This window comes from Terriglobales bacterium (genome assembly GCA_035764005.1).
Lineage (GTDB): Bacteria > Acidobacteriota > Terriglobia > Terriglobales > Acidobacteriaceae > Gp1-AA112.
Window position 1 is genome coordinate 1 of the sequence record DASTZZ010000072.1, and the last position, 57,671, is coordinate 57,671.

At 56.2% G+C, this 57,671-nt stretch carries 49 protein-coding genes and 1 other RNA gene (1 of these 50 running past the window's edge); 19 read left to right on the forward strand and 31 right to left on the reverse strand.

Annotated features, from left to right (window positions below; genetic code table 11):
• A partial coding sequence (locus VFU50_12335) for a hypothetical protein (GenBank protein HEU5233642.1) occupies positions 1 to 221 on the reverse strand: 221 nt, incomplete at its 3' end.
• A 200-nt stretch (positions 222 to 421) separates the two neighbouring features.
• Between VFU50_12335 and VFU50_12340 the strand changes: the two genes are divergently transcribed.
• The 4 genes from VFU50_12340 to VFU50_12355 all read left to right on the forward strand — a co-directional run bounded on the left by VFU50_12340 (position 422) and on the right by VFU50_12355 (position 5,141).
• A complete protein-coding gene (locus VFU50_12340; GenBank protein HEU5233643.1) occupies positions 422 to 1,024 on the forward strand; it encodes a UbiX family flavin prenyltransferase in 603 nt (200 codons plus the stop codon).
• Between the two features lie 271 nt (positions 1,025 to 1,295).
• Positions 1,296 to 2,408 carry a beta-N-acetylhexosaminidase gene (nagZ, locus tag VFU50_12345; protein HEU5233644.1) on the forward strand — a complete coding sequence of 371 codons (1,113 nt, stop codon included), beginning with the start codon at positions 1,296 to 1,298 and terminating at the stop codon, positions 2,406 to 2,408.
• Positions 2,405 to 3,577 carry an anhydro-N-acetylmuramic acid kinase gene (locus VFU50_12350; GenBank protein ID HEU5233645.1) on the forward strand — a complete coding sequence of 391 codons (1,173 nt, stop codon included), beginning with the start codon at positions 2,405 to 2,407 and terminating at the stop codon, positions 3,575 to 3,577. Before nagZ ends, VFU50_12350 begins: the two co-directional genes overlap by 4 nt.
• Before the next feature lie 130 nt (positions 3,578 to 3,707).
• Positions 3,708 to 5,141 (forward strand): ABC transporter substrate-binding protein, encoded by a 1,434-nt coding sequence (locus VFU50_12355; GenBank protein HEU5233646.1) that lies wholly within the window; start codon positions 3,708 to 3,710, stop codon positions 5,139 to 5,141.
• Between the two features lie 13 nt (positions 5,142 to 5,154).
• On the opposite strand, the gene VFU50_12360 is transcribed toward VFU50_12355, so the two are convergent.
• The 10 genes from VFU50_12360 to VFU50_12405 form a co-directional block, all read right to left on the reverse strand.
• On the reverse strand, positions 5,155 to 6,918 hold the full coding sequence (locus VFU50_12360; protein HEU5233647.1) for an HD domain-containing phosphohydrolase: 1,764 nt from the start codon (positions 6,916 to 6,918) through the stop codon (positions 5,155 to 5,157).
• 113 nt (positions 6,919 to 7,031) lie between these two features.
• The gene (locus VFU50_12365; GenBank protein HEU5233648.1) at positions 7,032 to 8,027 is read right to left on the reverse strand and encodes an NAD(P)H-dependent glycerol-3-phosphate dehydrogenase; all 996 of its coding nucleotides are present in this window, start codon (positions 8,025 to 8,027) and stop codon (positions 7,032 to 7,034) included.
• Positions 8,028 to 8,052: 25 nt separating this feature from the next.
• Entirely contained in the window at positions 8,053 to 8,682 is a 630-nt protein-coding gene (gene plsY, locus VFU50_12370; GenBank protein ID HEU5233649.1) for a glycerol-3-phosphate 1-O-acyltransferase PlsY, read from the reverse strand.
• A 7-nt stretch (positions 8,683 to 8,689) separates the two neighbouring features.
• Complete coding sequence (thpR, locus tag VFU50_12375) at positions 8,690 to 9,238, reverse strand: RNA 2',3'-cyclic phosphodiesterase (GenBank protein HEU5233650.1); 549 nt, start codon at positions 9,236 to 9,238, stop codon at positions 8,690 to 8,692.
• A 4-nt stretch (positions 9,239 to 9,242) separates the two neighbouring features.
• Positions 9,243 to 10,484, reverse strand: coding sequence for a competence/damage-inducible protein A (locus VFU50_12380; protein HEU5233651.1), 1,242 nt, complete (start codon positions 10,482 to 10,484; stop codon positions 9,243 to 9,245).
• Positions 10,485 to 10,515: 31 nt separating this feature from the next.
• A complete protein-coding gene (locus VFU50_12385) occupies positions 10,516 to 11,592 on the reverse strand; it encodes an IPT/TIG domain-containing protein (protein ID HEU5233652.1) in 1,077 nt (358 codons plus the stop codon).
• 18 nt (positions 11,593 to 11,610) lie between these two features.
• Positions 11,611 to 12,114 carry a phosphatidylglycerophosphatase A gene (locus tag VFU50_12390; GenBank protein ID HEU5233653.1) on the reverse strand — a complete coding sequence of 168 codons (504 nt, stop codon included), beginning with the start codon at positions 12,112 to 12,114 and terminating at the stop codon, positions 11,611 to 11,613.
• Entirely contained in the window at positions 12,095 to 12,325 is a 231-nt protein-coding gene (gene yacG, locus VFU50_12395) for a DNA gyrase inhibitor YacG (GenBank protein ID HEU5233654.1), read from the reverse strand. Before yacG ends, VFU50_12390 begins: the two co-directional genes overlap by 20 nt.
• Positions 12,326 to 12,336: 11 nt before the next feature.
• Positions 12,337 to 13,866: a 30S ribosomal protein S12 methylthiotransferase RimO gene (rimO, locus tag VFU50_12400; GenBank protein HEU5233655.1), complete on the reverse strand. Its 1,530-nt coding sequence runs from the start codon at positions 13,864 to 13,866 to the stop codon at positions 12,337 to 12,339.
• A 51-nt stretch (positions 13,867 to 13,917) separates the two neighbouring features.
• On the reverse strand, positions 13,918 to 16,089 hold the full coding sequence (locus VFU50_12405; GenBank protein ID HEU5233656.1) for a DUF3488 and transglutaminase-like domain-containing protein: 2,172 nt from the start codon (positions 16,087 to 16,089) through the stop codon (positions 13,918 to 13,920).
• A gap of 713 nt (positions 16,090 to 16,802) precedes the next feature.
• On the opposite strand from VFU50_12405, the gene VFU50_12410 reads away from it, so the two are divergent.
• The 6 genes from VFU50_12410 (at position 16,803) to yidC (ending at position 21,219) form a co-directional block, all read left to right on the forward strand.
• Positions 16,803 to 17,351 (forward strand): sigma-70 family RNA polymerase sigma factor, encoded by a 549-nt coding sequence (locus VFU50_12410; GenBank protein HEU5233657.1) that lies wholly within the window; start codon positions 16,803 to 16,805, stop codon positions 17,349 to 17,351.
• Entirely contained in the window at positions 17,348 to 18,097 is a 750-nt protein-coding gene (locus VFU50_12415; GenBank protein ID HEU5233658.1) for a zf-HC2 domain-containing protein, read from the forward strand. The genes VFU50_12410 and VFU50_12415 overlap by 4 nt, the downstream gene beginning before the upstream one ends.
• A gap of 274 nt (positions 18,098 to 18,371) precedes the next feature.
• Positions 18,372 to 18,527 (forward strand): 50S ribosomal protein L34, encoded by a 156-nt coding sequence (gene rpmH / locus VFU50_12420; protein HEU5233659.1) that lies wholly within the window; start codon positions 18,372 to 18,374, stop codon positions 18,525 to 18,527.
• 84 nt (positions 18,528 to 18,611) lie between these two features.
• Complete coding sequence (rnpA, locus tag VFU50_12425; protein ID HEU5233660.1) at positions 18,612 to 19,010, forward strand: ribonuclease P protein component; 399 nt, start codon at positions 18,612 to 18,614, stop codon at positions 19,008 to 19,010.
• Between the two features lie 133 nt (positions 19,011 to 19,143).
• Positions 19,144 to 19,392, forward strand: coding sequence for a membrane protein insertion efficiency factor YidD (gene yidD, locus VFU50_12430; protein HEU5233661.1), 249 nt, complete (start codon positions 19,144 to 19,146; stop codon positions 19,390 to 19,392).
• 27 nt (positions 19,393 to 19,419) lie between these two features.
• Complete coding sequence (gene yidC / locus VFU50_12435; protein HEU5233662.1) at positions 19,420 to 21,219, forward strand: membrane protein insertase YidC; 1,800 nt, start codon at positions 19,420 to 19,422, stop codon at positions 21,217 to 21,219.
• 5 nt (positions 21,220 to 21,224) lie between these two features.
• On the opposite strand, the gene VFU50_12440 is transcribed toward yidC, so the two are convergent.
• Together VFU50_12440 and VFU50_12445 are read right to left on the reverse strand one after the other, a co-directional pair.
• Positions 21,225 to 22,997, reverse strand: a complete 1,773-nt coding sequence (locus VFU50_12440) for a VWA domain-containing protein (GenBank protein ID HEU5233663.1) — start codon at positions 22,995 to 22,997, stop codon at positions 21,225 to 21,227.
• Positions 22,998 to 23,052: 55 nt separating this feature from the next.
• The gene (locus tag VFU50_12445; protein HEU5233664.1) at positions 23,053 to 23,490 is read right to left on the reverse strand and encodes a DUF971 domain-containing protein; all 438 of its coding nucleotides are present in this window, start codon (positions 23,488 to 23,490) and stop codon (positions 23,053 to 23,055) included.
• Positions 23,491 to 23,912: 422 nt separating this feature from the next.
• Between VFU50_12445 and rpmB the strand changes: the two genes are divergently transcribed.
• On the forward strand, positions 23,913 to 24,101 hold the full coding sequence (gene rpmB / locus VFU50_12450; GenBank protein HEU5233665.1) for a 50S ribosomal protein L28: 189 nt from the start codon (positions 23,913 to 23,915) through the stop codon (positions 24,099 to 24,101).
• Between the two features lie 199 nt (positions 24,102 to 24,300).
• Positions 24,301 to 24,846, forward strand: coding sequence for a hypothetical protein (locus VFU50_12455; GenBank protein HEU5233666.1), 546 nt, complete (start codon positions 24,301 to 24,303; stop codon positions 24,844 to 24,846).
• A 76-nt stretch (positions 24,847 to 24,922) separates the two neighbouring features.
• Here the strand turns inward: VFU50_12455 and VFU50_12460 are convergent, their stop codons facing one another.
• Entirely contained in the window at positions 24,923 to 25,426 is a 504-nt protein-coding gene (locus VFU50_12460) for a PilZ domain-containing protein (GenBank protein HEU5233667.1), read from the reverse strand.
• Positions 25,427 to 25,517: 91 nt separating this feature from the next.
• Here VFU50_12460 and VFU50_12465 point away from each other — a divergent pair, with 91 nt between their 5' ends.
• From VFU50_12465 to VFU50_12475, 3 genes are all read left to right on the forward strand, one after another.
• Positions 25,518 to 26,051, forward strand: a complete 534-nt coding sequence (locus tag VFU50_12465; protein HEU5233668.1) for a hypothetical protein — start codon at positions 25,518 to 25,520, stop codon at positions 26,049 to 26,051.
• Positions 26,052 to 26,066: 15 nt separating this feature from the next.
• The gene (xseA, locus tag VFU50_12470) at positions 26,067 to 27,449 is read left to right on the forward strand and encodes an exodeoxyribonuclease VII large subunit (GenBank protein HEU5233669.1); all 1,383 of its coding nucleotides are present in this window, start codon (positions 26,067 to 26,069) and stop codon (positions 27,447 to 27,449) included.
• Between the two features lie 175 nt (positions 27,450 to 27,624).
• Entirely contained in the window at positions 27,625 to 27,864 is a 240-nt protein-coding gene (locus VFU50_12475; protein HEU5233670.1) for a hypothetical protein, read from the forward strand.
• A gap of 100 nt (positions 27,865 to 27,964) precedes the next feature.
• On the opposite strand, the gene VFU50_12480 is transcribed toward VFU50_12475, so the two are convergent.
• The 3 genes from VFU50_12480 to ccsA form a co-directional block, all read right to left on the reverse strand.
• Positions 27,965 to 31,297 (reverse strand): carboxypeptidase regulatory-like domain-containing protein, encoded by a 3,333-nt coding sequence (locus VFU50_12480; protein ID HEU5233671.1) that lies wholly within the window; start codon positions 31,295 to 31,297, stop codon positions 27,965 to 27,967.
• A gap of 384 nt (positions 31,298 to 31,681) precedes the next feature.
• Positions 31,682 to 31,819 carry a hypothetical protein gene (locus VFU50_12485; protein ID HEU5233672.1) on the reverse strand — a complete coding sequence of 46 codons (138 nt, stop codon included), beginning with the start codon at positions 31,817 to 31,819 and terminating at the stop codon, positions 31,682 to 31,684.
• Positions 31,820 to 32,536: a cytochrome c biogenesis protein CcsA gene (gene ccsA / locus VFU50_12490; GenBank protein HEU5233673.1), complete on the reverse strand. Its 717-nt coding sequence runs from the start codon at positions 32,534 to 32,536 to the stop codon at positions 31,820 to 31,822.
• 259 nt (positions 32,537 to 32,795) lie between these two features.
• Between ccsA and VFU50_12495 the strand changes: the two genes are divergently transcribed.
• Complete coding sequence (locus VFU50_12495) at positions 32,796 to 33,926, forward strand: deoxyguanosinetriphosphate triphosphohydrolase (GenBank protein HEU5233674.1); 1,131 nt, start codon at positions 32,796 to 32,798, stop codon at positions 33,924 to 33,926.
• Positions 33,927 to 34,032: 106 nt separating this feature from the next.
• On the opposite strand, the gene VFU50_12500 is transcribed toward VFU50_12495, so the two are convergent.
• From VFU50_12500 to VFU50_12515, 4 genes are all read right to left on the reverse strand, one after another.
• A complete protein-coding gene (locus VFU50_12500) occupies positions 34,033 to 34,800 on the reverse strand; it encodes an ABC transporter permease (GenBank protein HEU5233675.1) in 768 nt (255 codons plus the stop codon).
• Entirely contained in the window at positions 34,797 to 35,807 is a 1,011-nt protein-coding gene (locus tag VFU50_12505) for an ATP-binding cassette domain-containing protein (GenBank protein ID HEU5233676.1), read from the reverse strand. The genes VFU50_12500 and VFU50_12505 overlap by 4 nt, the downstream gene beginning before the upstream one ends.
• Before the next feature lie 208 nt (positions 35,808 to 36,015).
• Positions 36,016 to 38,871 carry an outer membrane protein assembly factor BamA gene (gene bamA / locus VFU50_12510; GenBank protein ID HEU5233677.1) on the reverse strand — a complete coding sequence of 952 codons (2,856 nt, stop codon included), beginning with the start codon at positions 38,869 to 38,871 and terminating at the stop codon, positions 36,016 to 36,018.
• A gap of 277 nt (positions 38,872 to 39,148) precedes the next feature.
• A complete protein-coding gene (locus VFU50_12515) occupies positions 39,149 to 40,243 on the reverse strand; it encodes a hypothetical protein (GenBank protein ID HEU5233678.1) in 1,095 nt (364 codons plus the stop codon).
• Positions 40,244 to 40,527: 284 nt separating this feature from the next.
• Between VFU50_12515 and VFU50_12520 the strand changes: the two genes are divergently transcribed.
• Both VFU50_12520 and rnpB read left to right on the forward strand, forming a co-directional pair.
• Positions 40,528 to 41,712, forward strand: a complete 1,185-nt coding sequence (locus VFU50_12520; protein HEU5233679.1) for an IscS subfamily cysteine desulfurase — start codon at positions 40,528 to 40,530, stop codon at positions 41,710 to 41,712.
• Between the two features lie 118 nt (positions 41,713 to 41,830).
• An RNA gene (gene rnpB, locus VFU50_12525) (RNase P RNA component class A) lies at positions 41,831 to 42,216 on the forward strand.
• 97 nt (positions 42,217 to 42,313) lie between these two features.
• On the opposite strand, the gene VFU50_12530 is transcribed toward rnpB, so the two are convergent.
• The 6 genes from VFU50_12530 to frdA all read right to left on the reverse strand — a co-directional run bounded on the left by VFU50_12530 (position 42,314) and on the right by frdA (position 47,011).
• On the reverse strand, positions 42,314 to 42,805 hold the full coding sequence (locus VFU50_12530) for a hypothetical protein (GenBank protein ID HEU5233680.1): 492 nt from the start codon (positions 42,803 to 42,805) through the stop codon (positions 42,314 to 42,316).
• Positions 42,806 to 43,070: 265 nt separating this feature from the next.
• On the reverse strand, positions 43,071 to 43,622 hold the full coding sequence (locus VFU50_12535) for a hypothetical protein (GenBank protein HEU5233681.1): 552 nt from the start codon (positions 43,620 to 43,622) through the stop codon (positions 43,071 to 43,073).
• Positions 43,623 to 43,653: 31 nt separating this feature from the next.
• The gene (gene frdD / locus VFU50_12540) at positions 43,654 to 44,004 is read right to left on the reverse strand and encodes a fumarate reductase subunit FrdD (GenBank protein ID HEU5233682.1); all 351 of its coding nucleotides are present in this window, start codon (positions 44,002 to 44,004) and stop codon (positions 43,654 to 43,656) included.
• 9 nt (positions 44,005 to 44,013) lie between these two features.
• Entirely contained in the window at positions 44,014 to 44,484 is a 471-nt protein-coding gene (locus VFU50_12545) for a hypothetical protein (GenBank protein HEU5233683.1), read from the reverse strand.
• Positions 44,481 to 45,233 (reverse strand): succinate dehydrogenase/fumarate reductase iron-sulfur subunit, encoded by a 753-nt coding sequence (locus tag VFU50_12550; GenBank protein ID HEU5233684.1) that lies wholly within the window; start codon positions 45,231 to 45,233, stop codon positions 44,481 to 44,483. Before VFU50_12550 ends, VFU50_12545 begins: the two co-directional genes overlap by 4 nt.
• Positions 45,230 to 47,011, reverse strand: a complete 1,782-nt coding sequence (gene frdA, locus VFU50_12555) for a fumarate reductase (quinol) flavoprotein subunit (protein ID HEU5233685.1) — start codon at positions 47,009 to 47,011, stop codon at positions 45,230 to 45,232. The genes VFU50_12550 and frdA overlap by 4 nt, the downstream gene beginning before the upstream one ends.
• 518 nt (positions 47,012 to 47,529) lie before the next feature.
• Here frdA and VFU50_12560 point away from each other — a divergent pair.
• Positions 47,530 to 50,877, forward strand: coding sequence for a hypothetical protein (locus VFU50_12560; protein HEU5233686.1), 3,348 nt, complete (start codon positions 47,530 to 47,532; stop codon positions 50,875 to 50,877).
• 253 nt (positions 50,878 to 51,130) lie between these two features.
• Here VFU50_12560 and VFU50_12565 read toward each other — a convergent pair whose 3' ends face one another.
• The 4 genes from VFU50_12565 to VFU50_12580 all read right to left on the reverse strand — a co-directional run.
• Positions 51,131 to 53,497 carry a pectinesterase family protein gene (locus VFU50_12565; GenBank protein ID HEU5233687.1) on the reverse strand — a complete coding sequence of 789 codons (2,367 nt, stop codon included), beginning with the start codon at positions 53,495 to 53,497 and terminating at the stop codon, positions 51,131 to 51,133.
• Between the two features lie 99 nt (positions 53,498 to 53,596).
• Complete coding sequence (gene uxaC, locus VFU50_12570) at positions 53,597 to 55,045, reverse strand: glucuronate isomerase (GenBank protein ID HEU5233688.1); 1,449 nt, start codon at positions 55,043 to 55,045, stop codon at positions 53,597 to 53,599.
• A 24-nt stretch (positions 55,046 to 55,069) separates the two neighbouring features.
• Positions 55,070 to 56,491 carry a glycoside hydrolase family 28 protein gene (locus VFU50_12575; GenBank protein HEU5233689.1) on the reverse strand — a complete coding sequence of 474 codons (1,422 nt, stop codon included), beginning with the start codon at positions 56,489 to 56,491 and terminating at the stop codon, positions 55,070 to 55,072.
• A 108-nt stretch (positions 56,492 to 56,599) separates the two neighbouring features.
• Positions 56,600 to 57,671, reverse strand: partial view of a TonB-dependent receptor gene (locus VFU50_12580; GenBank protein ID HEU5233690.1) — the final stretch only. It continues 2,639 nt past the right edge of the window; the window shows 1,072 of its 3,711 coding nt (coding positions 2,640–3,711); its start codon lies off the right edge, out of view — the gene reads right to left on this strand; its stop codon occupies positions 56,600 to 56,602.

Sequence of the window (57,671 nt, forward strand, 5' to 3'; positions counted from 1 at the left end):
TGGAAGTCGCTCACCAGCAGCGTATCGGCTTCGGCGCAGAAGCGCAGGAGAGTATGGCGGGATATCGCACGCTCGTACCTCTGAAAAGCCTGGGTGAATTCCTGAACGTATTTACGCCGGCTGAGCGGATCGAAGGCGCCGATCTCGCGGCGCAGAGGAGCGAGCGCGTGTCTTTGTGCCGCGCTGCGTCGGCGAGCTCGGAATGTGGAGAGCTTCGACATGTGGGCTCTCGAAAGGTACAACGCAAAAGAAAAGCACAGCCACGGTTCAGCCGATGTTGTTAATCCACCGCAAACTCCAGCCGGTGATTTGTGCCCCCACGAAGGAACATCGACAGGCCCATTCTGTCCAGTTGGTCCACGAGTCCACTTCGTCCATCAGAATGCGTGCCATCTGCTATGTTGGATGCTCACCAGCATCTATGGCGCAAGTGCCACAAAATCTAACGATTGCCGCCACAGGCGCCAGCGGTGCGCTGTTTCTGCGAGAGCTGCTGAAGGTGGTCGAAGCCGACGCGCGAATCATCACGGTAAACTTTATTGCTTCCGACAATGCGCTACGCGTTTTTGCCGAGGAGCTCGAAATTCGCGGCCGCAACGAACTCGTTGCGCAACTGTTGGGCCGTGCGAGCAAGAAGATTCGGCAACAAGGAAACAGCGACATCGGGGCCAACGTTGCCAGCGGGTCTTACCCTACCGATGCAATGATTGTGACTCCCTGCAGCATGGGCACGCTGGCTCGTGTTGCCAATGGGCTCGCCGGAAATCTAATTGAACGCGCCGCCGACGTGTGTCTGAAAGAAAAACGCCCGCTGTTGCTATGTGTTCGAGAGACTCCGCTCAACAAAATTCACATCCGCAACATGTATCGCGCAGCTGACGCTGGAGCCACGATCTATCCTCTGATTCCCACCTTCTACAATCATCCGCAATCGTTCGAAGAGATGGCGCAGCAATTCGCCTACCGAGTGCTTGCACACATTGGATTGCGTCAGGACGACGCGTATGAGTGGCAAACGGAGTAGAGCCATACACTTTCGAGGAGCGCCTTCGCTGATTTGAGGAGTCTAGGAGGACTGAATTGCCCGGTGACTAGGGAGCGGTTAGGCCAGAGTCAAAACGGAGTGCGAAGGAAGCGGAGCGGGTGAACTAAGCGAACCAAGTGCCCTGTCAGGGGTTCGCGCTGCCATTGACGGTTATCGCTCTTGTTACTATCGCGAACTTACAAAGAGATGAGACACAGAGTTGCTCGCTGAAGTGCTTGATGCGCTTTGATGCTTTACACTCGATTGATCCATGAAAGCTGCCTCGCTACCGCTTCGCCATCAAGTGGGACAACTCGTCATTATGGGCCTTGAAGGGCCGGAAGTCTCACCCGCAACCGGACGGTTGCTCACCAGCATGCATCCCGGCGGGGTTATTCTGTTCGCCCGCAACATCCAGTCGCCGCACCAGTGCGCGCAGCTCTTGAGAATCTGCCAGACGGCGGTCAAGACCGCCCTGTTTCGTTGTATTGATCTCGAAGGCGGGACCGTCGACCGGCTGCGTAACATCATCGCCCCTGCTCCGTCCGTAGCTGACGTGGTTGCCGCGGGTTCAGAGAAACTCTTTGAGAAGCACGGACGCGTGATTGGCGATGAGGTTCGAACGCTCGGCTTCAATGTCGATTTTGCTCCCGTTTTCGATCTCAATCTGCCCGAATCGCGCGGCGTCCTTACATCTCGCACAGTGTCGGCCGACGCGCGCGAGGTGATTCGCTACGCCAAAAAGTTCCTGAAAGGACTCTCATCCGCGAACGTAGTCGGATGCGGGAAACACTTTCCCGGACTGGGGGGCGCGAACCTTGACACTCACAAAGAGCTTCCGGCAATCCAGCGTGACTGGAAGCAACTTTGGTCGGAGGACCTGCTGCCCTATCGCGAACTCCGCAGGCTGGTTCCGTTTGTAATGGTTGCTCACGCGATGTATCCCAAAGCTGTGAAGGAAAACGGCACGCCTGCCTCACTGTCAAAGCGCTGGATCGGCGATGTCCTCAGAAAAAAAATCGGCTACCAGGGACTGGTGATCTCCGACGATCTCGAAATGGGAGGAGTACTTGCGGCTGCATCGATGGAAGAAGCTGCATTGGAGACGATTCGCGCGGGCGCCGACATTTTTCTCGTGTGCCAGAAAGAAGAATTCGTCTGGCGATGCTATGAGGCCGTGCTGCAAGAAGCCGAGCGCAATCGTAAATTCGCATCCCTGGTGACTCGCGCTGCCGATCGAGTGTTGAAGCTGAAGTCATCCAACAAAGCTCTGAAGCAAATGACAGTGCAAGATCCGGGTGCGGCTGAAGTTGAGCAGTTGAAGGCCACGATGCAGCGGTTTAGCGAAGAAGTGCAGCGGGAGTCGGCGGCAGCGCAGGCATGATCGTCGCAGGTGTGATGAGCGGCACCTCGGCCGATGGCATCGATGTGGCGCTGGTTAGAATCTCAGGCCAGTCTCGCGGCCTTCGGCTGAAACTGCTCGCACACCAGCATTTCGCGTATCCGGCCCGGGTGAGAGAAGCAGTTTTGGCCTCGATGGATGCCGATGCCGCGCGGGTCGCCGACCTCGCGCGCTTGAACGTCCTGCTCGGGGAGTTGTACACAGATGCGGTCGCCACGACGATTCGCCGGCATCGCACTCGAGTCGATCTTGTCGGGTGTCACGGACAAACGCTCTACCATCAAGGCGATCCCGATCCCTTCTTGGGACGACCAATTGCGACCACATGGCAGACGGGCGAAGGCGCCACGATTGCTCAACGGCTGCGAATTCCTGTGGTCTCGGATTTTCGTCCGGCGGACATGGCTGCGGGCGGAAAAGGTGCTCCCCTCGTTCCTGTCCTCGATCTCGCCTTGTACGCTCATTCGAAGAGGTTGCGTGTTCTGCAGAACATCGGCGGCATAGCGAACCTGACCATCATCCCGGCGGGCCAACATCTCGGAGAGACACGCAAAGTTATCGCACTCGATACCGGTCCCGGCAACATGGTCATTGATGCGTGCGCACAAAACCTCTTCGGAAAAGGCTATGACCGAAATGGAATGTTCGCGAGCAGAGGGAAGGTGATTAACGCGGTCCTCAGGCAAACACTCGCGCATCCGTTTTTTCGTCGAAAGCCGCCGAAGACGGCCGGAAGGGAAGAGTTCGGTCGACAGTTTGTCTCACAATTCCTCTCGTCGTGCGGCCATGCTGACAAACACGATGTGATAGCGACGGCGACCGCTTTGACTGCAAGCTCGATTATCAGCGGACTGAAGCAAGCGCTCACAAGGGCAAGGATTTCGATTCCGATTTCAGGAAGCAGAGCCGATTACGTGGTGAGCGGAGGTGGAGTCGCGAATCGGACATTGATGCGAATGATTTCTGCTCACGTAGAGCCGTTCGGATTTCGCGTACTCACATCAGATGTCCTCGGCATGCCCAGTCAGGCCAAGGAAGCCGCTGCTTTTGCCCTGCTCGCGTATCAAACCTGGAACCGTCGCGCTGGAAACGTTCCTACCGCAACCGGCGCAAACAGACCCGCGGTTCTCGGCAAAATTAGCTATGTGTGAGAGACGTGGACTAGCTGCGCTGCGCCGATCATCGCTCAGGAGCGCTCTCGCATTCAGGTTTGTATTCCTCTCTATTGCGCTAATTTCAAGCGGCTGCACGCGATCGCGTCCTGATCCTCACACGATTGTCATGCTGATTGAAAGCAGTCCGGCAAATTTGGACCCGCGTATCGGTACCGACGCATTTTCCGAGCGCATTGACGAGCTTCTCTTCGATTCTCTAGTTCGCAAAGACGAACACTTCGTATTGCATCCCTGGGTAGCCGAGAGTTGGGAGCTTCCCGACCCGCTCACATATGTCTTCCATTTGCGGCGCGATGTTCACTTCCACGATGGCCGTCCGGTCACCGCGAAGGATGTGAAGTGGAGCCTCGATTCGATGCTGAATGGCACTATTATCAGTTCCAAGTCGGCGACGTATCAGCACATCGGCAGCATCGAAGCTCCGGACGATTATACGGTTGTCTTCCACCTAAAAGATCCCGATTCGGGACTCCTGTGGAATTTGTCCGACGGAGCCATGGGCATTGTTCCTTACGGCAGCGACAGCCGCTTCAATCTGCATCCGATCGGCAGCGGTCCATTCAAATTCGTGCGCAACGTGCAGGATAACGAAGTAGTTGTCGTCCGCAACGACGACTACTGGGCCGACAAGCCGAAGGTGGAACGTGTGCGCTTCGCCGTAGTGCCGGACGCAACTACTCGTGCGCTGGAGTTGCGCAAAGGCAGCGCCGATATCGATATAAACTCGCTTAGCGCTGACATGGTCGGTTCGCTTCGCCGCGACCCGGATTTAAAGATCGAGCAGGAACCGGGGACTCCGGTTCAATATCTAGGCTTCAATCTCCGCGATCCCGTGCTCAGCGACGTTCGCGTGCGGCAGGCGATTGCTTACGCAATCGACACGCGACCGATCATTGAGTATCTCTGGCGGGATACCGTGCGACAGGCAACCTCCGTGCTTCCGCCGCAGCACTGGGCTTTTGACAGCAATCTTGAGCCCTACCCACACGATCCGGACAAAGCACGGGCACTATTAAAGCAGGCCGGTTATTCATTGGAACCGGGTAAACGTCTTCATCTCATAATGAAGACCTCCGATCAGGAGACCAGTCGGCTGCTTGCCGTGATTCTGCAACAGCAACTACACGATGTCGGTATCGACCTGGAATTGCGAACATTTGAGTTCGCAACCTTCTACTCCGACGTCGTAAAGGGCGTATTCCAGATTTACACCCTGCGCTGGGTCGGCGGATCAAACCAGGATCCCGAGATCTTCGAGTACATCTACGACAGCAAGAGCTTCGCTCCGAGGCGGGCGAACCGCAGCTATTACAGCAATCCTCAGGTAGACAAGCTGATTGAGGAGGGCCGTTCAGAACTCGATCAGCAAAAACGCAAGGTGATCTACGCAAAAATTCAGCAGATCACCATGCGCGATCTTCCCACTTTGAATCTTTGGTATTTCGATAACGTGGTTGTGCACTCGGCACGGGTGAGGAATGTCCGTCCAGAGCCTGCGGGAAACTACGACTTTTTGCGCGAGGCGGAAATTGTTCAGTAGGGATTCGCGCTGATCAGACGCTTTGCCCGGCGCCCACCGGTTGTGCTTCGGGAGTGACAGTGGCAGCGCGGCGAACACGCAGGTCCCCACGCTCAAAAACGGCGGTCAACGCCGCCACAATGCGGGGATCGAATTTCGTATTCACCAGCGAATTAATGATTCGGATCACGTACTCAGGATCCATCGCCGCCTGATACGGACGATTAGTCGTCATCGCATCAAAGCAATCAGCGACCATAATGATTCGCGGGCTGAGCGGAATTTGATCGCCTTTCAGACCGTGTGGATACCCCCGTCCATCGAGGGATTCGTGGTGCAGTTCTATTCCGGGAATCATTTCTTTCAGCATCTCGACAGGACGAAGGATCGCCGCACCCTTTGTCGTGTGCGTCTTCATAATCTCGTATTCGTCCGGTGTAAGCGCTCCGGGCTTCTTCAGAATGCGATCTTCAATTCCGATTTTTCCCACGTCGTGCAGCTGCGCAGCAATACGAATCTTCTCTACTTCTTCCTCAGGAAGGCCAATCTCTTTTGCGATCAAAACCGAATAGCGGGTGACGCGATCAGAATGACCGCGCGTGTATGGATCTTTTTCGTCGACTGCACCGGCGAGCATCTGGATTGAGCTCAGGAAGAGCGTTTTGTTTTCTTCGGCCGCGCGTTTCAGGTCCTGGACGAAGCGCTCGAGTTCCGAGCTCATGGAGTTGAAGGTGTTTGCAAGTTCACCGATTTCCGTACGGCTCTTCACCTGCACGCGCTGGGAAAAATCGCCTCGAGCGATGGCACGGCTCGACTCGGTCAAAGTCTGCAGAGGAGTAGAGATTCTCCGTGCAGCGAAGATGCCGAAGGCGACGCCCAGCAAAATAGCGTAGAAGAGATACTTATACGCATTCCATTGCATGTCGAGAACGCTCTGGTAAGCATCGGCCTGCGTCTTCTGCGCGATTACCGCCCACTGCAGAGAAGGTACCCAGCTGTAGCTGCCCAGCATATCGATTGTCTCTTTGCCGTGCTGGACAGTGAACGATGTAGTGGGTACCAAATCAAATCTGCTTTGCTCTACGAACATCTTCACCAGTTCGTTGTCCGTCATTTCCTGGCCGGTAGCGTAATGCGTGTCCGCTCCGGCCACCAGACGACCCTGGCGATCCACAACAAATGCTTCCAGCCCTGCCTGGCTGGCATTTCTCAAGCTGCTGATGAGGTACTGCAGATCAACAACCGCCCCGATCATGCCAAGGAAGTGCCCGTTGGTCATGATGGGAGTGCTCACGAGCATGGTTGTGCGCTGGTCTTTGCCGGAGCCCACCGTGAGCGCTTGTCCGTTGTAGCTACGCCCCTCTCGCGCCGCCACGAAGGCGTGCTCCAATTCGCGCTGAACGAATGCGTCAGGGATCACACGTCCTGCAGTAATTCCCTTTCCTTCATCGTTTAGGAGCGTGGCGTAATCAATGATGTCGGACGATGAAGTAAATCTCTCAAGCAGAGCGCGCAATTCCGGGGCGTTGATGTGATCGTTCGTGAGATCGCCGCCGCTGGCAACCAGGACTGAGGCGGAAAGATTTCCTAGAGAAGTCTGTAGCGTGACTTGCCGATGCTCAATGTCGTCGCCGAGCGATCGCGTGACCGTGTTTTGCAGGAGCTGTTCGTTCACCTTGAGCCGGTCGCGATTGATAGAAACGACCTGCGATCCGTAAAAGTAAAGTGGAACCACGCCGACCAGAAGCAGCACGGCGGAGATGAGATACATCAGCGGTATGCGGTTGGGCAGGCGCATTGAGTTCCCGGAATTGAACGGATTCTACCCCGATTATCCAGCAACTCTGAATAGCTACTTGCGTTCTCAGGCATTTCCCTGATTACGACCGTGTAGCTCGCTTGTTTTGCGCGTTATTCGTCCTTTCCCGGACGACTCATCAAATCGCGAATGGCGTCTTTCGGGGATTTGTGTGCATGGAGAATTTCGTGCATCTGTTCCGAAATGGGCATCTCGATGCCGTGCCTGCGCGCGAGGCCGAGAGCGGCACCCGTCGTGAGCACCCCTTCGGCGACCATGCCGTGCATGCCGGCCATGATTTCCGGGAGCTTGCGTCCGCGGCCGAGTTCCACGCCCACGGTGCGGTTGCGGGAGAGACCACCGGTACACGTTAGCACCAAGTCACCCATTCCCGAGAGGCCGGCGAGGGTCTCGCGTCGAGCGCCACATGCGACTGCGAGCCGCGTGATCTCGGCGAGTCCTCGCGTGATGAGCGCCGCAGCCGTGTTGTGTCCGAAGCCCAGACCTTCTGCAATGCCGGCAGCGATTGCGATCACGTTCTTCAGCGCTCCGCCAAGCTCCACGCCAACAACATCGTCGTTCGTATAGACGCGAAACATGGGATCGCTGAACTCGCGCTGAAGAAGACTAGCGACCTCCGAGTCTGCGCACGCGATCGTCAATGCTGTTGGGTCGCCGCGCGCGACTTCCTTGGCGAACGATGGTCCACTTAGAGCCGCAATCCGCGTAGCGCCGCTCGCTTCCGCAGCGACTTCCGTCATCCGTTTGTAGCTCTCCTGTTCAATACCCTTGGTAGCGCTGACGATAATCGTGTCATGTGAAAGCGACGATCGCACCGAAGAGTAAAGAGCACGAGCGTGATGCGACGGCATCACCGCCAGGACAAAACTGCAACCTTCCAGAGCAGTGGGAAGCGAGTTCGTTGCTTCAATACCATCGGGAATTTTGAATCCAGGCAGAAAGAGATCATTCGTTCGACGCGCCTGAATGGATTCGTTTACCTCGCGCTCATAAGCCCACAAACGAACCTCATGTCGTCCGCCGCGTGCAAGAACGATGGAAAGAGCGGTGCCCCATGCTCCTGCGCCGATTACCGCGACACGGCTCACCCGCGAACCCTCGATGTTTGTGGCATTAGGTTTTGTGGAACTGCAGCCGATTTTCCGTGCCGTTCAATAATCGCCTGATGTTGGCCTTGTGCTTGAGGATGATCAGCAGCGATGCAGCAAACATCACCAGCAGATCGGCAACGCTCGATGTGCCGCGATAAAGAAAGTAAGCCAAAATGGGAAACAGCGCGCTGGCGACCATGGAGCCCAGCGATACATAACGCGAGATGGCGACGATGATCAGAAAGATTGCCAGGACGACGAGCACGGCACGCGGAGCTAATCCGAGAAAAGCTCCTACACCGGTAGCCACCCCTTTCCCGCCTCGAAACTTGAGCCAAACCGGAAATACATGTCCGAGAATCGCGCACAGCGCCGCCAGGGCAGCAGCCAGTCCAGCATCAATCGCCGCCTCGCGATGGCTTACCACAATGGCGAACGCCACGGCGGCATAGCCCTTCAGTGCGTCAAGGATGAGCGTTGTCACTCCCAGCTTTGCGCCACCGGTACGAGCGACATTGGTCGCTCCGATATTTCCGCTACCGCTCAGGCGAACGTCTTCGCCGCGCACGAGCCGTACCAAAATGAGACCAAACGGAATTGAGCCGAGCAGATAGGCAACGGCGGCGATGAGAAGATAGATTCCAGCGGTCATCCGGAGCTTACGCCTGTTCTAATTTGAAACTCGCGAGTTCTATATATCGTGAACCTTGCGGCGACAACTTGCTCTCGTACAGATGAAACTCTTTTGCGGTCATTGTACCGAAGCCAGGCTGTGCGCTCGCCAAGATCGAACCAAGATTGCCTCCCGGGCGCTGGTTGAATCTGGCCAGCGTTACATGCGGCGAGAATGCGCGCTTCTCGCGCTCGAAGCCAAGGGAGTTCATCTGCTGGTCAACCGCTGTGGCTAGCTGCTCCAGTTCGGGACCAGCTTCAATCCCCACCCACAGCACGCGGGGCAATCGGGGATTCGGGAATACTCCAAGCTGTTTCAGTGACACGGTGAATGTCTTTTTGGCAACGCAGCGCAGCGCATTTTCGATGCCCGATCGGCGCTCGTCGGCGACATTGCCGAGAAACTTGAGCGTAATGTGCATCCCTTCTGGTCGCACCCAGCGCGCTCCCGAGATCTTCGTGCGCAAGCTGCTGACAAGCTCATGGATTCGCTCGCAAATGGCGGGATCGATCTCAATAGCAACGAACAGACGCATCGCTTTACATCAGCTTTCGTCGCAGCAGATCCATCGCCGTGAAGCTCGCCCACAGACGAATGCGTTCGCGATCTCCGGGAAATCTGCGCTCAACCGCTTCAGTTTCGTTTTCACTGGAAATTCCGATGAACACTAGTCCGACGGGCTTCTCGGGAGTTCCTCCGGTCGGACCAGCAACTCCGGTAACTCCAATTCCGAACGTTGCGTTTGTGCGTTCGCGAATACCCTTCGCGAGTGCCAATGAAACTGATCGGCTGACGGCGCCGTGCTCGGCAATCAGCGCAGGCGGAACATCTGCAAATTCGGTTTTCAATTCATTTGCATACACCACCGAGCCGCCGAGGAAGTACCGCGAGCTTCCCGAAATGGAAGTAAGGCGCTGAGCGAGCATGCCTCCTGTACATGATTCCGCAACGGCAAGCGTGGCTCCGCGCATTTGCAGGTAATAGCCGACGATTTGCTCCAAGGTCTCGCCGCCAGTGGAGAACACTGCGTCGCCGAGTTCGTCTTCGATGCGATCACTCAATTGTGATACTTGCCGCTCCGCCTCATTCTGCGATGTAGCGCGGCATTGCAGGTGGATCTGCGTCTCGCCGCCGTGCGCCAGGATTGTAGTCTGCACTTCAGGAACTTTTGTATAGATCGGTGCCACGCGGGAGTCGCAAGCGGATTCTCCCATGGCGACGCGCAGCATTCTTTTCGCGATGAACTGCAGCGGAAGTTTTTCTTTCAGACGGGAAAAACATTCTGCATCGAAGAGTGGCTTGAGTTCATGCGGCGGACCCGGCAGCAGCATGATGTATCGCTTCGCGTCGCTATAGTTCGTGGCGAGCCATTGCGCGGGCGCAGTGCCGTTTGGATTCTTCAGTAATACGGCCCCGTCGAGCACATCGGCCTGCCGCGAATTGTTCTCCGGCATGGGAAGGCGGCGTTCCGCGAATCTCTTGTAGAGAGCCGTGATGACTTCGGGATCGCGATGAATCTCGATTCCAAGAGCTTCTGCGACACACTCCCGCGTGAGGTCGTCCTCCGTCGGCCCGAGGCCTCCCATGAAGATCACGATCTCAGAACGCGCAATTGCGGTACGAGCAACTGCGACGAGATCGTTGCGTGAATCGCCTACGACCGTCTTGAAATGCACTTCCACGCCGAGCTCGTTGAGCCGTTCTGTAAGGAACAATGAATTCGTGTCCTGGCGATACGGAGTCAGCAGCTCCGAGCCAATGGCGATGATCTCGGCGTTCACGTTTGGCAGTATAGCTGCCGAGTCGAAATTCTTACTGAAGCAGCGGCAGGCCCTGAATATTCCAGGAGAGATGAAAAACCGCAGACGTAGTGGCCAGCACCACGGCCTTTCCTGGAGCGAAGCAAAGTCCGACAAGGTTTTGACCGGAAACGCAGAGCGACGCCTTTTTGTCGGGAGTGATGCGAACGATGCCGCGCTTGCCTTCGAATGAAGCGGCGACATAAAGATTTCCGTCGATATCGAATGCGATCCCCTGCGGTCGGCCGAGTCCGCGGAAGAAGACGGAACTGTCGCCGTGTGGGTCAACGCGATAAATCGCGTCGTAGCTCGACGTAGTCGGCCCGCTCACATAGAGGTTCTGATCCGGCCCGAAAGCAAGGTGATAAGCGGAGACGCTCGGTTCCAAAGTGGCAAAGACAAATGTTTGCCGATCACGCGCGATTTTGAAAATACTTCCACTTCGATCCCCGACATACAGGTTCTGCTCGCGGTCGAAGGCGATGCCGGTGGCGATGCCCATGCCCTCGGCATAGGCTGACATCGTGCCGTTAGGTGCGACGCGGTACACGGTGCCGTTCTGGCGCGAAGATACATAAATCTGTCCCTCGCGATCAAAAGCGATGCCGTGCGCATTCATCAGATCGGACAGGAATGGTTTAGCGTGATAGCCAGTATCGATTTTGTAAATCGATACTGGAACCTTCTGCCCGCGCGATCCGGAGAAGGTAACAAACAGATTACCTTCCGCATCCATGGCAGGATTCGTGACCGGATGCAAGTTTTCCGCAATTGGGACAGCAACTTTTAGCTCGAGACCGTTGCTCTTGCTGCCGTCAGGCTCGATCACAACCGGACCCGAGAATGCCGCTTCGGGAACGCGAGCGACTACAAAATCCTCGGCGGCGATCACTACTCCGCCAGGTTCGTCACCGAACGTGACGCGAGGACGCCGCATCTCATGTCCGCGAAGTCCGCTGCCGGAGATGCGCACTTCGCCGCCGGGAAGAGCGAACGGTGGGTTAATGGATGAAATGTGCGGCTTCCCGTTCAAATGGCGCTTTCCCAGCAAGCGTTCCGTGACCCCATCTCGCGCGATTCTAATAAACATCGTCGCGCTGTTGGCTGGCTAAATCGAAGGCCAGAATTTCAGCACAATTGCGAGAACCAGCAGCGAGTACAACCCTGCGCCGACATCGTCAACCATGATGCCAATTCCCTCCGGCAGGCGCTCCAGAGCGCGCAACGGCGGAGGTTTGAAAATGTCGAAGCAACGAAAAAGTATAAAACTCAGCAACAGATATTTCCAACGCAGCGGCGCGATGATGAGCGCGAACATCTGACCTGCAACTTCGTCGATGACTACAAATCCCGGATCTTTGATCCCGCTTTCGCGCGCAACTCGCGTGCTCGCTGGAACTCCAATCAGAGTCACGAGAATTGCCGTGAGCAGAGCGATCAATGCCGTGTGAGTGGCGCGTTGTGCGCCCAGCCGCCACAGCAGCACCGTTGCTCCAGCAGCCCAGGTGCCTGGACCTCGATGCATGTGACCAATTCCAAAAAACGTGCCTACGAGCCATGCCCATCGAGAACGAGGGTTTCCAGTTTGAGGGCTAATGCCGCTTGTGCTCATCGTTCTCTGGATTGGAGTGCGGACGTTGATCGATCTCCTCGAGCAGCTCAGGATCGAGCACCGGAGAGCTGATGCGATACCCTCCGCTGGCCCACTTCCCTAAATCGATTAATCGACAGCGATCGCTACAGAAAGGGAAGTGCTCGTCGGAACGCAGCACAATTGTGCGGCACGTCGGACAACGCAGACTGAGAGCCTTCTTTCGAGCCATAGATCAATAGATCAGATGATGCGCGCGACCAGATCGTAATCGTGCGTCTCAGTAATTTCGCAGCGGTAAAACTCGCCGCGATCTAGTTGCTCATGATCTCCGAAATCGTTGATGAAGACCTTGCCATCGATCTCTGGAGCGTGCATGATCGTGCGTCCTTCCCAGAGTAGATCGGTTTCCTCTGAAGATCCCTCGACCAGCAAATCGAACTGCTTTCCAACGAGTGTCTTCTTGGCCTTGCGGCTGATCTGCTGCTGAATGCGCATGAGCTTCTTGCGGCGTCGCTCGATTTCGCACGCGTGGACTTTGTCCTCGAGCTTGAACGCTGCGGCTCCTTCTTCGTCGGAGTAGGCGAACACTCCCATCCAATCGAAGCGAGCGGCACTGACGAAGTCACAGAGCTCTTCGAACTCGGCTTGAGTTTCACCCGGAAATCCCGCGATGAACGAAGTTCTCATTGTCAAATTGGGAATTGTGGAGCGCATCTTCTCGATGCTCTTCAGAAAAATATCGGAACTGCCGCCGCGCTTCATGCGCTTCAACGTCGAAGCAGAAGCATGCTGGAGAGGAACGTCGATGTACGAGCAGATCTTCTCGTGCGCGGCGATGGTATCGAGCAGACGGCCAGTGATCTTATTGGGATACGCGTACAGGAAACGAATCCAGCGAAGTTCTTCGATCTCCGCCAGGCGCGCCAGCAAGAGTGCCAGTCCATCTTTCAGACCGAGGTCTTCTCCGTAGCAGGTCGTGTCTTGCCCAATAAGCGTGAGCTCGCGAACGCCGTTCTCCGCCAGTCTCCGAGCTTCGGCAATGACCGATTCAAAATGTCGTGAACGAAACTTTCCCCGAAGCTGCGGAATGATGCAGAAGCTGCAGGGGTGATCGCAGCCTTCCGCAATCTTCAGGTAGGCAGAGGTCTTGCCGGTCGCAAGCAGACGCGGAGTTTTCTCGTCATAAAGATAATTCGGCAGATCGGCGATGGCGCCGTCCCATTCGGCGCGCGAGAATCTTCCGCTGGCAGCCCGCGCCTCGCCTTCAGGACGAGAATGGGTGCGAACTGCGCTGGGCGCACGATCAACGAGAATCTTGAACGGCGACTCCGGCTGTGGAGCATGCTCGATACCGCGCTCAATTCCCACTGCCCGAAGAATGTGCTCCAGATCTCCCGTGCCCAGAACCGCGTCGACTTCAGGAATGTTCTTTTGGATCTCGTTGCGATAGCGCTCCACCAGACACCCGGCAATGATCAGCTTCTGGGCTGTTCCGGCAGTTTTATGCTGAGCCATTTCGAGAATGGCGTTTACTGACTCCTGCTTGGCCGAATCAATGAACGAGCAGGTATTCACGACGATGACGTCGGCCGAAGCGGCGTCCTGAGTGATCTCCGCACCTGCCTCGCTCAGCATTCCCATCATGACTTCGCTATCAACGAGGTTCTTGGGACAGCCAAGGCTTACAAATCCAATTCTCTTGCGACGGCTCTCGCTCTTGGAGGTGGTGACTTGTTCGGGAGCACTCTCAGTAGAAACTTCTATGGGCATGCAATCTCTTTATTTTATCAGCCGAACTGACGCTGCTCCTGCCTCAACTGACTACTTCTTCACTTCTTCTTCTAACTCTCGATATAACTCTGGCAGCTTCTCTGCGTCGGAAGCGGAATCGCCGAAGCGGGCACGTTCGTAATGAATCGTAAACCGCTCAACCTGATAGCGAATCGCCGAAGCTGGAACAGCTCGCAGAAATTCCTGTGGCGTCTGTGTGCCAGATTTCCTGATGCCCTTTTTGGAGAGCAGTCTGAGTGCGCGGCCATACCAGATAGTCGCGGCGGAGTGAGGCTCCAGGGCGGGCTTGCGAGCAATCTGCAGACGACGCATCGCTCGATTGAATTTCGGACCAGCCAAGAACCCAAAGAGGAGGATTAAACCGGCAGAAGTCCACCAGATCCAAGCCTCGGCATGCTCTTGAACATTCTCGCCTACAGCTCTGGCGCGACGCACGCTGCTTTGGTAGATGGAAACAAACCAATCTCGCAAGTGTTCGAACTCAGAACGTCCTCGCCGCGCTGCAGATATGGCGAGAGAAGTTTGGTGACCGGTGTCGTAGTTGACGACCCACTCGTGCCAAAACTCCCGCATCGCATCGACATACAAAAATGCGCGGTTGAATCCGTCTGTGGCAGGTTGCGCTCCGCCTGGAGTGGGATCGAAGGTGTACCAGCCGTATTCTGGAAAATACGCTTCAACCCAAGAATGCGCATCGCGGGCTCGAACGATATAGCTGCCGGTAATGTCGTTGTAGACGCCGCCGCGGAATCCATTCACGACGCGGGAAGGAATTCCCAGGGTGCGCAGCATCACTGCCATTGCCGACGCAAAGTATTCACAATGGCCCATCTTGCGCTCGAAAAGAAAGTTTGCGACCGGATCTTTCGGCGGAACGAGCGGGAGCTGCAGCGTATATCCGTAGGTGGTCGCCAAATATCTTTCAATCGCTGAGGCTTTGCGGAAAGTTGTAGGTTCATTCTCGGTGACGTGGCGTGCAAGGGCTGGAATGCGCGCATCAACGTAGTTGGGTAGCTGTAAGTAGCGACGATCGACTGAGGGGCCATTACCGCCGATGACGCTGGGATTTAGTGGTGGAGGAATCTCCGAGACCACACTGTAGTCGGTGATTCCGCGCGAACTATCGGCGTTGAAAATGGTGTCGTTGTTCAAGTCAACTGCGATCACCCGATATCGACCGTTAATTACGACTGCCTGCGGGATCACAAAAAAAACGCGCGACCCAAACGGTTCCAATGAAATGTTGTAGGCCACGCGTTCAACTCCGCCTGGGATTCTGGGCAAGTGGCTAAGCAACGGCAGTACGCCGCTAGTGCTGGGGACCAGGACCTCTTCGTCGCGATCCACGGTCCAGCGACGCCCGTCGAAGTTAGTGAGTGCGATGCCGCGCCAGCGCAGCTCTGCAGGTACTCTGGAACCGGCAGCGAACTTCACATGCATCACGACATCGTTTGATTGCTGGATTTGGCCAATTTCACCCAAGCGCACTTCTTCGCTGAAGCCGGTTGAAATCCCATTTCGGGCAGCGAAAGCGCTGAGGTATCCGCCCGAAGTTTTGCGAGGTACGAGGAAGAACAGCGCTACGGTTCCTATCACAATCGTGATCACCAGCAGTGCGCAGGCCGCAGCCAGCGCTCCAGGAACTCGGCGAAGATCGCGAACCTTCAGTGGATCGGTAGGGACATTTGGCTGGGCGGCGATCCACGTACGCCGCATCTCCATACTGACGAACGTCATCACCGCCAGCATCACGAACACACAGAAGATGGCGAAGAAGATCGAATCCACTGTGAGAACGGAGGCTGTGAGCACCATGCCGAACGAAAGGATCGCCAGGTACACAAAGTCTCGATCGCGGTGGACGGAGAAAATCTTCACAATGGCCGCAAACAGCACCATGTGCACAATCGCGCCGAGAAAAGCGCGTGAGAGCAGCAAGTAATCGAGCGCAAAGAAGAACAGATAACCGAGCGTCAGATAGTTCGTCCAGCGCTCTGGAATGAGAACAGTACTCCGCCGGATCAGCAGAAAACCCTTGACCACTAGGGTGAAAAGTCCGATGAAAACGGAGGAGCCATCGAGCTTGCCCGTGCCAGCCAGGGCGGCAAAACCGGTGAAAAGCATGAAATACAGCGAAACCTCGAAAAATCGCTGTATGACCGGATGGGCCTGCCGGGTTTCAACTGCACTGATTACAGCCATTCTGACCTTTTCCAGTCTAGCCGACCGGCCTTCACCGGGCAGTTGCGCCATTCCAGCCTTCATCTGGGTGGGACCCCGCCGGGTGTTGGATTGAACTCAATCCAAGGATTGAGTTCTTACGAACCATAGCTTCCGGCGCTGTCAGTGGCACAGATCGGAGAGGTCGACACCACCGAGGCGTTTGATATGTAATGACTTACACCAATAAATGAGGCATTCCGAATCGAAAACTCTTGATGGGGTAACCCCGAAATTTCCACGGGGTAACGCCGAGATTTCCACGGGGTTACCCCGGAATTTCCGCAGGGTAACCCCATGTTTCCGTGGCGTTACCCCACGACAACGCGGTTCTCACGCTGGACTTGGGGACACAGTGGACGCCGTGGACATCTTTTAAGCATCGCACTGCTCCTTAAACATCCAAATTCCGTTGTAGATACTGTTCGACTGCAGACTTCGATTTCAATTCCACACATGTCCAGATTGTCCACTGCATCCATCCCGTTTCCCCAAAGTACCCGCTACCCGGCCTACTTCCGTGCTATGACGAATTAAGGCGAAAGTCAAGCGAAATATTCCCACGTTCGCGAGCACGTGTTATTCCGAACAGGCACTCGAAGTCCTGCGCGTTTCAAACACTAATAAACCAGCTCAAACCACCGAAGTTCCGAATCCCGGAATAGAATCCCAGCGCCGCGAGTCTAATCATCCGAATGGAAACCGGCGCCAATTCCGGTGAGAAGATGGCTCGCTTCGAGAGGCTGGTGTTACCGCATCTCGATTCCGCCTACAACCTCGCGCGATGGATGACGCGCAATACCGCCGACGCCGAGGATGTCGCCCAGGAAGCTCTCCTGCGGGCATTTCGGTTCTTCGAAGGCTTCCGCGGAGAAGATGGTCGAGTGTGGTTGATGGCTATCGTTCGCAACACGTACCTCACCTGGATTCGCCGCCAGTCACCGCAGCAGAACGCGATCGAATTCGACGAGCATCTGCATACCGATCTGGAACTCTCGCTCACGCCTGAGTCCGACGTTCTGCGACATGCCACCGTCGAGCAGGTAAGGAGCGCAATCGAGTCGCTGCCGCCTGAGTACCGCGAGGTGATCCTTATGCGCGAGCTTGAGCAGATGTCTTATAAAGAGATCGCGGCGGCGACTGAATCCGCTCTGGGAACTGTCATGTCGCGGCTATCGCGAGCTCGAAGCATGTTGCGCCAACGAATCGCCAACGAGCGGAGAACGGAAGTGAAGCAGCCATGACCAGCCACGCACAACGCAATCTGCTGCACGCTTACGTTGACGACGAGCTCGATCTAGTGCGAAGTATGGAATTGGAAGACCACCTCGCCGAATGCGCCGATTGCGCTCAGCAGGTGGAGAGCTTTCGAGCCTTGAGAGCTGCGTTCGCCGCTTCCGATCTGCGCTATGGTGTCGGCGACCAGTTGCGAACTCGCATAACGCAAGCTCTCGAGAAAACCGAACGTCCGCCGGTTCGCGAGCGAGGACCGCGATCGCTTTCGTGGTGGAACTGGGTTGCGGCAGCAGCTTGCCTTCTGATCGCCATTGGAGGACTGCTCCTCTATTCCGGCAACCATAGCGATGAGACCTTGGCGCGTGAACTTGTGGCCGATCATGTCCGTTCGCTTATGGCAACGCACCTGACTGACGTGCTCACCTCCGATCAACACACCGTGAAACCGTGGTTTACCGGCAAGCTCGACTTCTCGCCACGCGTGCGCGACCTCACCAGCGACGGCTTCGAACTCGTTGGCGGACGACTCGATTATGTCGACGGCCATTCGGCGGCGGCCATCGTCTATCAACGCCGCAAGCATGTGATCAACCTGTTTACCTGGCCGGCAAAGAGCGGCGACGAGTCGCCGCACACGACAGCGCAGCAGGGATTTAATCTCATCGAGTGGACGCAGGATGGAATGTATTACTGCGCGGTTTCGGATTTGAATCAGCAGGACTTAGAAGGATTTGTGGAGTTGGTGAGACGGTAAAAGCGTTCTTGACTTGCCGAGCAAAGCAAGGATGACTCAAGGCCCAAGCACCCCCGACTCCTGGGATTTGCGAATCCTGCATGAGAACCGCGTATGAGCTCCTGAGGGAGATGCCAATGAGCATTCAAACGGAGACATTTCACGAGCCGGTAGTATCTTAATTGCGCTGATAAGCCACTACCCGCGAGCCAGCCAAATTGCCGCATGCCTCCTGCTCCGATATACTTATCGTTTGTCCTAAGCAAAATTTTCTGATCAGGAGTGCACTAGCAGGATGCCGAAACGTACGTTTCAGCCGAACCGCCGCAGGCGCAGCAAGACTCACGGGTTCCGGACCCGCATGAAGACCAAGTCTGGCCAGGCGGTGCTGTCGCGCCGTCGTGCCAAAGGACGCAAGCGCCTGTCCGTGAAGCCCGGATTCCGCGAGTAATCGCGACGCGTCTCCCTCTCTCCTGACATCCTCCATGAAGAGCGCATTGGCAAGACGTCCCGCAGCAGGGAGGATGCAATCCCGATGTCGATTCCCCGTGAACACCGCCTGCGCAAACACGCCGAATTTGAGCAAGTTTACCGGTGCGGGCGGCGACACTTCTCGCAGATTCTGACCGCTTTCTACCTGTTGCGTACAGGAGAGATTGGCGTAGGCCGAGGGCCCAGAGTGGGAATCACCGTTGGGAAAGCATTAGGAAAGGCAACGACGCGGAATCGAATTAAGCGCAGAGTGCGCGCCGCCGTGAGTGAAAGTCTGAAGCGGCTGACGCGCGATGTGGATGTTGTCATTAATCCGAAGAAAACGACGTTGGACGTCGAATTTGCGCAGCTTCTGAGCGAAGTGGGCCGGGCCTTTGACGTGATCCAGCAAAAGGCAGCGATAGGCAAGTCAGTACCGTCCGCAGTAGCGGATGGGTGTTAGCCGCAATCTGACACACCCATCCGCTACCGCGGACGGTACTGATGTCGGGTGCAAACGGTACCGATACACGGATCAAAGTAGTAGAGATTCTCGTATTGCTGTCAGACGCACAATGCAGACGGCGACTCCAGAGATGGCGAGTGCTCAACATGTGATCGAGCTTCTGTTGGCTTGGTACAAGCGCTGGCTCTCGCCGTTGTTCGGTAACTCGTGCCGCTTCACTCCGACCTGTTCGGAATATGCGGCACAAGCGATCACCGAACGCGGATTGCTCAAAGGAACCGGTCTGGCCGCATGGCGATTGCTGCGCTGCCATCCATTCGGCGGCAGGGGATACGATCCGGTGCCGCGCTGCGCGCACTCAGAACAACTTCGATCTTAGAAATTTGCATTCATTTGGCAGGTAACGTTGAGCGATTTCCAAACTCCTAATCAAGACCCAGGCGCCGAACGACGGCTCCTGCTCACCTTCGCGCTTACATTCGTCGTCATCTTCATTACCCAGCAGTTCATCACCAAGTTCTACAAGGCACCGACTCCCCCGCAGCATCAGGAGCAGACGGCGCCACAAAATCCAACTCAGCAGCCTGTTGCATCGGCGCCTGCGACGACTCCTGCTGCTGCTTCGCCGACGACGAAGAAGCCGAAACAGAACTCCAGTGCTCCGCCGCCAGCGGCAGCTCCAGCGAAGCAGGCGAACAGCGAATCGACGACGCTGGTTGAGAATGATCTTTTCAAAATAACGTTCAGCAATCACGGAGGCGTTGCCAAATCTTGGGTGCTGAAGAAATACAAGGATGACAAGGGCAATCCACTGGAGTTGGTCAACTCCATTGCCGGACCGCAGTACGGATATCCGCTGTCACTGTTCACCTACGACGAATCGCTGCGCAAAAAGCTGAACGACGCACTTTACGTCTCAACCGAGAAGCGTTCTGGAAATCAGCGCTTCGTCACCTTCGAGTACTCCGATGGCGATGTGGCGGTCACGAAAAAGTTCACCTTTGGTGAAACCTACGTGATTCGCGTCGAGACCTCAGTAACGCAGAAGGGCAGCACGGTTTCCGCTTATCCGTGGTGGCCTGCAGGCTTTGGCGACGAAACGGTCTCGTCCTCCTACGCTGCTGCTCGAATCGATATCGATCGCGAGGACAAGATCGATCGCACCTCGTACAAAAAAGTCTCCGGGGGGGCGACCATCAATGGGCCGTTTAACTGGGCGGCTTCTGCGGATCAATACTTTGCTGCCGTCTTCATGCCCGATGATCCCGACCACGTCTCACTGGTAACTTTCCACAACGAAATCAAGATTCCAAAGAATCTGGACAAGCCCGATCCCAACGACATGGAGAAGGTTCCCGTTCTGGGAGCAGCGGTAGGAACTCCGGGCGGCGCGACCAGCGAGCGTGTGTTCGTGGGACCGAAGGCGCTCGATGTGATCTCCGACATCCATTCTTACGCTGCGGCTGCGAGCACAGTGCAACAGCCGAATGGCCCCACGCTGGAGAAGCTGATTGATTTCGGATTCTTCTCCTTTTTCGCCAAGCCCCTGTTCCAGTGGCTGGTTTGGACGAACGAGCACTGGACCAGAAATTATGGTTGGGCAATTCTCGTCCTGACGGTGATCATCTATATCGCGTTAATACCGGTGCGCATCTCGACTATGAAGTCGGCGATGCGGATGCAGAAGATCCAGCCGCAGGTCCAGGCCATCAATGACAAGTACAAACGCTACAAGCTAACCGATCCGCGGCAGGCAGAAAAAAACCGCGAGCTTCAGGATTTGTACAAGCGCGAGGGGGTGAATCCGCTGGGTGGGTGTCTGCCGAACCTGATTCAGCTTCCCTTTCTCTGGGCCTTCTATACCATGCTCGGCAGCGCGATCGAATTGCGTCATGCCGGCTGGTTGTGGATCACCGATCTCTCCAGTCCGTCGCACCTGCTGACCATCTTCTTCATCATCTCGATGTTCGCCATGCAGATCATCACGCCGCAGGCCGGTATGGACCCGGCGCAGCAGAAGATGATGCAGTTCACTATGCCGTTGCTGCTGGGCGTCTTTACGTGGAATCTCTCGGCAGGACTGAGCCTCTACTGGGCGGCTGGAAATCTGATCGGAATCCTCCAGCAGTTGGGCTTCAACCGCACCAAGTTTGGGCAGGAAATGCGGGCGCACATGCAGAAGCGGGCGATGATGAAGAAGAGGTAAATTTTCTAGTGGTCTTGTCTTCTTTGAAGAGTATGCGGGGCAGCACGCGCGATATGTCGTGTAAAGCTCAGCGTTCCCAGGCGGCCGTTCCGCATGTCCATCACACCGACCTTCAGAAGAAAGGTCCCAGATGGCAAGGCAAAATCCTGATTAAAAGTCAGCAGTTCTTTATCAGCCTGAGCAAATTGTTGGACGTTCAATTCCGAGTGAAAAGTTCCCGCATGAGCGGCTACCTGACTTCCTCGCGGATCATAGATCCGCACGGCATATTCGATATCTCCTTGCTGCATGCGATCAGCAACGGCTCCGAAGGAAAGGGCCTTGGGAGGGACAAAGTAGGTTATCCGAAGTCTCCCATTGTTTTCCCGATCGGTAACTCTCGCCACGAACGGAAGCGTCCTCATTTCTGGTGCTCCAATGCGCAAAGATCGTACTAGCTCGTTCTCGGCCCGTTGACGGGATGCCTCGTTGGGAGTTGCGATTTCAGCAGCCGCGAAGTAGCCGCTGCGAGCACGAATGTCGAAGTGAGGCTTCGTCGCTACTTTGATCTTAACTTCACGAAAACCTCCGTCCCAATTCTGATTTGTTGGATAATAGCCCAGCGTGTAATAGATCAAACCATCTCTGGACGCGCGATTAATCGCTTGACTGAGGAAATTCGCAGAATACGTGGCTTTTCCGCCCGTGGAATCGGCAATCCTATCCATGGTTTCATGTACCGGCAGCAACTCCAACTCTCTAGACTCGATTGCTGACCCGATTGCATTTCCTCTCAGCAAAGATCCCGACTTCGCAGTTCCGGTGAAACCAAAATCAATCATCGCTGGACCAGATAGGCCACGCGGATCGATGGGGTAGACAGCGATTTGAGCATCCGCTAAAGCGTTGGTCACTGAATGCAAGAGTTGTTCATAGCTCGTAATGGGACCACCATCGCCCTCGCGAAGGTACAATGGAAACCCCGACGAAATCCAAATGAGCTTCTTTCGACCTGGAATCCCGGATGCTGCTCGTGCAACGTCCAGCAGAGCCTCTAATGTGATCCTGATTCTCGAATCACCAATATTTTTGTCAAGGTCTGCTTCAGTCTGCGTGACCTCGCGCTGACTGCGAATCGACTCTTCAGAAACATCAGCAGATTCACTTACAATTTTCAGGTGTTCTGCATGAGAGATCGAGCGGGAGTGTTCTTTGCCGTAGCGTATCAGAGCTGTGGCGGCTTCAGATGGCAGATTCGTGACATCTTTAACGACGCGCAAATAGTTGTGAAGAACATAGACTGCAAATGATCGACCGTGCGCCGCTGACTGCAGATATTGGACGGTCTCCTGACATGCTCGCGCCGACTGCAGTACATCTGTGTTGAGTTCGTCCAGGACAATGACCGTAAGGTCTTGAGCTGGATCAGTAATGCCGGAATTGGAATATACATCGCGGGTCTCATTGGTCGTCGAGCTCGGAACCCTTGGTCCCTCTGGACTGGTCGATTCCGATCCAATGGCCTTAGATTGATGGTATGAGAATCCTCGAATTTCTTGAGCTTTTCCGTCCTCAAGAAGTGAGAAGTCAGAAGCTTTTAGACCGGGGACAGGATTTCCAGCACTGTCGGTGACGACGGCGTCAATCAATACCAATCGGGTCGTCGTCCGCAGAGTGGTCGGTGCAGGACGCTGTTCATCGACCGCCTGCGATATCATTTCTTGCTGCGCCGGGGCAATTGAGGACACAAGAATCAGGATCAGAGTCAGAGCAATTAACAATCGAGTTCGATTACTCACCTTGTTTACTCCCCGCCCTAAATGCATCGCCCATCTTCCTCGAAGGGCCGGCACCTCACAACGAATGCATCGCGCACTCTACGCACGGGCACTGGAGCCGCAGGAACTCCCACGAATAAATCCCGCTGCTGTGCCCATCATTCCAATGGAAATTGATCGCGTATTTGCCGACAGGATTGACTTCCGTCGGTCGGGCTGGCTCCTTATACATCGGCAGTGCGCCAGGTTTGGGCTTTGACGGCTGACCGATTTCTCGTCCGCTGTTCTCGCGCTCTTCATTGCAGGTGGCGCAGGGGCAAGCGTCGCGCAGCCACGCGAATGAGTAGTGGCTGCGATGGCCGTCTCGCCATTCGATGTCCATTCCTTGGCCGGTGCTTTTTTGCACCTTCACTGATTTGGGATCAGTAGCGGCAAAGGGAAGGACGCGGCTTTCCTCTGCCTGAACTCGGACCATCTCCTCGGCCGGTCCGGTCTTGATGGGTTCGTGGGACATCAGAAACAGTATGACATTGGTACGCCGGAAAGTACGGATGCACGAACTCTAAAGATTCATCCCATGCTTACGCCTGGCGCTGTGGTCGGTGTCCATGTCATAGTAGCTACCTTCTTGGGAGGCGCTTCCGTGATAGATCATGAAAAGCTTCAAAACGGACGGCTCTGGGGTTATATGACCGGTATAGCCGTTTTCGTGGCGGTTGTGGCCTGGAAATTGGTGACCCGCTGATGGGTCGCAGCTTGCGGCGGAACCAACGCATTTGCCCGGCGCGTGGTGTTCCGGTAAAATGAATACTTTGGGCGTTCACGTCCGTCCCTTCTAGAGCGTCATCCGTCGTCGGCGGAGCAGGTTCCTGAAGAAATCACAAGACTTGCGGGCGCTTGTCGCCAGCGTCTGACTCAAAATCTGGAGTTCGTATCATGGCACGCGTATGCGAAGTGTGCGGCAAAGGGCCGCAGTTTGGAAACAATATCAGCCACGCTCACAACGTCACCAAGCGGCGCTGGAACGTGAATCTGCGCTCGGTGCGCGCAATTGTGCAGGGATCCCATCGACGGGTGCGCGTCTGCGCTTCGTGCCTCAAGAGCGGGAAGGTACAAAAGGCTTAGCACTTTCAGTTTCTCGCGAGCCTCCGCAAGTTGCGGAGGCTTTTGCATTTATCGCTCGCCGCTCGGTAGCCGCATCACTCCACGAACTCTGCTGTGTACATTCCCTCCGGTCCTGCCCTTTCGATTCCCATTCTGGAACTTTTTGAGTGAATTTGCGCCTCTGCTGTGCTGAAATCAGCCAGTTCAACTGGAGGGCTGTATGCCGGATACCGTGATTGGTCAGGCTCCCCCAATTCAATCAACTTCAAAACCTTCGGCCGGCGCGCCGCCGATGAACATTTCTTACGACGGCCACAACGCCAAGGTACAGCAGCAGAGCAGCGCGCGGTCGATGATGGCGATGGCCGCGGTCAGGCGCGGAGCACACTGGTTCTACTGGATCGCCGGACTCTCCGTCGTGAATACGATTGCGGCGCTTTCGGGCGGCAACTTCCACTTTGTACTAGGCCTCGGCATCACCGAGGTGACTGACGCATTGCAAGCGCCGCAAGCGCGCATGTTCGGCTTCTTCATCGACGTGCTCGTGCTGGGCTTCTTCCTGATGTGTGGCTATTTCGGGGCGAAGGCACAGAAGTGGGCGTTCGTAATGGGAATGGCGTTCTACCTGCTCGATTCCGGAATCACGCTGCTCGCGCAGGACTGGCTGGCCTTCGCCTTCCACATCTATGCTCTGATCTGCGTCTGGCGCGGCTTCTCGCATATCGCGAAAACACGCGCGGCGGAGCAGGTGCCTGTTCTCGGGTAATTCTCCTTAGAAAACTTAAAAGGCGGGCCGACGGCCCGCCTTTTGGTTTCGCTCAGAAGCTCAGAAGCTTAGCAGGTTAGGAACTGCTCTTTCTCCGATCACCCGCTCGGCGATCATGCGCTTCAGCGCGGCGATTCTTTCGGCGATCCGAACCGCGTCGCTCGATGATGCGACGATCAACTTCGGGCCAAGTTAACTCCGGCATGGCCTGAATCTTCTCGACGGTGGCGGCCACACCATAACGTCCACCCGGGCGCGAGTTCTCTACCCGGTGCACGGTCGCATGGCAGCACACCCATTTGGCAGCATCGCCGGTAACTTCCTTCGGAAGGATCATGACAATATCTACCGGGCTGCCCTCGATCACGCTGGTAGCGCATTCGAGGAAGATGCCGGACTGGCTCAGGTTCAACGCCTCCGCCGGTATCGCGTCAGAGCCGCTGTGGAGCTTTGCGGGCACCTTTACCTCCTTGCGAGGCGCACTCCTCTTCTCTGGCTGCGGCGAAACCATAGCGTCTCCTGTCTGAAGGGTGTTTTGAAAAGCTGACGCAGCATACGCCAGTTTGCGAGGAATGTACATACAACCACTGGCGAAGCATGCTCGGCGTGCATAGATTTTTCCAGCGTGAGCCGTTACAGTAGATGGTTTTCATCTTCCAGGAGGGCCCTCATTGGCCTCGTCCACATTGCCGTTCGCCCAACTTGCCGATCAATGTCAGGCCGAGGGACTTTCCCCCGAGAACGCAGCCAAAATCGCACATGAGCTTTCCCGTGCATTCGGCGTGCACGACGATGAGGTGGCTCTCTTCAAACTGGAAAAAGCTCAGCTGAAGTTTATCTACCCACCTTCATTGAGCAGCGTGGGTGCGATTCCGCTTAGCCATGCCACGTCGCTTGCCGCCAGGACTGCAAACACCAAGCGTGCGGAAATCATGAATAACTTTTCGCAAACGCGCCATGCCAGCATCTTCGAGTCGGTGCCGGTTGATTCCAAGACGCGGAGCGGCGGCACGAAATCGGAGAAGGTTGCGCTGGTGATTCAGAAAGTGATGAGCGCGCCGGTGACTGGGCCATCTGGCGTGATGGGCGTGATCCAGATCAGCCGCAAAGGAACATCACCCAAAGCTGCCGGGCCAGACTTCCAGCCAAGCGATCTGCAGCGTTTCCTTTCAGCCGCAGGCGCTCTGGCCAAGTGCTTTACGTAGGCAGCAAGCGCAGCAATGTCCAGCCTCGAACAGCTTGGGTTCACCTTTCAGCCGCAGCGGCGCGTGTTCACTGTGCGGGACTTGGTTTCAACCGTCCGCACTGGCCTGGAGCGCGAGTATACCGACGTGTGGATCGGCGGAGAGATCTCGAACTATCGCCCGGCCGATTCCGGCCACCTGTATTTCACCCTCAAAGACGGCGAGGCTCAGCTTCGAGTGGTGATGTTTCGCATGCAGGCGCGGCTCCTGCGCTTCCGTCCCGAAAACGGAATGGAGATCGTGGCGCGCGGTCGGGTGACGGTGTACGAGAGCCGCGGCGAGCTGCAACTCATCGCCGAGTACCTGGAGCCCAAAGGCGCGGGCGCGCTGCAGATTGCCTTCGAGCAACTCAAGGCCAAGCTCGCGGCAGAAGGACTGTTTGAATCGACCCGGAAGAAACCAATTCCGGCGCTTCCGCGCTGCATCGGCATCGTGACTTCCCCTCGTGGCGCTGCCATCCACGACATGCTCAACGTCATGCGGCGCAGACACGCAAGTGCGAGCCTGCTGATTTATCCCGCGCAAGTCCAGGGCGAGGCTGCAGGATCGGAAGTGGTCGCCGGCATCCGCTACTTCAACAAGTCACGCAAGGTAGACGTCATGGTGATCGCTCGCGGTGGCGGCTCGCTCGAAGATCTGGCGGCATTTAATAACGAAGGTCTAGCGCGCGCGATCTTCGCTTCCGAAATTCCGATCATTTCCGCAATTGGGCATGAGACAGATTTCACGATTGCGGATTTTGTCGCCGACTTACGCGCGCCCACTCCTTCTGCTGCCGCGGAGATGGTAATTGCCGCGCGACAACAACTCGAAGATCAAATTGGTTCGTTGGCACGACGTCTGGAGCATGGAATCCGCTATCGCCTGATGCTGAATCGGCGCAGGTTCCAGGATCTTGGCGAGCATCGCGCGGTCATGCGCATTACGGACGCGATCCGCCGACGCGAACAACGCCTCGACGATCTGTCTGCAAGACTGCTGGCATCGCAGCGCGAGTCGCTGCAGCGCTATCGACGACGCCTGGAACTCGCCGCTGTCCGCGTGCGCCATCACGACTTGCGCCGCCAATTCCAGAGCATGCAGAAGGACTTGGACGGGCTCGCATGGCAGCTTCCGCGAGCGATCCGAACCAGGCTCTTTGCGCTCCGCGCGCGCCTGGAACAAGCTTCTGCGCGGCTCGACGCACTTTCCCCTCTCAAGATTCTGGAAAGAGGTTACGCGGTGGTATTCGATGCTGCAGGAGTCCCGATCTCTGATGCCACAAATGTGAATGTTGGTGATGCGTTGAACATCCGGCTGTCCAAAGGAAGGCTCGGCGCAGAGGTCACCGAAGTCAAACGATCCCCGAAATCCGAGTGACCCTCAGTTGCAACTCACCCGTCCGCTACCCGCGGGCGGTACTGACTCTGAGCGCAGCAGCGTTTCGTTAGTACCGTCCGCGTAAAGCGGATGGGTCACTCAGACACCCTTGCGCGATCCTCCGTTTACAACCTCTTGTCCAGACTTACCCATCTGCTCATCAAGGGAGATCAACATGGCGCACGAGAGAAAATCCGAACTCAATCGCATGCAGCAGGACGGAGTAGTACCTGAAACTCCATACGGATTACCGACAGACGACCTACATCCAGACGGAGAACCTCACTCCGGCACAACTCCCCCGGGAGCGCCGGATCCTGGAAGGAGACTGGATCCGAATGCATCAATTGGATGGGGTGAAGCGCCTGGAGAAGAAGGCGAACAGCCGCAACCCAAGCCAGATCGCGCCGCATGAAGTCCGCGCTCACATTGCTGGAAAAAGCAGCCGCCGAAAGTTAATCACAAGAAAATATGGAGGGAGATTTCTCTCTCCCTCCACAGAGCTAAAGCGCAACTTAGAACGAATAGCGCAGTTGCAGTTTGATTTGGCGACCGCCGTATCGTGTCAAGCTGTTGTCCGCGAATGACGAGCCGTCGGCCAGCACGGTGTCGGTTCCGGCGGTGTTTGAAACTGAGTCTCCAAGACCTTCATTCGGGTGATTGAAGATGTTGTAGAACTCCGACCTGAATTCAAGCTGCTGGCTTTCTTTTCCGGGAATATGGAACCTGCGGCTGAAAGCCATGTTGTTGTTGATTGCTCCGGGTTGCAGGAACGTGTTTCGTCCGACATTTCCCAGTCCGGGAAGGACCAGGAAGTGAACCGAGTTAGCGGCGACTGCCGTCAGAGTGCCATCAGCCTCAAACGTCTGACCGTCATAAATGGTGCCCGCAACGCCTCCTTGTTTTGCCAGGAAACTCCCGTCAATCCCAAAACTGCTAAACGGGGCAGAGGCATTGCCCAGGAATGGACGGTCATTGGTCGCGCGGCGGTCACCGTTCTGATCGAATCCGCTGTTAATGGTGGCTGGAGCACCGGTTTGGAAGAATGAGGTTCCGGCAATCTCCCATCCGCGGGTGAGAAAGCTCACTGCTGAAGTCAGGAAGTTGCTGGAGCTGTTCCATCCGTGAATGTCCCAAACATAGGTGAGGGCCAAGCGATGGCGACGATCGTAAGCTGATAGCCCACGGTCCTGAGAACGTCCATTGCTGGTAATCAATTCGTTCTGCGGGAACGAAGTCGCTGAGCCAAACAGCGTGAAGACTTCGGAAACATTATCAATCAGCTTGGAGTAAGTGTAGGCTCCGCGGATCAAAACTCCGCTCTTAAAACGACGATCAACTTTCAAATCGAGACTGTGATAAATGGAGTCTCCTGAGTTGTCGCGGACGGTAATCGGTCCGCGGTTTGGATTGAGCCGCGGCAATCCAATTCCCAATCCGGGATTCAGTTCGTCATTGGCAAACAGCCGTTCTCCACGATTGCCCACGTATGCAGCCGTGAAAACCATCGACAACGGTAGCTCGCGCTCGATGTTTGCGTTCCACTGATGCGTCACAGGATTCTTTAGATTTTGATCAATAGAGGAAACCGAAGAAGCAAGAGTCAGATTCGGACTTATCTGCCCGAGCAGACCCGTTGCATTCGCCAAACCGCGCGAGTTCGGATCGGAATCTCCCAGCAGGGTCCCGGAAACGGCATTCGGAGAGCTGGCAGCTTCGTTGTCGGTTATGTTGGTGAAGAGCGTGTCATAGAACACGCCGTAGCCGGCACGCAACACGGTTTTGTCCTGACCGAAGAGTCCATTCCAGAACCGCGGAGTATAGGAAAATCCCACGCGCGGGCCAAAGTTGTTGCCGTCTTCCCTCACATGTACTGGCGTTGGAGGAAAAGTGTTCGAGGGCTCTGTTTGGATGTTAATTCCAGGGTACGGCAGCACGTTTGCCGGATTGTTGTCGAACTCGTAGCGAAGTCCGAGATCGACGGTCAGATTCGATTTGGCATGAATCGTGTCCTGGAAATAAAACCCTTCCTGGAATACTTTCGGACGAATGGTCGGATTTCCGAACGTTAAAGCTGCGCCGTTTGAAGATCCGGTGAAATTGTCGACAAAGTTGCCTAATCCACTGAAGCCGCCTCCGCTACCAAAGGTGAGGGTGCCGCGAGAGTTGAACGGAACCTCATCGCGAACGAGGATGCGCGCGACATCGCCTCCTACTTTGAAGGTCTCAATGCCTTTCACCAGAGTGTAAGCATCCTGGAACTGATAGGTTGTGTGGCCCCGGCCCTGAGGCAATGCCGAATTCACTCCCAGCAGTGGAAACAAATTAGCGTTCAGGCCACTAATGCTGTTAACCGTGGGGAGGTTAAACAATGGATTTTTCAGTGTTTGAGCTGTCGGAGCAAACTGAAAGTCAAATCGGCCTTCAGAAGCGCGAAATTCATTGACCGCGCTCGCGGAGAGGGTGTGAGTCCAGGTAATGCCGAAATTTTCCGAAGGACCGCCCTGCTCCGTGTCCAGACCCGGTAATGATTGTGGGAAGTTGAAGAAATCCGGCGATAAAGAATTGCGGTCATGGATGTACCGAGCTGAAATCGTGTCCGCCGCGCGCGGGACGAAATCAATACGGTACGTCCATTGCGTATCGGGATTTAGTTGCGCCGGAGGGGTGCGCTGAGTTGATCCAAATTCCACAAGGCAGCCACCGCTGGTTGCGCTAACGAAAGCAGCCGGGCAACCTGCTCGCGGACCGATGTCAACAGAGCTCAGGCTGTTCTGGCCCCCACGCAGCGATCCAAAGTATTGCAAAAGAAGGTTAGCGTTAGGAGTATTAGCCGCTGTAAGGGCAGCGACTCCGTTGGCTGTTGGCGCAAGGATCGTAGCTGGAGCAGCATTGCCATAGAACCTCTGCCATTGCGAGCTTCCGAAGGCAAACAGTTTATTTTTCCAAATTGGGCCACCAGCGGTAAAGCCGAATGTGTGCGTGTCAAAGCGAGGCTTGGTTCGCGAGGTCTGCCCGCCGAACCCATCCTGCGCAGTAACCGCGTTCAATCCTGAACCGGCATAAAGTTCCCAGGCCGATCCATGAAATTGGTTCGTGCCGCCTTTCGTGATCACATTGGTTACCGAACCACCGCCGCGACCGAATTCCGCCGAATACGAATTCGTGAGGACGACTACTTCCTGGACGGTGTTCACATTGTTGGGCTGGAGAGCCTGACCCTGAATGGAATTGTCGTTGTCATCCTGACCATCGAGAAGGAAGTTGTTGGCGCGAGGACGCGATCCATTCACGGAAAATCCGGTGCCGTTGCTCAGGCTATTGCTGCCCACATCAATCACACCGGGCTGAGTGAGCGCGAGAGAAATCACGTTCAGGTTGAAAACTGGAACGTGCTCGGTTTCGACACTCTCGATCGTGTGCTCCAGTGAGCCGCTCTGGGTCTGGAGGTCGGTAGCCGCTCCGCTTACCTCGACTGTGTCGCTGACAGTGCCCACCGCGAGTTCAGCGTTGACTGACGTGATGATCGAAGCCTTCACGTCCACCTGTTCGATGGTGGTCGTTTTGAAGCCATTGGCAGTAACGGTTACTCTGTAAAGACCGGGTTCAACGGCTTCCATTCTGTAGCCGCCGTTTGGGCCGGAGGTAGTGGTGCGTTCCGTTCCAGTCTGAACGTTGCGCGCAGTTACATTTGCATTCACTACTACCGCTCCGCTGCTATCGACTACTGTGCCGGCAACAATGCCTTTGCTGGTTTGCGCAAAAGAAAAGACCGGGAGAAGCAGTGCCACCGCGCAGATAAAACCAAGCTTCACCAGGCCCCGAGCCGCGCTCGTTGTAAACGACATTCGTATCGCCTCCAAATTTCGTCCCACACTGCGGGAGCGCAGCGTGAGCTAGTCAGCTACATAGCAGGCGCGCTGCCACTGGGACGCAATGAGGGCACTGAGTCCCAGATTGGGACTTGAAGTGCTGCCTTGATGATGAAACGTCAGTGGGAGGGGACAAGCGGCGAACTAGAAACAATGAAACGGCGAGCGATAGCTACGAAAATACAATTTTTCGTATCACACGAGCGGCCTTCTACCTGATTTTGTATTCACAATGCGCCATCCTGTACCAGGTACCGGTGAGTAGTCCCACCATCGTTTTCTACCATTCACGATCTCACCCCGGCAGGATTGTGCAACCACAGGTGAATCAATTTGGGACCGTACCGCGGCAATAAAACGCTAAGGTTTTTTTAATTCTTCAACTTCTCGCTTCACCTGCACGAAGCCCCGGACCAGGTACAGAACGTATCCGAGATGCACACACCAGGTGAGGATGTACGCTGCGTGCAGATGCTGAAGACTGCGAACCGTATCCATTTATCTGGCCTCCGCTCGAGCGAGTTGAATGTCATGAACCGCTTGCGCTTCGTGCAATTCCTGACGCGCACGTTCCAGCTTGTATCGCACCCAAAACACCAGCGCGCCATAGCAGAGAAAGGCCGCGAGGTTGATGAGCAATGCCGGCACCATGCTCGGATCAAGTCCGGAAGAGCCTTGCTCGCCAAAAATTACCGGCTGCGGATGTTGCGTGCGCCACCAACGAATTGACATATAAACGATCGGCACATCGACGAATCCGAAGATAGCCAGCGCTGCCGCCAAAGTCGGCGCCTGACCTGCAACCGACAGACGCCGCAACATCAGATAGCTGACATAAATGAGCCACAGAACAAAGGTGCTCGTCAGACGAGCATCCCAAGTCCACCAGATTCCCCAAACTGGCTTTGCCCAGAGCATGCCGGTCATCAAGCCCACCGAGCAGAAGATTACGCCGATTTCCGCAGCGGAAACCGCCACGGCATCGGCGGCCATGGCAGACGGAGTATGCCGTCGAACTAAATAGAAGATGGAAGCTACCAGGTTCACTGCGAACATCGCGAATGCTGTTGCGTAGGAAGGCACGTGGTAATAGAAGATTCGTTGAATATTGCCCATGGTCGCTTCCGTAGGCGCGACCTGCAGGGCTTCCCGCAGACCCAAAGAAAGAAGAATTGCAACGCCAATAGCGCTCAGTGTGAATGTTGCGCGTTTCATCTACGCGCAGTTTACTCCGGCAGAGGACGGAAAGGGAGTGTGCGGCACTTTACAGCAACGAGCTGTGGACCGAGTGGACTGTGTGGACGAAGTGGACTCGGTGGACCGAGCGCCTGGATGGGCGGGTGTGTGAGGAGTAAATGAGTGTGGGGAGGCCTGTGGGAAAACTGGCGCAGCCGAGCGATGGTTTATTGTCCACTCCTTCGTCCACTCAGTCCACAAAGTCCACTCCGTCCACACGCTGGTTTATCCTCACTGCATGTACGCACCCTATGCGTTGCGTTCTGAAGAGTCGCGAGGGCGGCGATATCCTGAAAAACCTCATCCCTACCGCTCGGTGTTCCAGCGCGACCGCGATCGCGTGGTTCATTCCCGCGCCTTTCGCCGCCTGGAGAGCAAGACGCAGGTTTTCACCAACCGCGACTCCGATCACTTTCGCAATCGGCTTACGCACACCATAGAAGTCGCGCAGATCGCCCGCACTGTGGCGTCGGCTCTGGGACTGAATTCTGATCTGACCGAAACCCTGGCGCTGGTTCACGACATAGGCCATCCGCCGTTTGGTCATGCCGGCGAAAAGGCGCTCGACCGCGAGATGCGCCGCTATGGCGATATCTTTGATCACAATCTTCATGCGCTCCGCATCGTGGAATATTTCGAGTTGCGCTATCCCGAATTTCGCGGGCTCAATCTTACGTTTGAGGTGCGCGAAGGCATCATTAAGCACTCGCGCGATTGGGACGTCAGCGAGTTTCCCGAGCTTGCAGAGTATTTGCTCGATCAGCGCCCGCCGTTAGAAGCCCAGGTCATCGATCTTGCCGACGAGCTTGCCTACAACGTTGCCGATCTGGACGATGGAGTGGAATCGGGCATTCTCTCGATTGAGCTGATTCGCGAACGCCTGCCGGAATTTGAGCGTGTCTGGGAAGAGGTAGAGAAAAATTATCCGGACGCCCTTCCCAAATTGAAATTCAGTGAATGCTTGCGGCGCAAGCTTGATCACATGGTGACCGATCTCATCCATGCGAGCGGTCATCGAATTCGTGCCGCTCGCATTCATCGAGCGAGCGAGGCACGGCAATATCCGGAACGACTGCTGCGATTAGGTCCTGAAGCCCACGCTGAGCGGCGAGCGACGAAAGAGTTTCTGCACGAATACCTGTATGACAGTTCGATGCTTAGCGAGGACCGCGAACGCCTGGAGGACGTGATCTCAGATTTGTTTCGCTTCTGGATGGAGAATCCGGGAGAGCTTCCCGCCAGTTATCAGGAACAGCTCGAACAGGAGAAGCCGGCGCGTGTGGTTTGTGACTACATTGCGGGCATGACTGACAACTTCATCTTGCGAGAGCACGACTCGAGGATCGTTGGACAAAACCGCCGCCGGTGAGTTAACACGAAGGCCACGAAGTCTGAAAAGAAAGGTCACAGAGCGACCTTCTCCGTGAACTTGGTGTGAACTTCGTGCCCTTCGTGTTAACCCGGTTCCGGCGGTGTCAACCTACGGCTTTCTTCTGAAACTGCCTCAGCCCTAATGCCAGCAGCAGCCCGTCAAAAAACGCCAGCGCGAGCAGAACGTATCCGGTAGGAATGTGCGGGAACTGTGGCACCACAGACGCGCGGAGTCCCTCACTGGCGTAGGCCAGCGGATTGATCAAGACGATCTTTTGCAGGATCGGGAATTTGTCGAGCGCGCTCCACGGGTAATAGGTGCAGCCGAAGAAGATCATCGGCGTAAGCACCATGCTGAACATGAGTCCGATGTGCTGCTGATCCATCGAGCAGCCGAGAGCGAGACCTCCGGCTGCGGAGAAGGCTGCGACCAGTATCACCATGAGGATGAATAACGCAGGACTGATGTGGAATTCCAATCCGGGACTCAGAATGAGCTGTCCCAACGGCAGCACGATGAGTCCTGCAATCATCGCCTGAATCAATCCGGCAAGCACCTTCTCGATCGCCACCCAGGAAATCTCGATAGGCGCGAGCAGGCGATCTTCGATTTCGCGGGTCCACTGGAACTCGGCAATCAGGGGCATCGCTACTGCCCAAATTCCGGTAAACACCATGGTGATTGCCATGATGCCGGGAAGCAAAAGGCTCTTGTAGGCAGGCGGCATGTATCCGCTGCCGACCATCACGCGGCCGAATATGAACACGAACAGCAACGGCTGCAGAAACGTTTGAAACAGCAGTTGAAGTGCGTTGCGGCGTGCGACATGCACGTCACGCGCAAGAAGCGCAATAAAGGCAGCTCCGTTCATTCCCGCAGGCTCCTGCCGGTGTGATGAAGAAAGAGGTTTTCGAGGCTCGGTTCAGAGATGTGAACGTCTGCCAGATCGATCGAATATGAAGCCGCCGTGCTCACGATTTCGGGAATCAGTGCGCCACCGCGACTGGCATAAAGATCGACGGCGCTGTCTCCGGTTGAACGGACTTCGGTGACGCCCGGCAGAGTACCGAGTCTCTCCAGCAATGGCGCCGGCTGCTGTGCAAAGCGCATGCGAAGCAAGAAGCCGCCCGGTATCGAAGCCTTTAAATCGTTCGGAGTGCCGGATGCGATGATTCGTCCATGATCGATGATTGCGAGCCTCTGACACAGTGCGTCGGCTTCTTCCATGTTGTGCGTGGTCAGCAGGATCGTGCGACCTTTCTGGTTGTACTCGCGAATGATTTCCCAAAGCAGAAGTCGCGTCTGCGGATCGAGGCCAACGCTCGGCTCGTCGAGAAACAAGACTTGCGGATCGTGCATCATCGCGCGGGCAATGGAAACGCGCTGCATCATGCCACCGGAAAAGCCGCGGACTAATTCATCGGCTCGCTCGGTAAGCTTGAACCGATCGAGAAGTTCGGCCGCGCGTTGGCTGCGCTCGCGCGAGTTGAGCCCGAAGTAGGCGCCATGAAACTGCAGGATCTCGCGCGCAGTGAGCGAGAAATCGAGATTGGGTCGCTGCGCGACTACCCCGATCTGACGCTTGGCTGCAGTTTGATCTTGCCAGACATCGTATCCGCCCACGCAGGCGGTTCCGCTGGTTGGACGAATGCGAGTCGTCAATATGCCGACGGTCGTTGACTTCCCTGCTCCATTGGGGCCGAGCAGCCCGAAAATCTCTCCTCGCGCAACATCGAGGTCGATGCCGTCCAGCGCCGTGATCTCCGGCTTAACGTCTTTACTGCGCTTAGCCGCTGACGCAGGCGGCCGTCCTGCGGCAGCGGGCGGCACTGAGTGATACACCTTTCGTAATTCGCGTGTACGAATCGCTGAGTCCATAACGGGAATCCCCGGTAAGAATGACAGGTGGTTTGCAGTCTAACAGAACCGGCGGCGGTAGCCGGTGGGTCGGCCGCGGTTTTCGCGGCTGCGCTTCGATGCTGGTGGAGTAATCCGAGCACGCGGAAGTTGCTTACTGCAACGGAGTCAACCGGTGCTGGGCTTGGTCGCCCAGCACCGCCCCCCCCGCCTACCGGCGGCGGTTCTGTTAGAACGTCGTGCTTACCGTGAAACGGAACGTCTTCTTCGGTTCACGCAGCACGTATGGGCTGCCGTACGTAATCAGCGCCTGCTGATACGTAAAGTCGCCGGCGGAGCCTGCGGGGAACATATCGCGCGTGATAAGCGATTTGTTGTTCACGATGGTATCGAGTCGCAGCGGGTTATAGGCGTAGTAAATGCGGAACGGGGCGTTCACGATCGGCAGCAATACCTGCAACTCGAGTCCAGTGGACATACGCGGCGTGTAGTTAGTTCCCGGAATGGGTTTGAGGTTCTTTTCGAACTGAACCTTTTGCGTGCCCACGCAATTGAAGTTGGCGTCGAAGGTCGAGCAGCCGAAAGGCGTGTTATTCAGGATATTCAGGTTCTCAGGCGTGAGATTTAGCTGACCTGGGAACGAGATGAAGTTCAGTCCAGCATCATTAAACGCCGCTAGTGTGACGTGGCTGACAATTGGAATGCGATATTCAAGATTTGTAAAGATGCTGGTATCGCCGCCGGCATAGATGATGGTCTGTGCCGGAACCGGAACCTGTATCGCTCCGCGCCTGGGGTTGGTTGGGTCAACCGGAACCAGCGTTCCGTCAGGATTCTGTAGCGGCACATTCACGCGGTTGGTGATGAAGACATATGGAGTAACGGTGCGAATGTCGAAGCCACGAATATCGTTCTCGCCGCCTATGTAAGAGCGCTCATACGGAGGCGCGACTTTGCCGTTATACCCGGTGATAAACGAGCCTTGTACGCGGAATCCGAGCGCGTTCCGGCCTTTGTTCATCGGGAACCAGTGCTTGTATTCGACGATCGGCCGGATGGTATTCACGTTTCCGCCGATGCCGGAAAATTCGCCAGCCAGGAACAGACTGGTTCCACGGTGTGGCTGGAAGGGGCTGTCGATGCTGTTAAAGGTGAAGCTCGGCGTGATCTTGCTGGTGCGGATGCCGCGCAGAGAGTTGGGTCCGCTCACGCCATCGAAATTGATGGCTTCAAAGTATTGCTGCGACGCGGTGCTGAACGTCTGAATGCTCGAAAGCTGATAGGAGTACGAGAGACCCACGCGCTTGAGCGATCGCCGGATTGGATAGCTCGAGGAAACGGTAAATCCTGTCTCTGACTGGCTGAAGTTCTGCAATGTATTCAGCACATCGGTCGGCAGATTCAGATTTGTGCCGGTAAGGATCGAGTAGTTCTTGGCAGCGTTGAAATCATATCGGCTGGTGTAGACGGTGAAGCCGAGCTGCAGCGGACGATCAAACGCATATGGCTCTGTAAATCCGAACAGGATGCTCCGCTGCAGATTGCCCAGATTGGCGGACATCGTGAGCGTCTCGCCAAGTCCAAGAAAATTATTCGTCTCGTAGTTGATGCCGATAAACGATCCCGCCAGCCCACTCACGCCGCCTTGAAGACCTATGCTGTTCTTGCCTTTTTCTTTGACCTTCAGCGTGAGATCGACGGTACCGTCCTGGACGTTCTGTTTAACATCGGAATCCTGTTCGACTTTTAGCGGCTCGAAGTAGTTGAGCTGGTTAAGACGCAAAAGGCTGTATTCCCAGAGTCGGCTGTTGTAAACCTGCCCTTCTTCCAGCGCCAGCTCACGGCGGATGACCTTGTCGCGGGTAGTGGTGTTACCCGTAAATTCGATTCTGCGCACTGAGAACTGCTTGCCTTCGTCAAGGTCAATGCTCAACGAAACGGCCTTCTTCTCTTCGTCGATGTCGGTATTGGGCACCGCACTGAAGTTGATGTATCCCAGTTCGCCGTAAGCTTTTCGCAGGTTTTCAAGACCCTTGGCGATCGACTCGCGATTGAAGATGTCGCCATCTTTGATCGGGAACTGGGCCCGGAGAGCCTTCATGTTCGTGATGGCTTTGCCGCCGGTGAAGGTAATCGTCCCCAGTTTGTATTTGTCGCCTTCCTGAATCGGAACGGTGATATCCACGACTTTGCCGCCGTGCCGGCCAATGTAGGGAAAGCCGGGTTTGGTATCGCGAATTTTGGTCTTTGGATCGTCAACCAGAACCTTGAAGTAGCCCTTGGTTTGGTAGTAGAAGCGGACTCGTTCCGCGTCTTCGTCCAGCTTGGTGGCGTCGTAGGTGCGGGCAAAGAGGTTCTCGAGAATCAGAGAGTGCGGGATGCCGATGGGCTTCAAATTCTTCATCGCCGATCGAAGTTCTCGACTGGGCACTTTCTTGTTGCCATCGAACTTGATCCTGCCGACCTTGACCTTCGGTCCTTCCTTCACCACGAAATCAATACTCACAGCCGCCGGAGGAATCTTATGAATTTCGGTGCGGATGGTGGCGAACTGGCGACCGTGCTCGGCGAGCAGGTCCTTCAGAATAACTTCAGCGTGCTTGACCTTGGTCGGATCGTATTGGCTTTCCTGCGAAAGCCCGACCTTCTCTTTTTTGAAGCGATCGAGAACGTCGCTATTCGTGACCGAATTCAGACCGATGTACTTGATCTCGCGGATTGTTGGCTTCTCGGTGACGTAGACGTTAATGATCACGCCCTTTTGCGTGTCCTCGCGCTCAAAGCGGATATCGTCAAAGTAGCCGGTGTTCCAAAGGGAGTTGAAGTCACGCTCCAGGGATTGCGGATCGTAGACGTCGCCAGGCCGGGTGAACATGCGCGCTCGAATGGTGTCGGCAGGTATTCGCCGCTGGCCGTGAATGAGGATGTTATCGACGAGCGTTTGTTGGGCGCTAAGGCTGCAGCAACAGAGCAGAAAGCAAAGCAGAACGAGTGAACTGAGACAGCGAAACAGGCTCAGTCGGCGGAAGCCAACGGGCCCATCCGCAGTGTTCAGGCAAATAAAAATAGGAAGCCCCTCTACCACAAGTATGAATTCGTGGAGGAATTCACAATTATATGAGACGGCGTAGATACCATCAAAGCAATCCGACCACAGCCGCCGTAAAAAGTTGTGAAGCCTAAGGTTATCGCTGGGGATGAAAGTCACACTCCTTTGTCATTCCGAACGCAGGCTCACGCGTGTAGTTCGCGTGGGCCGAAGAGAGGAATCCCTACAAACTCCGAGATGCATAGTGGCGACAGCATTGAAATCAGTAGGGATTCCTCCGCCAACAACAGGCGTCGGAATGACAGGAAAAACGCTACGGCAGTTGTGGAATGGGATAGATTCCCGCGCGCCGCGCATCGGCGATTCCGATTTTTGTGATCTGCGACGGCTGGAATCGTGCGAGACCGTGATCGGCACTCTCGACGGCTTTGTCGAAGGTCACCCGGCCGGTAAGCGCGACGTCGATGTAGATGTACCTGTCGGAGTTCTCGCCAGCCTTCACGCCGACATAAGCGTGTCCGGGAACGAGGACGATGACCGGCTCCATTGCCAGATTCTCGAACGCCGAGGCGAAGAGCACGGCCGCATCGATGCAATTGGCGGAGCTCGCGATGATGCTCTCACGGGGTGTGCGAATGCGTTCGCTTACGTCAGGATTGGAGCCGAAGGTGAGCGAGCTCTTCACATATGACAGCTTCTGCTTCTGCAGAGCGTTGTAGATGGCGCGCGCTTCGAGTCGAGTTTCGTGCTCCTGACCGGCAGCGTCTTTCCATTCTTCATAGCCTGGTAGGCGACGTCCGGGCATCAGCTCTTTGGCGTGACTGAGCACGCGTTCAACGCGCGGATCGTGGGGCGTTACCCACGACGCGATGAACTGTGCGTACTTGAATCCCTGTCCCCAGAACATGTCTTCAACTGCGCGCAATCGAACTGGGACTGTGCTGTTGTACACACTCTTGCCGCTTCCATCGCTGATTTGGATCTGGGCCGTTGCAGGCGCGATTTCGCGATTGTGATAGAGCCGCGGAAGAAATGATGGAGCGAAGATGAATGTCCGCACGGCTCCTGCCGGGATGTTTACCATCTGCACTTCCTGATCGCTCCAGCCGACAACCTTTACGGCAATGCGGTAGCGTTGATCGCTGTCGGTTGAGTTGGAGACGTTGACAGAAACAACGCCCCACTTACGCTGATCAGGGCTTTGCAGCGAAGCGTAGTTCGCGAATGCCGGAAAAACATCTCCGTCGATGCCAGACTCGATTTTGAACGTGGGCTCAGGATTGCGAATCGTGCGGACCGGACGCGTGACGTCGGGCTTATCGAAATCGCCGCCGGCGACCGCCGAACCCGAAAGCAGGAGGCCGAAAAGAGCCGCCCAGGCAAGATGAATTTTGGCGCGGAACTTCATCTATTTCGAGGGTACCGGGCTGAAAACAAAGCACAATCCAGAGGAACCCTTAGTAGGGTAAGTAGCGGGCTAAGGTGCATCTAAGGATGGGGGCTAACACCAAGGTCACCATACCGGGTAAGGTGTTTCGAGTTTCAGTTTCAAGTTTCGGTCAAAGCCTATTCACCCATTTCGCTCGAAACTGGCTTTGCGGAAATCTGAAGCGCGAAACTTGAAACGCCTTTTCTAGGTGCGCGTCACTTTCGCGTCCGCTCTTCCCAGCGCTGTAAACTTCTATTGAGCTCATGAAGCTTCCCATCTATCTCGATAACCACGCCACCACAGAAGTGGACCCGCGTGTTCTCGAAGCTATGCTTCCCTACTTCTCTGAGAAGTTCGGCAACGCGGCCAGCCGTAGCCATCAGTTCGGCTGGGAGGCAGAGCAGGCAGTGGAGACTGCCCGCGAGCAAGTCGCAAAGCTGGTCGGCGCGAGTGCCAAGGAGATCATCTTCACCTCAGGAGCGACTGAGAGCGACAATCTCGCTATCAAAGGCATAGCCGAGGCTTGCGGCGATAGGGGTGATCACATTATTACTGCGGCCACAGAGCATAAGGCCGTGCTCGACAGCTGCAAGCATTTAGAGAAACAAGGGTACCGAGTCACTTACTTAAGCGTTGCAAGCGATGGCCTGCTCAGCCTCGAAGAACTGAAAGCAGCTTTCACGGATAAAACCATTCTTGTCACCATCATGTACGCCAATAACGAAGTTGGCGTGCTCCAGCCGATTGCAGAGATTAGCAGGCTTTGTCATCAACGCGGCGTGCCGTTTCACTGCGATGCGGTCCAGGCAATCGGGAAGGTTCCAGTGGACGTGAATCGCGACGGCATCGACATGATGTCAATCACCGCCCACAAGCTTTATGGGCCCAAGGGAGCGGGTGCGCTGTATGTCCGGGGCAAGAGCCCCTACGTGCGGGCCGCGGCGCAGATCGACGGCGGAGGCCACGAGCACGGGATGCGATCTGGAACCCTGAACGTGCCCGGCATTGTGGGGCTGGGGAAAGCCTGCGAGCTCGCAAGGCAGGAGATGCCGCACGAATCGCGCCGCATCGCCGCTCTGCGCGACAAGCTAAGGTACCAGCTCGAAGAGAATCTTAATGATGTCCACGTCAACGGCAGCATGGAACATCGGCTACCTGGGAACTTGAACATTCGGTTTGGCGGAGTCGATAGCGAGTCGCTGCTGATGGGCATCAATGATATTGCGGTATCCACCGGAGCAGCATGCACTGCGGCAAAGATTGAGCCTTCTTACGTACTCAAAGCGATGGGCCTCACCGACGAGGAAGCAAACAGCACGCTCAGATTTGGCATAGGCCGCTTCAACACTGAAGCCGAGATTGACTACGCTGCCGGGCGAGTCATCGAGACCGTGAAAAAGCTGCGCGAGCTTTCATCGTTCGGAATGGAGCGAGCAGTCGGGCAGTGAGACGCTGGCCAACTTTCATCCTGCGAAAGCGACTACACCCACATATCTTTTGCCCTTATCGCCTTCCGCGTAGGAAGCTGCGTCCGACCTGCCAGGGCATGAATCTATAATGAAGAAGCAAGTGGACCGGACGGTCGCCTTGGCTTGTCCAGGGAGGAAAGTCCGAACTCCGCAGAGCAGTGTGCCGGATAACGTCCGGGATTCCGGTTTCAAGGCCGGAAGACGGCTAGTGCCACAGAAAAAATACCGTCCCGGCTCGCCGGGATAAGGGTGAAAAGGTGCGGTAAGAGCGCACCGCCTGAACAGCAATGTTCAGGGCACGGTAAACCCCACACGGAGCAAGACCAAATAGGAAGGAAGCCCGCTTAGGCGGACACGCGCCGGCTCGGCGCGTCACAACCTTCGGGTAGGTCGCATGAGCGCGTCAGCGATGGCGCGCCAAGAGGAATGATCGTCATCCGCCTCATGCGGACACAGAATTCGGCTTACAGGTCCACTTGCCTTACTTTCCCTGGTCCGCACTTAAGCATCAACAATAAGAAGCCGCATGGATGCTATTGCACCCATGCGGCTGACTTGTTGGTTCCTCTATTCAGGGCGCTTATTGGCTGCAAGCAAGATTCAACGGATGATTAGCGTCCCACAGGATGTTTGAGAACGGCTTTCCGTTGCTGCCGCTCAGGCCAAAACGCAGCGTTCCATCCATTGTGAAAGTGCCGGCGTCTCCAGTCCATACCGAGTGGAAAGGCACCTCATAGGTCGAGGCCACGGCGTTGAAGTTCTGGCTCGCTTCAAGGTTCAGCCGATACGGAGCAGCCCCCCATTCCGGGTGCGACCCATCGTTGTGGAACAGAACGTGGACGGTCACGTTGTTACCGTTTACCTGATAGTTCACCTCAGTGTAGCCATCGGCTTCCACGAGAGACTGGTTGTTATTGCAGGCGTTGTACATAACGACTCCGCCGTCAATTGAGAGCTTGCCACCTTGCACATCTTGCGCTGACTTCTTTCCATTTTGCGCGGCCATAGCTCCAGGCAAGGCAAGTACCAAGCTCAAGGACAACATAGACAACAAGAGTTTTGTGCTTCTCATCAAATTCCCTCCTTCTCGGTGGGGATTTCCGAGCACGAGAAAATGATTACACGACTGACCCGTTTTGGGAGAGCATCATTTCAAACCAAAGTCATGTCACAGGCGAACGCCCGCGTGCAAGCAAGATTCCATCTGGCATTGGTCGAATGGACTGGTCCCGTTCCCTTCGTGCGAAGGTCTATGCCCGCCCGTACATGTCCTTTAGTAATCGAGCTACACGTATGATTCGTGATGAGCGTGTGCGAGGACTGCGCCGCGGTTGGAGTCAGTGATGACGTCCCACGCGCGCAGCCGTGGCGTGATGAGAAGGATGAGGCGGAATCTCTTCCGATTCGAAGATGTGCTCCGCTTCCGTCGATTGCGGATGAGGAATGGTCTCTAACAGTCGAGCGCAGCGATTCCAGCGCAAAATGGCCTCATCGTTGGCTCGTCCGCGCAGCCGCTCAGCACTCTCGAACTGGCGCATTGCTTCTTCAAGCTCCGCGGCAATCGCCTGCGGAGGGCGCCCCACGCGCAACTGCGCTTTTGCGTGTCGCTCGTGCAAAATGCCGGTGTAATAACAGCGGGCATACTCTTCTTCGAGAGCATTGAAAATCGCTGCCGCCTCGTTGAAGCGGTCTTTCGCCCCGCCACTGAACTGATCAGTAATAGACAGCCCCAGAACGCGCTGAGCCATCTGGTTCAACGGATCGACAGCAAGCACGTCGCGGCAGATTGATTCCGCCTCTTCCGGCTCGTTGAGATAGCGATAGCGCTCAGCCTTGGCAATTGCCGCACCAATACCAGCTGAAGAAATGGTTTTGAGTTTCAATTCCATCGTGCACCTCGACAAATCTTCCCCAGGTGTTTCACAGCCTGATCACTAAATAAGCCGCTGCTAGTGTTCCAATTACCGCCACACCATAACAGGCTGCGAACACCATCTCGTTTAGATGTTTGATCTGCAAGCCGTCATAAAGCGTGTAGCGGAAACGGTGAGCGAAGTGAAACAGCGGCAACGAACAGACAACGAGCAGGTAAATGCGTGTGATCGGAGACTGCAGCAGCGCGAGCATTCCTGCGAGGGCCGGAGTATGAACCCAGCCCAGCGGCACTGCTATCCCAAAAAGGAACAGCTGCGCCGGAAGAAAAAGCGCGGCGACAACTCCGCCGGCGCTGAAAAGCGTCCAGAAGATAGGCTCGGTTTCTTTGTTCACCATAATTCCTCCTCAGCGGGTGAGAACAACGGCGAAGATGATCGCGCTGATCGCAATCCAAGCCACGTATTGTGGCCCAGAAATCAGCAAACCGGGAAGGCGAATTCCACGAATGCGCACAGCTATAGCTTTCGGCGCCAAATTGAACCACGTAATCGAGTGGAGCAATAGAAACGCAAAGGCAACTATGTTGATCGTTATCATCCACGGGGAAGACATTCGATGCAGGAAACGCGTGTAAGCATCGGCACCGCTGCTGATCGCGCGGATCTGAACCAGAAGCAGGGCCACCGCCCACGCGACCGCAACGCTGCTCAACTCACGCAAGATGAACTTCACATACGCCGACTTGCCCAACCACCAGTAAGTCGAAATCGGAGGCCGATACCAGCGCGGATGAAATTCGGTGTAAGTCGGAGCTGTTTCCTGTTGTGGCGCGAGTGGCGGACGAATTGGAGCGGGTGCCTGTCCTGCTTTGCTCATCGCTCCTCCTGTCTTTGTCCCCAGGGCATCAGGAACTGCTTCATGCCTTCGATTGCCGCTGCAAGTTTGTATTGCTGGATCGCCCCTGCCGGATCCACGTGCTTTGGACAGACCTTCGTACACTCTCCGACGAACGTGCATCCCCAAATGCCTTCAGGATGGGAGAGAATCGCCATGCGCTCTTCCGCTCCGTCATCCCGAGAGTCTTTGTTGTAGCGTTGAGCCAACGCCAACGCCGCAGGGCCGATGAATACCGGATCCAGTCCTGAAATGGGACAGGCGGCATAGCACAGCAAACAATTGATGCACATACTGTGCTGTCGAAATTCCTCCAGTTGGCTGGGAGTCTGCAGATATTCGCCCGCGCCATTGCCATTCTCGTGAATCAGCCAAGGCTTCACGCGTTTCAGCTTTTCGAGAAACTCTGAGATCTCAACAACCAGATCGCGAACGACAGGAAAATTCCGAAGCGGCTCAATCTTTATCGGCCCGGGAAGATACTGCGAGAGGAAAGTCGCACAGCCGAGCTTAGGCTCGTTGTTGATCATGTATCCGCAGCTTCCGCAGATGCCCATGCGGCACGACCAGCGGAACGTCAGCGTTCCATCGAGCTTGTCCTTGATGTAGTTCAGCGCATCGAGGATCACCCATTCCGGCTTCACCGGGACCTCGAAGCGTTGCAAATAGGGTTCGGTGTCGCGCTCGGGAGAGTAGCGTGCGACCTGCATTTCGATGGTTGGTATATTCATGCGCTTGCCACCTGCTTGATGGTCTGAGGCTGCTGCTGTCCGTAAACGCGCTCGCCCGGAGGCCAGCGCGTAATCGTCACCGGCTTATAGTCGATCCGAATGTTCCCGCTCGACGTGCGCGTGATGACGGAATGCGCGAGGAAGTTGCGGTCGTCGCGCTTTGGATAGTCGGTCCGCTGATGCGCGCCGCGTGATTCTGTGCGATGCAGCGCGCTGTGCACGATGCAGGTAGCCACATCCAGCATGCACGTGAGTTCCAGCGCCGAAAGTAGTTCCGTGTTGAACGTGCGCGAATGATCATCGAGCGAAATGTTGGCGATACGCTCCTGCAGCTCTGCCAGGGTCTGCGCAGCGGACCGCAATGAATTCTCGGTGCGATAGATTCCCGCGCCGTCCTCCACCGCTTTCTGCATGGCTTCGCGAATCGTCGCTACCCGCTCCGTGCCGCCGCTCTTGTGCAGGAAATCTTGCTCCAGATGGCGACGCTCGTCGTTGGCTTGCGCAATAATCGCGGGGCTTATCGCGTCTGAAACCGTCTGCGCATACTCCGCCGCCGCTCTTCCGGCGCGCGCTCCGAAGACGAGAATCTCCGGCAACGAATTAGAGCCCAGCCGATTCGCGCCATTGATGCTCACGCACGCGCACTCCCCGGCGGCAAATAATCCGGGCAGCGGAGTCGCGCCGTCTATGTCAGTCGAAATTCCGCCCATCATGTAGTGAATAACCGGCCGTACTGGTATGAGATCGGTTACGGGATCCAACCCCTCGTACTTGAGGCAAAGCTCGCGCACGAACGGCAACTTCTGGTTGATGAGCCGCTCTCCAAGGTGCCGCAAGTCCAGATGCACAACTGGTCCGTACGGCCCCGGGATCGTACGTCCGCGCTGGAGCTCTTTTACAAATGCCTGCGACAGCCGGTCGCGCGGCCCGAGTTCCATCGACCGCAACACAGGCCGTGGCTCGGGACGCCCGAGGTTGTAGTCTTGCAGATAGCGGTATCCATCTTTGTTGATGAGATATCCGCCTTCCGCGCGCGCGGCTTCGGTGATAAGAATCCCCGTAAACGGAAGACCGGTTGGATGGTATTGCACGAATTCCATGTCCTTCAGCGGAGCGCCGGCGCGGAAGACAAGAGCCATTCCGTCGCCAGTCTTGATCGCGGCATTGGTGGTGTACGGAAACACGCGCCCGCAGCCTCCGGTGCAGATGATTACCGATTTCGCGGTAATTGCCTGAATCCGGCCCGACATCAGCTCGATAGCGACGACGCCCTGCACGCGTCCATCGTCGATCAGCAGTTTGGTAACGAACCACTCGTCGTAACGCTGAATTTCGTTGTATTTCAGAGTCGTCTGAAAAAGCGTGTGCAGGATGTGGAAGCCGGTTTTGTCGGCGGCGAACCAGGTGCGCTTCTTCTTCATTCCGCCGAATGCGCGCACGGCAATATGCCCGTTGGGCTCGCGGCTCCAGGGACATCCCCAATGCTCAAGGCGTAAAAGCTCCTGCGGAGCTTCGCGCACGAACGCCTCGACGGCATCCTGATCGCACAGCCAATCGCCACCGGAGATCGTGTCATAGCAATGCTCGTCGAGGGAATCGTCTGCTTTGATCACGCCGGAGGCGCCACCCTCGGCAGCCACGGTATGGCTGCGCATGGGATAAACCTTGGAGATGACGGCAACGCGAAGATTGGGATTGGTTTCGGCTACGGCGATGGCAGCGCGCAAACCTGCGCCTCCGCCGCCAACGAGTAGGACGTCGTGGGAAGAGGTGTCCATGGGGCCTCAACGAACCGCGCAAGATCCATACGCGCGCCGATCTCGGCGAGCGAGTGGGTGTTCTTCTTGTCAGGGCCTGAGCTCGGGCCTAAAAGGAGCCCGAATGGACGACAGCCAGATGAGCGAATCAAACTCGCCCGCGCTGCTCCAAACTGCGGACATGATCCACCAGTGGCGGATCGAATCGGGGCCGAACGTTCACTCCGGTAACTTACCGGAGAACTTGCTGGGGTCTGTGAGCACGCACCGCGTGGCTGCGAGCTTCTGTATCCCGTGAAACCGAACGCGCGGAGCCGAGGCCAGAGCTGATTCACCAGGAGTGAACAGCAAAGAACCAACTCAAAGCGGCCCAAATTCTGCTACTACTCGGAGGACTTTGCAAGCGGAAAGATTTGCCGCGGCTCGGTTGGCAGGTAACAGCCGCTAGCAGGCTTTATCGACACATGCAGGTTTGCGGGTTAGTATTTCCCGTTCTTGATTCATTCGTCCCAAAACCCACACCTATCGCGAGGTGAAGATTGGCTCGGAAGCTGGCTTCGCGCTGTAATAGTCTGTTTCTTCTACTTCTCATAACAACTTCTTTTCTGGCGTTCGCGGCGACGCAGCAAAAGCCCTCGACGAACGCGCCGCAGAATAGGAAGAAATCCGGAGCTGGACCGGAAACTCACGCCGGCGCGCAGGCCACTCCTGCGACCTCGCCGACAGAAGCTGCGAATGCTGCGCCGGAGTCTCCCTTTGCCCATCTTGAATATCGGTTCATCGGGCCGCCGGGGAATCGAGTGAGTGCCGTTTTGGGAGAACCTGGAAATCCGAACGTCTACTACGCCGGAGCTGCTTCCGGCGGCGTTTGGAAATCATCCGACGGCGGATTCAATTGGCATCCAGTCTTCGATAAAGAGACTGCCCAGTCGATCGGCTCAATCGCGATTGCTCCATCCAACCACAGCATCGTGTGGGTGGGCACGGGAGAAACCTTCATTCGGAGCAACGTCTCGATTGGTAACGGCGTTTACAAATCCACTGATGCAGGCAAGACGTGGCAGCACATGGGTCTCGAAGCTGCTGGACGCATCCCCCGCATCATCATCGATCCGCGTAATCCGGACATTGTCTTTGTCGCGGCGCTCGGCACCTGCTACGGTCCGCAGCCGGAACGCGGCGTCTTCCGCAGCAAAGATGGAGGTAAGACCTGGGAGCGTGTCCTGTTCGTCGATGAGAACACAGGAGCCTCCGATCTCTCAATGGATCCTAAAGACTCCAACACGCTCTTCGCAGGCACATGGCAGATCGATATTAAGACCTGGGGACGCAACAGCGGTGGTCCTGGTAGCGGTGTGTTCGTCACCCACGATGGCGGGAACACCTGGAAGCACATCACCGGACACGGCCTGCCCGATTCCCCATTAGGGAAAATCGCCGTAGCAGTCGCTCCGAGCGATTCCAGCCGCGTGTACGCGCTGATTGAAACCGGCCAGCGCGGCTCTCTATGGCGCAGCGACGATGGTGGCGAGAACTGGCGGATCGTCAACTACAGCCGCTTGCTCAACGAGCGTCCGCACTACTACACGCGCATGCTGGTGATGCCCGACAACGAAAACGAAGTCTATTTCCCATCAAACAGCATGGGAGTGACCTACGACGGAGGGCAGACTGCCGATCTGGTGCGCTGGGGCGGCGACAATCACGATATGTGGGCGGACCCGCAGAATCCGAACCGCATGATGATCGGCAGCGACGGCGGCGTAGCCATCACCGTTGTCCGCGGCAAAGAATGGAACTGGACGCGGCTTCCCATTGCGCAGATCTATCACGCATCAACTGACACGCGCGTTCCTTACTTCGTCTATGGCCAGATGCAGGACGGTCCCTCAATGCGAGGACCGAGCGATGATCTCGGCGGCGACAGTATCCCGGCAGCTGATTGGATCACAACCGGCGGATGCGAAACCGGCTGGAGCACTCCTGATCCTGTCGACTCAAATATCGTGTGGGCGGGTTGCTACGCCGGCGTAACCGAACGCTTCGATCTGCGCACGGGGCACGCGCGATCAGTCAGCGTATGGCCGGATCGCACGATGGGCGCTAACGCCGGGCAGGTGAAGATTCGCATGAACTGGACATATCCGATTGCGATCTCCCCGCACGACCACAACACGGTTTACGTGGGCAGCCAGTACGTACACAAGACCTCCGATGGCGGGCAGACATGGCAGACGATTAGTCCCGACTTGACATTGAACGATGCATCGATGCACGGAGACTCCGGAGGGCTGACCGTCGATAACCTGAGCGTAGAGTATGCAGGCGTGGTCTTCGCGCTGGCCGAATCGCCGGCTGAGAAAGGACAAATCTGGGCAGGCACGAACGATGGGCTGGTGCAGATGACACGCGACGGCGGAGCGCATTGGTCGAACGTCACTCCCAAAGGTATGCCGCCGAAGATGACTGTCGATGCGGTGATTCCGTCGAAGTACGAGGCAGGCACATGTTACATCGCCGTGGATGGACACCAGGTGAACATTCGCGATCCGTATCTTTATCGCACTTCCGATTTCGGGAAAACATGGAAGCTGATCGTAAACGGCATTCCCAAATCGCCGCTCAGCTACACGGATTCCATTCAGGAAGACCCTGTGCGACGCGGTCTGCTGTACGCAGGTACTGAGAATGCGCTCTATGTCTCGTTCGACGATGGCGATCATTGGCAGCCGTTGCAAAATAATCTGCCGCACGCTCCCGTTCACTGGATTACCGTGCAAGACCATTTCAAAGATCTCGTCGTCGGAACCTATGGGCGTGGCTTCTGGATTCTCGACGATCTCACTCCGCTTGAGCAGTTCGACGATTCCATTCGCAACAAGAGCGTTCATCTGTTTACGCCGCGTCCTGCGTATCGGTTTCGCGAGATCTTTCATCGTGAGATGGCCGAAGGCGTCGAAGGAGAGAACCCTGCTTACGGAGCTTCGATTAACTACTTCCTAAAACAGCCGGCAAAAAAGATTGAGATCATCGTGGAAGGTCCGGACGGCAAAACTATTCGCACTCTGAAGAGCGAGAACGCTGCGGGCATCAATCGCACCTATTGGGACTTGCGTTATCCGCCGGTCATGGATGTCGCCCTGCGGACTACGCCGGAAGGCAATCCGCACATTTGGGAAGAAAAACGCTTCGTCGGAAAGGAATCGCGTCCGGTTTACTACTACGGAGTTGGCCGAAGCGAAAACAATCGTCCGATGCGCGCTCCAAGCGGCGAGCCGACGATCGGTCCGCTAGTTGCCCCGGGCGAGTACACGGTCAAGCTTGTCGCTGACGGCCAGACGCTTACCCAGAAGCTCACCGTGTTAAAAGATCCAAACACCTCGGGCTCAGGAGCTGACGTAGAAGCCGCGACGAAGCTTTCAGTCTCCATCTACAACGATGCCAACGACTCCGTTCGCATGATCAACCAACTCGAATGGACACGCCGCCAGCTCGAAGACATGCAGAAGATGCTGAAGGCCTCCAATGCGGACAACTCGTTCAGCGAAGCAAGCAGGCAGTTGGATGGCAAAGCGCTGGCGATCGAAGATCAATTGCTCCAGCGCACGATTGCGGAGGGCGACATGAAGTCGTTCCGCGGTCCTCTGCAACTCTATTTGAAGTTCATCTGGCTACAGGCAGAGGTGGGCAGCGGCGGCGCCGACGTATCCGGCAATCCCGACTTCCCGCCGACGCAATCGGAAATCGAGGTGTACAACCTGCTGCATGGCAAACTCGAGAAGACACAATCCGACTTCAACAGCTTCTACTCGAATGATGTACCAGCCTTCAATCGCGACATGGCCCAGAAGGGAATGGATCGTGTGATGACGGTAGTAGTGAAGTAGATGATGCGCAGCGAGACACGGATTGTCTGCCGGTGGAGCCCCCGATTTTAGTCGGGGGCGCACGGCAAAGCCGTGCGTCTGGGAGCGACCAAACAACACTCGCGCTTTAGCGCCGGCATGCGCTCTAGCGCGTTATACCAGCGCTAAAGCGCCGAGTGAGTTGACCTTTATTTGACGACGCTAGCGCGTCGCCCGCGACTAAACTCGCGGGCTTCACCCTGAAACCGAAGCCTCACTTGGTATCGTACGTTCGCTACTTTTCCGGATTCCAGCCGTCATCGCCGCGCAAGAAATTTTCGGGGCTGAACTTCTGCGCCTCGGCCTCGGTGAGTTGATGCGAGTGCGGATCCCGCGCGCTGGGGTTCGCGCCCGGGCCGGTGGAATGATACTCGGCATAGAACGCCGTATCGACCGAATGCGTCTCGCCGGTATGCCATTCGTGCCAACCCACGGGCATGACTTGCGCGTCGAGATCGGTGTTGAGAAACACCACCGTCGAATACGGTCTCCACGGCCTTCCAAGATACAGTTCCTGCACTCCGGGATCTGCCGTGACTTTGCAGCGATCGAAGACGTATCCGCTTTGCTGATCGGAATACCGCTTGCTCTGGGCGGTCAAGTAAACGGTCTTGTGCGCGATCGCGTGAATCTCGCAGTTCTGAAAGACGGCCTTGCTGTCGCCGAAGATGAAATCGACGTGGCCTTCGATGTAGCAGTCCTCGAAGTACTGGCGCGCAGGAACACATGGCCCGGTATCGGAGGCACAGGACTTTGCCGCCGCAAACAACGTGTCCTGCGCGCCGAGAATGTGCACGTGCCGGAAGACCGCGCGATCGCCGTGCACTGACAGCGCGACCGCTTGCGTCCCTTGCGTCGCCTCTGGATTCTTCTTGCCGAAATCGTTTTGGAAGGTAACTCCTTCGGCATAGAAGTTATCGCCGAGCACGTTGACCGTGGCGCTCTTGAAGGTTCCACCGGCGGTGCCTGCGCTCTTGTCAAAGACGATGACTGCCGCTGACGGATTCTTCGCGTCCCCGATCAATCGCACGTTGGGCTTGGTAATGTCGACGACCTCCCGGTATGTTCCCGCCAACACGTGGATCGTTCCTCCCGTTTCGGGAAGCGCGTTCATCGCCTCCTGCACGGATCTGTAGTCTCCCGATCCGTCAGCGGCGACCGTCACTCTTTCGTAATTCGATGTGTCGGCTTTCTCAGTTGCAGGCTGTGGGAATGGGACAAAACGTCCGCTGCAGTCGGGAGCGTCAGCATTGCCGGGCTTTCCCTCGACGACAACGTTGGCTCCGGTGGGAACGATGTTTGAGCCCTCGGGTCCGATCGTGATCCGTGCATTGGCAGCGCGCACCAGCCTGGGATCGTAAGAGTCGGCGCGCACGCCGTCGAGTCGAATACGCGTGAGGTGCTGGGGATCGCTGCCCAGGAAGCTCATTTTGCCCGGCGTGAGTATGTGCACGCCATGCAACATTATGTCCTCGAACGCCGGCACATCCGTTCCACGCTCCGTGCTGTAGAACGGATCGAAAACCAGCGGCTCTTTCGTATTGCGAATGCAGACATTCGAGTACGAGATATTGCGAACAGTCCCGCCTCGCGTCGAGTTCGACTTGATGCGAAGGCCATTATCGGCTCCGTCGATAGTCAGATCGCGAACCTCTACGTCGCTGACTCCGCCATTCGTCTCGCTGCCAATCGACATTCCGTGGCCGGTATAGAAATGATTATCCGCAATCGTGAGGTGCGTCGATGGGCCATTCGATCCAGCTTTGATCGCAACGTTATCATCACCGGCGTGAATGAACGAATGGAGAATGCTGACGTTGGTCGAAGATGACGGATCGATGCCGTCGGTATTGCGTGCCGTTTTGGGAGAGTCGATCTTCACGCCCCAGGCGGTGAACCCGTTTGTGCGATTCACGATGACGTGGAAGTTGGGCGAGTTCTTCAGCGTAATGCGGTAGAGAATGAAGTTGTCGGCGCGGTCCCCGACGATTATGCGAAAACAATTCTGGTAGGCCTTCTGGACTTTGGCCTCCTGCGCCAGGTCCCACCAGCTTACGTTCGCGTGCAGAAGCTTGGCTCCTCCGCGACTGTCGATCACGCCGTCGCCCATGACAGCCGCTTCGGTATCTGCGACATGAATCAGCGGCTTGCAGCCTCGCCTGTTGTCCTTAGTCACCGTGCCGCAAACGCCGGGGTAAACGTCGTAAAGGCGTGGATCGCGCGAAGCGAAGAGCGTGACGCCGGCATCCACCAGCAGCGTGATTCCGTGCCGGAGTTCCAGCGGACCAGAGAGAAAGGCATTGCGCTCGCCATCGGCGCGAAGTTCGACGGCGTTACCCGGAGTGCAGGAATCGAGCGCCTCCTGAATGCGAACGGTATCGAGCTTCTCTTCATCTTGCTCGCGCAAGTTGGCGTTTGTTGCGATGAGATTGGCTTTCAGCGTGGAGCAAATCGCAGGTATGTGCGGTTCGGTAACCGTGCGAGTGTCTTGGGCCGCAGACGCACGCGACAAAAGCAATGTGCAAGCCAAAGCGCAGACCAAAAGCGAGAAACCAACGTGGAGCCGGGCGCCCCCGCCCGGGTGTTTGTCTTCAATGTTCATATCGGTAGTTGTGAATGACTGTTAAGAGGCAATCCTGATGACCAAGTATCACCACCAAAACCCGGGCGAGGGCGCCCGGCTCCACGGAACCATCAGAGCCTACTGTGCGCTTCCTGCCAGGGCCGCTCCATTCTCTTTTGTAACTCCTTCCGGAAATGGGAAGTGCGCCGCAGCATTGCCGTAGCAGATTGCCTCTACCATCTTTCCGACAAGTGCTTCGTCATTGGGCAGTAAGCCCCGTTCCATCTCGCCGCCCAACAAATTGCAGAGCACGCGGCGGAAGTACTCGTGACGCGGATAAGACATGAAAGAGCGTGAGTCTGTCACCATGCCGACGAAGCGCGAGAGCAATCCCGTATTCGAAAGAGCATTCAACTGCCACTCGATTCCTTCCTTCTGATCTAGAAACCACCAGCCTGTGCCGAATTGGATCTTTCCCGGGGTCCCGCCCTGGAAGTTGCCGGCCATGGTGGCAAAGGCATAGTTGTCGGTGGGATTCACGTTGTACAGAATCATCTTGGGCATCGCATTTTCCTCGCTCAGCCGCCCCATGAAGCGCGCGAGCGCCGAAGCCTGCGGCCAGTCGCCCATTGAGTCGAACCCGGTGTCGCGTCCCAGAGTTCGGAATGCTTGCGGATTGGCATTGCGCAGCGCTCCGAGATGGAGTTGCTTGATCCATCTCTTTTCGGCATCGAGGTGCGCTGTGTAGAGCAGCATGAAGCTGGCGAACTGCAACGCCTGTTCCGGATCGGGAACTTTGCCCGAGCGAACAGCATCGAAAATTGTCGCTGCCTGCTGCTCAGTGCATGCTTCTGCCGGGCAGGTGTCGAGTCCGTGATCGGAGGCGCGGCAGCCCATCTGGTGGAAAGTATCGTGGCGCACGCGAAGTGCACTGAGCAGATCGCCCAGGCGTGTGATCTGGGTATCAGCCGCGCGCTCCAGTGTTGCGAGCCACCCGTTAAACTCCGCGGGATCTTCGATGCGAAAGGCAGCGTCCGGACGGAACGTTGGAAATACCCGCGTTGCTAGTCCTTGCTCGGCTATCGCTTGGTGGTATTCGAGCGAATCTGTGGGATCGTCGGTGCTGCAAACGACTTCAACCTTGAATTTGCGCAGAATGCCTTGCGCGCTGAGATCGTCGCCCGCAAGCTGCTCGTTAGCTTCGCGCCAGATGCGCGGGGCAGTTTCTTCATTCAAGAGCTCTTCAATTCCGAAGTAGCGGACGAGTTCCAAATGAGTCCAGTGATAGAGCGGATTCCGCAGCGTGTAAGGAACCGTCTTCGCCCAGGCGAGGAACTTCTCACAGGGCTTCGCGTCGCCTGTGCAGTAGCGCTCATCTACGCCGTTGGCGCGCATCGCGCGCCATTTGTAGTGATCGCCTTTGAGCCAGATTTCGAATAGATCGCTGAAGCGCCGGTTCTCGGCAATGTCTTTGGCCGAGATGTGGCAGTGATAATCGATGATCGGCTGTGATTCGGCATAGCGTTGGTATAAACGACGCGCGGTGCCATTTTCGAGAAGAAAGTCGTCGTGGATGAATGGGCCCATTATGTCCTGTTCCCGAACTGGTCCTTAGCTCGTGAGTCGCTGCACTTCTTGTCCATTGATGCGAACGTTGCGAAGTGAAATATTGTCCACGTTTTCCACTACGTTTCCGTCCGCGACGCCGTCGAACTCGCAATTCGCAAGAGAGATATCTTTGATCGGATCGTTCTTGAATCCGCGTAGATAGACTCCGTACTTCGATTTCTCGCTCTTCAAATTCTCCACTGCGACATCACGCACGACCGGCGTGTAGCCGCCCTTTTCGCCTTCTTCGTAGTAGTAGTCGATTCCGATCGGCGCCTGCGCTACCTGACCCACCGTCATATCACGCATGTAGATCTTCTCGATCAGACCGCCCCGCGCGGCGTTGTTCTTGATGCGCAGCGCCATGTAGAGAATTGGGCTATCCATCTGGCAATTCCGCGCATAGATGTTGTGCACGCCTCCGGAGATCTCGCTGCCAATGGTCACGCCGCCGTGACCGTTCTTCATGTGGCAGCCCTGGATGACGATGTTCTGAGAAGGAACGTTCACGCGGCGGCCATCGTCGTTGCGTCCGGATTTGATCGCAATGCAGTCGTCGCCGGTATTGAAAAAGCAGTTCTCGATCAATACGTCGGAGCACGACTCGGGATCGCATCCGTCGGTGTTTGGGCCAGAAGCGTCGATGTTGAGATTGCGAACTGTGACGTTGGTGCACAAACACGGCGTCACCTGCCACATCGGCGAGTTCACTAGATGCACGCCTTCGATCAGAATGTTCTTGGAGCGATACGGCTGAATGAATTGCGGACGGAGATAATGTCCGGGACCAAAGACGCGCTGCTTCGGCGGAACTCCCTGCGTAGCCATTTGCACAAGCTTCTCGCGATCCGAGGGCTGATCTTTTCCCGAACCGGGAGCTCGAGTTGAGCGCCATTTCCACCAATGCTCATGATCGGCGTTGCCGTCGATCGTTCCCTTGCCCGTAATCGCCAGGTTCTCCTGCTCGAAGGCATAGATGAAAGGCGAGTAGTTCATGCACTCTGTGCCTTCCCATCGCGTGAAGACCAGCGGATACTTCAAAGGATCGCGAGTGAAGCGCAGCGTGGCGCCCTCACTGACGTAAAGATTCACGTTGCTCTTGAGTTCGATCGCTCCGGTGATGAACTCACCGCGCGGAATCACCACTCGGCCTCCGCCGGCTTTAGAGCATGCGGCAATGGCGGCCCGAACTGCTTCGGTATTGTCGGTCTGATTGTCCGCTTTGGCGCCGTACCTAGTGATCTCAAGTTCCCGCGATGGGAACTTGGGAGCCTTGATGCGCGCGAGAATTCGCGGGACCTCGTCCCAAACGGCAGCTGAACTCGCTGAATCTGAGCCAGATCCAGCGTGCGCCCAGATGCGTCCGCTCGCGGCGAGTGCGCCTGCGCTGATTCCCATTTTGAGAAATGTGCGGCGAGTCGTCATTCTCCTGTTGGTCCCTTCGTTGCAGCAGAGTTTGCCGGAAGCTGTCTCGACCGGGTGTTCGAATGTCGCAACACCCGGGCGAGGGCGCCCGGCTCCACGTTTGCTTCGCTAAAACACGAATCTCAGGCCCATCTGGAGCTGCCGGGGGAGGTTGGCCTGCGAGGTAATCATCCCAAAATTTGAGCTCTTGACTGACGTGCTCGGTGCATCGAAGGTCGGATGGTTGAGAACATTGAACGCTTCCATGCGGAACTGGAAGTATCGCTGCTCGCCAACTGCGAATTTCTTGATGACCGACGCATCGAAGTTATTGAGTCCATCCTGGCGCAGATAGCTAAATGTACTTGGCACCGTGCGAAGGTGGAATTGGAACTGTTGCGATGATGTTGTAACGAAGTGTGAGGTATCGAACGCCGGCACACCGTCCGCGACCTGCCGAGGATCCACGCCGGAAATCGGGAATGCCGTCGTAGCCTGAGGCACGCCATTGGCGCCGTTCGGACACGCACCCTTGACCGTGGCAACTGCGCAGATCGGATAGTCGCCAGGATTATTCGTGCTGCCATTCATCCACAGGATCGGCGCGCCCGTCTGGTAAGTGTAGATTGCGTTGGTGCTCCATCCACCAAGAAGGCTGTTAAGCCATCCCGAGTCCAGATTGAGGAGTTTACCGCGGCCAATGGGAAGCTCGTAGTTTGCCGCGACTACAAAATGATGCGTGTGATCGAACGGTGAAACCCGACGCTCGGGAGCCGGATCGGTATTGTTGAGCCAACTGTCGGCTTCAATCAGCTTCGAGTACGAATACACGCCAACCATCGACAGACCCTGCGAGAGTCGCTTCTCAAGTCGAACGTTGAAGCTGTTGAAGTTGGAACTTCCTACATTGAGGTTGTTTTCCGTAATCCCTGAGCTGAACGTCGTCGAATCGCCGGCCACCGGAAATTCCGGAAATGGCGCCAGCAATTGGTTCAGCTTAACCGTGGATCCATTCAAGCTGGTGCCAGGGATCAATCCTTTGAATGGATTGGTCACGTTCGAAGTCAGAGTCTTGATCAGAGTGGCGTCTCTGTACGGCAACGTGCTCAGGTACTGGCGCGGGATTCCGTTCAGCTCGGTGAACGTGACCGGAAGATGAACCGCGTGATTGCCGATGTAGTCCACCTCCATGAGCAAGTTG

Excerpts from the sequence above, each read along its gene's own strand:
- VFU50_12340 (HEU5233643.1), top strand. The coding sequence starts at position 422 with ATGGCGCAAGTGCCACAAAATCTAACGATTGCCGCCACAGGCGCCAGC.
- nagZ (HEU5233644.1), top strand. The coding sequence starts at position 1,296 with ATGAAAGCTGCCTCGCTACCGCTTCGCCATCAAGTGGGACAACTCGTC.
- VFU50_12350 (HEU5233645.1), top strand. The coding sequence starts at position 2,405 with ATGATCGTCGCAGGTGTGATGAGCGGCACCTCGGCCGATGGCATCGAT.
- VFU50_12355 (HEU5233646.1), top strand. The coding sequence starts at position 3,708 with ATGCTGATTGAAAGCAGTCCGGCAAATTTGGACCCGCGTATCGGTACC.
- VFU50_12360 (HEU5233647.1), bottom strand. The coding sequence starts at position 6,918 with ATGCGCCTGCCCAACCGCATACCGCTGATGTATCTCATCTCCGCCGTG.
- plsY (HEU5233649.1), bottom strand. The coding sequence starts at position 8,682 with ATGACCGCTGGAATCTATCTTCTCATCGCCGCCGTTGCCTATCTGCTC.
- thpR (HEU5233650.1), bottom strand. The coding sequence starts at position 9,238 with ATGCGTCTGTTCGTTGCTATTGAGATCGATCCCGCCATTTGCGAGCGA.
- VFU50_12385 (HEU5233652.1), bottom strand. The coding sequence starts at position 11,592 with ATGTTTATTAGAATCGCGCGAGATGGGGTCACGGAACGCTTGCTGGGA.
- VFU50_12390 (HEU5233653.1), bottom strand. The coding sequence starts at position 12,114 with ATGAGCACAAGCGGCATTAGCCCTCAAACTGGAAACCCTCGTTCTCGA.
- yacG (HEU5233654.1), bottom strand. The coding sequence starts at position 12,325 with ATGGCTCGAAAGAAGGCTCTCAGTCTGCGTTGTCCGACGTGCCGCACA.
- rimO (HEU5233655.1), bottom strand. The coding sequence starts at position 13,866 with ATGCCCATAGAAGTTTCTACTGAGAGTGCTCCCGAACAAGTCACCACC.
- VFU50_12405 (HEU5233656.1), bottom strand. The coding sequence starts at position 16,089 with ATGGCTGTAATCAGTGCAGTTGAAACCCGGCAGGCCCATCCGGTCATA.
- VFU50_12410 (HEU5233657.1), top strand. The coding sequence starts at position 16,803 with ATGGAAACCGGCGCCAATTCCGGTGAGAAGATGGCTCGCTTCGAGAGG.
- VFU50_12415 (HEU5233658.1), top strand. The coding sequence starts at position 17,348 with ATGACCAGCCACGCACAACGCAATCTGCTGCACGCTTACGTTGACGAC.
- rpmH (HEU5233659.1), top strand. The coding sequence starts at position 18,372 with ATGCCGAAACGTACGTTTCAGCCGAACCGCCGCAGGCGCAGCAAGACT.
- rnpA (HEU5233660.1), top strand. The coding sequence starts at position 18,612 with ATGTCGATTCCCCGTGAACACCGCCTGCGCAAACACGCCGAATTTGAG.
- yidD (HEU5233661.1), top strand. The coding sequence starts at position 19,144 with ATGGCGAGTGCTCAACATGTGATCGAGCTTCTGTTGGCTTGGTACAAG.
- VFU50_12445 (HEU5233664.1), bottom strand. The coding sequence starts at position 23,490 with ATGTCCCACGAACCCATCAAGACCGGACCGGCCGAGGAGATGGTCCGA.
- rpmB (HEU5233665.1), top strand. The coding sequence starts at position 23,913 with ATGGCACGCGTATGCGAAGTGTGCGGCAAAGGGCCGCAGTTTGGAAAC.
- VFU50_12455 (HEU5233666.1), top strand. The coding sequence starts at position 24,301 with ATGCCGGATACCGTGATTGGTCAGGCTCCCCCAATTCAATCAACTTCA.
- VFU50_12460 (HEU5233667.1), bottom strand. The coding sequence starts at position 25,426 with ATGTACATTCCTCGCAAACTGGCGTATGCTGCGTCAGCTTTTCAAAAC.
- xseA (HEU5233669.1), top strand. The coding sequence starts at position 26,067 with ATGTCCAGCCTCGAACAGCTTGGGTTCACCTTTCAGCCGCAGCGGCGC.
- VFU50_12475 (HEU5233670.1), top strand. The coding sequence starts at position 27,625 with ATGGCGCACGAGAGAAAATCCGAACTCAATCGCATGCAGCAGGACGGA.
- VFU50_12480 (HEU5233671.1), bottom strand. The coding sequence starts at position 31,297 with ATGTCGTTTACAACGAGCGCGGCTCGGGGCCTGGTGAAGCTTGGTTTT.
- VFU50_12485 (HEU5233672.1), bottom strand. The coding sequence starts at position 31,819 with ATGGATACGGTTCGCAGTCTTCAGCATCTGCACGCAGCGTACATCCTC.
- ccsA (HEU5233673.1), bottom strand. The coding sequence starts at position 32,536 with ATGAAACGCGCAACATTCACACTGAGCGCTATTGGCGTTGCAATTCTT.
- VFU50_12495 (HEU5233674.1), top strand. The coding sequence starts at position 32,796 with ATGTACGCACCCTATGCGTTGCGTTCTGAAGAGTCGCGAGGGCGGCGA.
- VFU50_12500 (HEU5233675.1), bottom strand. The coding sequence starts at position 34,800 with ATGAACGGAGCTGCCTTTATTGCGCTTCTTGCGCGTGACGTGCATGTC.
- VFU50_12505 (HEU5233676.1), bottom strand. The coding sequence starts at position 35,807 with ATGGACTCAGCGATTCGTACACGCGAATTACGAAAGGTGTATCACTCA.
- VFU50_12515 (HEU5233678.1), bottom strand. The coding sequence starts at position 40,243 with ATGAAGTTCCGCGCCAAAATTCATCTTGCCTGGGCGGCTCTTTTCGGC.
- VFU50_12520 (HEU5233679.1), top strand. The coding sequence starts at position 40,528 with ATGAAGCTTCCCATCTATCTCGATAACCACGCCACCACAGAAGTGGAC.
- VFU50_12530 (HEU5233680.1), bottom strand. The coding sequence starts at position 42,805 with ATGAGAAGCACAAAACTCTTGTTGTCTATGTTGTCCTTGAGCTTGGTA.
- VFU50_12535 (HEU5233681.1), bottom strand. The coding sequence starts at position 43,622 with ATGGAATTGAAACTCAAAACCATTTCTTCAGCTGGTATTGGTGCGGCA.
- frdD (HEU5233682.1), bottom strand. The coding sequence starts at position 44,004 with ATGGTGAACAAAGAAACCGAGCCTATCTTCTGGACGCTTTTCAGCGCC.
- VFU50_12545 (HEU5233683.1), bottom strand. The coding sequence starts at position 44,484 with ATGAGCAAAGCAGGACAGGCACCCGCTCCAATTCGTCCGCCACTCGCG.
- VFU50_12550 (HEU5233684.1), bottom strand. The coding sequence starts at position 45,233 with ATGAATATACCAACCATCGAAATGCAGGTCGCACGCTACTCTCCCGAG.
- frdA (HEU5233685.1), bottom strand. The coding sequence starts at position 47,011 with ATGGACACCTCTTCCCACGACGTCCTACTCGTTGGCGGCGGAGGCGCA.
- VFU50_12565 (HEU5233687.1), bottom strand. The coding sequence starts at position 53,497 with ATGAACATTGAAGACAAACACCCGGGCGGGGGCGCCCGGCTCCACGTT.
- uxaC (HEU5233688.1), bottom strand. The coding sequence starts at position 55,045 with ATGGGCCCATTCATCCACGACGACTTTCTTCTCGAAAATGGCACCGCG.
- VFU50_12575 (HEU5233689.1), bottom strand. The coding sequence starts at position 56,491 with ATGACGACTCGCCGCACATTTCTCAAAATGGGAATCAGCGCAGGCGCA.